Origin of the sequence: Streptomyces sp. NPDC050564 (assembly GCF_044457265.1) — a bacterium.
In the GTDB taxonomy this organism is placed as follows: Bacteria; Actinomycetota; Actinomycetes; order Streptomycetales; family Streptomycetaceae; genus Streptomyces.
Map to the genome: position 1 here is coordinate 57672 of NZ_JBITGS010000035.1, position 52472 is coordinate 110143.

Genomic DNA, 52472 nt, shown 5'->3' on the forward strand with positions numbered 1-52472 from the left:
GCGCAGGGCGTGGCGGGCCGCGGAGAGGTCCATCGCGGCGTTGAGGGTGACCCAGCTCGCGTTCGCGGGGCGGTTCTCCGGGGAGTACGACGGCACGATCACCAGGTGGCCGTCGTCGTCCGTCCGGGTCAGGAAGTCCTCGTAGAAGTGGGCCACTTCGGCCAGGGCATCTCCGAGGCGCGTATCGCGTTCGCCACGCGTCTCGTCGTGGTCCACGAGAGGCTTCAGGAGCCAGTCGGCGCCCGCGGTCCACACGTGCAGGGGGTACTCGCGACTGAGGTGGTAGATGTGCCCGGACTCGCCGTCGGTGTGCGCGGGGGCCACCACACCCCGCGCGCCGAAGATCGCTCGGGCGTTGTCCCGCCAGTGGGGCAACTGCCCGTGGATCAGGGCGGCATGAGCCTGGGTGACCTCCGGGAGCGCGGCCGCCGCGGCAGACGCCGTCTGGAGATTGAGGTTGGCGTCCGTGGTGAACGCCCCGGACCAGGCAGTGTCCCAGTCGCCGGTCCACAGCCCGGTCAGCCTTGGGGGCAGCGTCCCGGCGGACGACAGCAGGTGGTAGCGGCCCGCCGCGAAGAGCCGCTCCAGGAGGGCCGGGCTCTTGGGACGGTGTACCAACTCCGAGCCTGGGAGCGCGCGTTCGGCGTCGTCTGCGCGCAGGTCGAGAGCGGTGCGGAGGTAGGCGGGGCGGTGGAGGGCGGTGTGGCGGGCCAGGAGGCGGGTGTACGCGGCGTCGTCGGAGTCGGTGCCTATGTCGGTGCGTATGTCGATGTCGGCTTCAGTGTCGGCTCCGGCTCCGGTGTCGGTGTCGGTGTCGGCTTCGGTGTCGGTGTCGGTGTCGGTGTCGGCTTCGGTGTCGGTGTCGGTGTCGGCTTCGGTGTCGGTGTCGGCTCCGGTGTCGGTGTCGGTGCCGGTGTCGGTGTCGGTGCCGGTGTCGGTGCCGGTGTCGGTGTCGGCTCCGGTGTCGGCTTCGGTATCGGCTGCAGCTTCGGTGCCGGCCCCGGCTCGACCGGCGGCTTGGCCGGCGGCTTGGCCGGCGTCCTGGGGCAGCAGGGCGCGCAGCTCGCGGGCCTCGGTCAGCACGTCGAGTTCGCCCGCATGCCGCCGCACCCGGGTGAGCAGGAGCAGCGAGCGCGCACCCTCGACCCGTACGCCGGGAAGTGCGGTCCGGGTCCGGCCGCCCGTGACCACGACGAGCGTCACCCCGGTGTACGCCAGGTCGCTGCCCGGATAGCGGGCGCGCAGCGTGAGCAGGGCGCCCTCGGGGGTGAGGACGGCACTGTGTCCCACCGCCAAGTCGGCGGGAGCGCCCGGCAGTCGGTGGTCGAGGGTCACGTCGACGCTGAGATGGGACTCGGTCACGTACTGGACGACGACGTCGTCGGCCCGGGAGACGAAGACCTCGCTGCGCCAGCTGCCGCACTCGGCGCCGGCGACGCCGGTGGTGAAGTCGACCTCGCGCCGGTACGAGCGCCACTCCGCGGCGGGTCGGCGCAGCCGTACCTGGAACGCGGGGTGGAAGGGCTGTACCCAGAGCAGCGGCCGCCCGTCGGTGAAGTCCTCCCCCCGCCGCGAGGTCCCCGGCCAGCAACCGGTCCTGCACATCGGCAAGTCGGTCGGCGAGAGCGGGCGGACGCGCGCGCTCGCTGCCGTTCGGCCGGACCAGGCTGTGATGGTTGACGATGACCCGGTCGCCGTTCGGATCACCGAACACCATGACGCCGTGCGTGCCGTTACCGCTCAGAAAGGCGTCCTCCCAGCGGGCGGCGGGCAGCGGCTCCCAGGTGGAGTGGACGGGCGCGCTCACGGGGCCGGCTCCAGCACGACGACGCTGTACCGGTCCAGCTCCACGGCGTCCGCCACTTCAGCACCGGTGAGCAGGTCACGATGGCGTCCGGGCACCGAAACGGCGACCCGGTCCCCACCGTGATGGAGGAGGAACAGCAGTTCGCCACGGCGTACGGCCTCCACCCCGGCGGGAAGGCCGTCGAGCGGCGGCCGCACACCCGCGTCCTCCGCGATCCCGGCCAGCAGGGTGCGCAGCGCCCCGGGCTCGGGAAGGGTGGAGAGGTACCAGGCGGCGCCCTTGCGGAGCACGGCCGGCAGCCCGTCCAGCTCGCCGCCCTTGTACACGGCCTCCGCGACGCCGTCCCCGGCCGCCTCGATCTCCTCGGACCACAAGGTGCCGCGGAAGCCGTCGCACTCGGCGGTCTCCCCCGCGTCCAGCGGCCACCACTCGTGCAGCGTGCGGATGCCGAACAGGTCGCGCAGGCGAGCGTCCATGCCGCCGGGGCGTACCCGGTCGTCCTCGTCGGCGACGCCGCTGAGGAAGCCGCAGACGAGGGTGCCCCCTCCTCGTACGTACGCCAGGAGGTTGTCGATCGCCGCGTCCGTGAGCAGGTACAGCTGCGGTGCGACGACGAGCCGGTACGCGGAGAGGTCGTGCTCGGGGTGCGCGAAGGCCGTGGTGAGGTGGGCCTCCCACAAGGCGCGGTGCCAGGCGCGTACGACTTCGGGGTGGTCGACCTCGCTGGAGAGGCGGCCGTCATGCGCGCCGGCCCACCAGGAGTTCCAGTCGTGCAGGATCGCGATGTCGGACGTGAGCCGAGTGCCCGCGACTGCGCCGCCGACGAGGGCGAGTTCGGCACCGAGTTGCTTGACCTCCTGGAAGGTGCGGCCCCGCTCCCCCGCGTGGCTGACCATCCCGGAGTGGAACTTCTCCGCGCCCTGCCGGGACTGCCGCCACTGGAAGTAGCAGACGGCGTCGGCGCCGCGCGCCACGGCCTGCAGGGACCAGAGGCGGTTGAGGCCGCGTGGCTTGGGGTGGTTCACGCCGCGCCAGTTGACCGGTCCGGCCGCCTGCTCCATGAGCATCCAGGGGCCGCCTGCCGCCTGGGAGCGCGTCATGTCCTGGATGAGCGCGCCGTTCTGGGCGCCGAAGGGGTCACGCGGATCCGGGTAGATGTCGACGGAGACGACATCCTCCTCCGCAGCCCACTTCCAGGCGTCCTGGCCCACCCACATCGGCATGAAGTTGCTGGTGACAGGGATGTTCGGGGTGCGTCGGCGGACGATGTCGCGCTCGGCGCGGTAGCACTCCAGGAGCATGTCGCAGGTGTAGCGCTTGAAGTCGAGGATTTGCGTCGGGTTCTTCATGTAGTGCGCGTGGCGCGGCGGGAGAACCTCGTGCCAGCTGTCGTAGCCCTGACTCCAGAACGCCGTGCCCCAGGCCTCGTTGAGGGCCTCGATCGTGCCGTACTTGTCCTGGAGCCAGCGGCGGAAGGTGGCGGCCGCCTCGTCCCCGTAGTCGAAGGTGCAGTACTCGTTGTTGATGTGCCACATGGTGAGGGCCGGGTGGCTGCCGTAGCGGGCGGCCAGGTCCTCGGTGATGGCGGCGGCGTAACGGCGGTAGACGGCGCTGGAGTGCGAGAAGTGCTGGCGGGAGCCCCACCACTCGGTGCGCCCGTCCTCGTCCCGGGGCAGCGTCTCGGGGTGCAGGCGGCCCATCCAGGGCGGGGGCGAGGAGGTGGGCGTGGCGAGGACGACACCGATGCCGTTCGCGTGCATCAGGTCCATCAGCCGGTCGAGCCAGTCGAACTCCCGTGCTCCGGGACGTGGTTCGAGCCTCGCCCAGGAGAAGACGCCGACGGTGACGGAGTTGACGCCGGCCTCCTTCATGAGGCGTACGTCTTCGTGCCAGGTCGCCTCGGGCCACTGCTCGGGGTTGTAGTCGCCGCCGAAGAGGATGCGGCCACGGGTGGCGTCATGGAGCCCCGGCATCAGACGGGCTCCCCGCACTGGATGCCTCGCCCGTTCGTGCCTAGGTAGACCCGGCCGTACACGCGCGGGTCGCCGGTGATGACCTCACCGATCCAGCCCCACTGGTGGGCGTCGTCGTTGATGCGGACCCAGGTCCTGGCCGCGTCGTCGGAGCGATGGACAGCGGTGATGGTCTCGGTCGAACCCACCTGGTAGATCGCCGGGTAGTCCGCTCCGTCGGCGGCTTTGCCGAAACCGAGCGTGTACGAGGCCCAGCAGCTGGTGACCTTGTCGAAGCCGGCGCCACCGTCGGTGGACCGGTAAAGGCCGTTCCACTTCACGCTCAGCCACAGGTCACCGGAGCGTCCTGGCGCCGCGACCAGCTGGAACTGGCTGTCACCGGAGGGCAGTCCGGTCGCACGAGCGGCGAAGGAACGGCCACTGTCAGTGCTGGCGAACAGTGTTCCTGTGTCGGTGTCGTACGCGTAGAAGAGCGTCGGGTCGGCCGGGTCGGCAACCGGCGTGGCGCCCTTCGGGAAGGAGGCAACCTCGGACCAGGTCGCGCCGTGGTCCGTCGAGCGGTGCGCCGTGTACTTCGTGCCGTCCCAGTGCACGAAGGACCACAGCAGGGTGCTGCCGTCGGCGCTGGTGGCGATCGGCCCCGGTGCGCTCTTGGCGATGTCGGGCCGGTCCGCGAAGGGCGCCCAGGTCTGCCCGCCGTCGTTCGAGTAGGCACCGTTGCCGTTGTCGCCCCAGCCCGCGCGGACGACGTACGACGGCTTGGCCGCGGCCTGCGCGAGTCCTGTCGCCGACCCGAAGACGGGGTTCGTCGCCATGCCTCGCGACGGAGACGCCGTGAGCCGCTCGTGGTACATCACGCCGATGTCCCCGAGTCCGCTGATCAGATGTGCCTCCCCGGCCGGGGGCGAGATCAGCAGGCGCACGGCCGTCTCCTCCAGACCGCGGATCTGCGGCGCCCAGCGCTTGAGGTCGCGGGTGCCGTAAAGAGTCGCGCCGGTCCCGTACACGACGTGCTGCGAGTCGTACGGGTCCACGGCGACGGCCTGGATCCACCAGCCGAACTTGGGCTGGTCGCCACCCCAGTCGAGGAAGGGAGTCTCGGACACGTCGAACACGGCACCGTCCTTGAGGGACGTCCAGCTACGACCGCCGTCGGTGGTCCGGAACACCGTGTCGCCGTCCGCCCAGCGGTTGTTGGTGGACACGACGAGGGTGCCCGCACGGCAGGCGTCGACGGCGACACCGCCGTAGGCGAAGGTGTCCGCCGATCCTCCCCCACTACTCGATGTGTGGGCGGTGCCCCCAGCCGTGGTCCCGCCCGGCTTCACCGGGGTCACGTCGGTCCACGCCCCCGTGCCGGTGCGCAGCTTGTGCACACTGCCGTCGGACTGGCCGTTGGGCCCGGGCGCGTTGCCGTACGTCACGTACAGCTCGCGGGTGTGCGTGTCGTACGCGGCACGGAGCGGGACCTTGGCGGAGGTGCCGGACGGCTGCCCGGGTACGGCCTGCCAGGTCGTGCCGTCGGCCGTGCGGTACAGATTCGCCGTGCCCGCGGTGCCGTCGCCGTCGCCCCAGCCGGCGTAGACGGCGCGCCCGGCCGCGACGAGGAAGGTGATGCCCTGGCCGGAGGAGCTCGCGGTCGCCGGAAAAGCGGCGACGGCCGTCCAAGTGGCTCCCCGGTCCGTGGACTTGAGCAAGCCGTCGTGCCGGGTGCCCAGCCACAGCGTGTCGCTGTCGCGCGGATCGACGAGGAGCCGTTCCCCGGCTCCCCGCCCGTCCTCGTTGGCGCCGAGCTTCACGGACAGATCGGTACGGGTCCAGGTGGCACCGCGGTCCTCGGAGCGCAGGACCGCGCCGCTGCCCGCCCACGACTGGGCGTAGGTGCCGAGGGCGAGGTACAGCCGGTCGGGGTGTGCTGGGTCGACGGCGAGCGCCTCGACGCCGAGGAGGTTCCAGTCGTCCCAGCCGAGATGGTCGGTGAGCGGCGTCCAGCGGGCGGCCCGGTCGTCCCAGCGGTAGGCACCTCCGATGTCGGTGCGGGCGTAGGCGAGACCGCGTACGGCGGGGTGGAAGAGAACGCCGGTGACGAAGCCGGTGCCGCCGATGACGGCGTTGCGCCAGCGGTACGGCGCCGCGGTGGCGGCTTCGGCGGCGTGCGCCCGGGACCCCAGAGCGGGGACGGTGGTGAGCGCGGCCGTGGCGGCGGTCCCGGAGAGAACGGCTCGTCTGCTCAGACGGGGTGTGTGCATGACATGCCTCGTTCTGGGAGAGGGGGTGGGGAGGAGCGGGGACCACGAGACCGGGGCGGGCGACAGCGCCTCTTGGGGGGCGCGGGGAACTGCGCGACCAGCCACGACGGACCCGCAGTCGGGGGACGCCCCGCAGACTTCCTAATCGGCCGCGCGGCGGAGCACTGGGCCCGCCACGGCCGACCGCTGATCAGGAGCAGGTCGGCCGCGGCGGAGTAAAGAGGGCCGGGGAGAGAGGGCCGACGCACGTCAGCCCTTGACCGCGCCCGTGAGCATGCCCTTCTTGAAGTGCCGCTGGACGAACGGCGAGAGGATCGCGACCGGCAGCAGCGCCATGACCATCACGGCCATCTGGACGGCGAGCGGCGACAACTGCCCGGTGTTGATCTGGGTCGCGAGGCCCACGGGACGCTCCTGCTTCTGCACCAGCTGGATCATGACGTTCTGCAGCGGCATCATGTCCTGGTCGGTGAGATAGATGGAGGCGTTGAACCAGGCGCTCCAGTAACCGACCGCGTAGAAGAGCGAGATCACCGCGAGGACGGCCCGGGAGAGCGGCATCACGATCTTCCACAGGATGCGCCAGTCACCCGCACCGTCGATGCGGGCGCTGTCGATGAGTTCGGGTGAGATCCCCATGAAGAACGAGCGCAGCACCAGGATGTTGAAGACGCTCACCGCGCTGGGGAGGATCAGCGCGAGGTAGGTGTCCGTGAGGCCGAGGGCCTGCACCAGCAGATACGTCGGGATGAGGCCCGCGCCGAAGAACATCGTGGCGAGCAGCAGCATCAGCAGCCAGCGGTGTCCGAGCGATCCGATGCGCGAGAGGCCGTACGCGCACAGGACCGAGACGGCCATGCTGAACAGGGTGCCGACGAGCGTCACGCCCAGACTGACCATGGCGGCACGCTGGACCTGGCCGCCGGTGAGCAGCTCCTTGTAGGCGACGAAGGTGATGCCCTTGGGGATCACCACCAGGCCGCCGGCCGCGTCGATGGTCTTCCTCGACTGGAGGCTGGTGACAATGACGATCCAGAGCGGGAAGAGGATCGCGAAGGCGGCCAGGGTGAGGGCGAGGCCCTTGCCCGCGAGGCCCGCCCTGCTCGGCTCCTCCTCCCAGGGCGGCCGGGGCGGCGCGGCCCATCGGCTCGGCGTGCCGGAGAGCTCGGCGGCGGGCTTGTCGATGACGGCGGTCATTTCTTGTACACCCCCTGCTCACCCATGAGGTGGGCGACCTTGTTGGCGGTCAGGACGAGCCCCAGGCCGACGATGCCCTTGATGAGTCCGGCAGCGGCGGCGTAACCGAAGTCCTGGTTGCGGATGCCGTTCCACCAGACGTAGGTGTCGAGGACTTCGGAGGCTCCGGGGCCCACGGAGTCGCGCTGGAGCAGCAGTTGCTCGAAGCCGACGGTGAGGGCGTCACCGACGCGGAGCACCAGGAGCAGGGCGATCACCGGACGCAGCGCGGGCAGCGTGACGTGCCACATCCGCCGCCAGCGCCCGGCGCCGTCCATCGCGGCGGCCTCGTACAGGTCGTTCGAGACGGCGGACAGGGCCGCGAGGAAGACGATGATGCCCCAGCCCGCGTCCTTCCAGACGCCCTCGGCCGTCACCAGGAACTTGAAGATTCCCGGATCGGTCATCAGGTCGATGCCCTTGTGCCCGTATTGTCGCAGCGTCTGCGCGATGATGCCCGCGCCACCGAAGATCTGCTGGAAGACGGTGACGACGAGCACCCACGAGAAGAAGTGCGGGAGGTACATGATCGCCTGGGCGACCGCCCGGACCCGGGGTCTGACCACACTGTTGATCAGCAGCGCGAGCACGATCGGGATCGGGAAGTACAACACCAGCTGGAGGAAGAACAGCACGAAGGTGTTCTGCACCGCGTGCCAGAAGGCCGAGTCCTCGAAGATCCGCTGGAAGTTCTCGAAGCCGACCCAGGGACTCTCGAACATGGCGACGAAGCCGTTGTCGCTCAAGTACGGGTCGTAGTCCTGGAAGGCGACGATGTTGCCGAGAACCGGTATGTAGGTGAAGACGAGGATCAGCGCGATCGCCGGCAGCGTCATCAGGATCAGGGTGCGGTCGCGTCTGAACCGGAGCCGGAAGCTGAGCTTCCCCGCACGCTTTCCCGCACGCCTTCCCGAAGCCGCACGCTTCTTGGCGGGCCCCAAGGCCGTCTGCTCGTCGTTCGTCTTCGCCTCGGCCCTGCTCCGAGGCACCGTGCTGTGGGACACGGCCTTCTCCTTGCCTCAGCCCTGGGTCACTTGGCCGTGGAGCCGTTGTCGTCGAGCAGCTTCTTGTACCAGGCGCGCAGGTCGTCGCCACCCTTCTTCTTCCAGTCGGAGACGGCCTGCTGCATGTCGCTGATCTTCTTGCGACCTCGCACGATGTCGTCTTCGAGCTGCTCGAAGTCGTTGGCGAGGTTGGTCCAGCGGTTGGGCTCGGTGACGGTCAGTCCGTAGAAGGAGGACTTCTTGGTGAAGGCGCCCATGCGCTGCTGCCACTCGACCATCAGCTTGGTGATGTCGGGGAAGTCGGGGTGGGCGACGTAGGCGGCGGGGTCGCCGGTGTAGTCGTAGGCGCCGTTGACCTCGTTGACACCCTTGGTGGTTTTGGCGGGCAGGCCGTTCTTCACGGTGTAGTCGGTGCCCTCGACGCCGTAGTCGGTGAGCATGCGCTCCTTGGTGCCGTAGGGCGCGGCGCAGAAGTTGGCCAGGGCGAGGAAGTCCTTGATCTGCTGCTTGGTGGCCTTCTTGCTGACGAAGGTGAAGATGTTCGCGGGCTGGACCGCCCACAGGGTGGGGTCACCGCCGTCGGCACCGAAGATGTCCATCGCGGCCATCTCGAAGTCGGGCTTCTGGGTGCGCTGTTCGGACGTCTTGCCCCACCAGTAGGACAGGTTGCCGTTGAACACAAGTACCTGGCCCGCGCCGAAACGGTTGGCCGCGTCGCCCTTGACCGCCTTGGCGTCGGGGTGGACCACCCCGGCCGCATACAGCTTGCGGGTCCATTCCAGGGCTTCCAGGTACCCATCGGTCTCGATGCGGTTGATCAGCTTGCCGCCGTCGAGGTTCCACCACAACGCCTTGTCGCTGCCGGGCAGCACGCCGAAGAAGTTGAAGGCACTCCACTTGAGGTCGTCGCATGCCCAGACCTTCGCCTTGGCGTCGGTGACCTCCTTCGCCCAGGACAGGAACTCGGCCGGCGACTTGGGGGTTTCGTATCCCTTCTTCTCGAAGAGGTCCTTGCGGTAGAAGGGCGCGATGTCCGTGACGTATGAGCCGGGCATCGGGATCGCTCGCAGCCGGCCGCCGAAGATGGCCCTCTGCCAGGCATCGCTGGGGACAGCCGCCAGGTTCGGGTAATCCTTGACCTTGTCGCCGGACAGGTAGGGGCCGAGGTCGGCGAACTTGGCGTTGATGGCGCTGGGTATCTTGCCCATCAGGTTCCAGCCGGGGACGACCACCGCGTCCGGGATCTCGCTGGAGGCGAGGATCGCGCCCAGCTTCTCGTCGTAGGTGTTGCCGTCCTGGTTCTGCCAGGTGACCTGGACACCGACGGCCTCGTTCATGGCCGTGTAGTACGCGTTGTCGTTCGACGGCGGGGTGCCCCACAGGGGCGCCATGACCTTGATCTTGCCGCCGCTGCCGAGCTTCTTGGGGACGGAGGTCTTCAGGTCGGCGTCCGCGATCGCCTTGGTGAAGCCCGCCGCCGAGCCGTTCTTCGCCGGAAGGTCGGGCGTCACGACGCTCGACGCCACAAAGGTCGGAAGGATCTTCTGCGCGTCCTTCCCGGAGGTGGTGCCGTCCTTGTTGCCGTCGTTCCCGCCGCCGCAAGCGGCGAGCAGCGGCATCCCTCCGGCGACCGCGGCGGCGGCGACCGCCGTGGAGGCGAGGAAGCTTCTCCGGCTGGGGGCGGAGGTGGCGGAGTTCGGCGTCATTGCGTCAACCCTTCGTGGCGCACAGCAGGACACCCGGCGGTTCAGCCGTCGGCTGCGGTGTCTTGAGTGGAACTGGCTGAGCTGAAGCGGTCCTCGGAGGATTGCGTCCTCCGGGGAGGGCGGTCCGTCAGTCGAAGCGCTTCGATGTTGCTGCGAGGTTAAGTGAACACATGGGGGTGCACAAGAGTCGATTCCAAGATTCCTCGGAGGTATCACGTAACGGAGCGGCTCCGCCTGGCACTTGAAATCACGGTGAGGAAACACAGTTGTTGCGCCGGGATGTCTTGACACCCACCCCCTGGTCGAATGAGCATCGAAGCGCTTCGAAAGCGCCCCGTCGCTCCATCGCAAAGGGATCACCACGTGACCGCACAAACGCCGCCTACGCCGCCTTTCCGTGATCCGCGACTGCCGTTCGCGAAGCGCATCGACGACCTGCTGGCGCGGCTCACACTCGACGAACGGATCGCGTTCCTGCACCAGTTCGCGCCCGCCGTCGAGCGCCTCGACGTCAGGGCCTTCCGCACCGGTCAGGAAGCCCTGCACGGCGTGGCCTGGATGGGCCCGGCGACCGTGTTCCCGCAGGCCGTGGGCCTGGGCGCGACCTGGAACGACGACCTGGTACGCCGGATCGGCGAGGCCGTGTCGACCGAGACGCGCGCCATGCGCGCCCGCGACGACCGCGTGGGCCTCAACGTCTGGTCGCCCACGGTGAATCTCCTCCGCCACCCCCTCTGGGGGCGCAATGAGGAGGGCTACTCGGAGGACCCGAAACTCACCTCCGCCATCGCCACGGCGTACACCCGGGGACTGTGCGGCGACCACCCGGACTACTGGCGCACCGCGCCCGTCCTCAAGCACTGGCTCGCGCACAACAACGAGACGAACCGCGACACGACGTCCTCCTCGGTCCGGCCACGCGTCCTGCACGAGTACGACCTGCGCGCCTTCCGCGAGACGGTCGAGGCGGGTGCGGTGGCCGGCGTGATGCCCGCGTACAACCTGGTCAACGGCCGCCCCAACCACGTCTCGCCGTATCTGCGCGAGCAGCTGCGCACCTGGACGGACCAGGACCTCCTCGTCTGCTCGGACGCGGGCGCGCCCTCCAACCTGGTCGACTCCGAGCACTACTTCGACACCCACGAGGAGGCGACCGCGGCCGCGATCCTCGCCGGGGTCGACAGCTTCACCGACCACGGCACGGACAGCTCGAAGATCGTCGAGCGGGTCCGAGGGGCGCTGGTCCAAGGCCTGTTGAGCGAGGCCGACATCGACGCGGCGGTCCGCCGCCAGCTGGCGATCCGCTTTCGACTGGGCGAGTTCGACCCGCAGTCGGACCCGCACGCCGGCGTCCTGGACTTCGACACCCCGGCCCACCGCGCCCTCGCCCAGGAGGCGGCGGAGCAGGCGATCGTGCTCCTCAAGAACGACGGCCTGCTGCCCCTGAGCCCCGACGTCCGGGTCGCCGTCGTCGGCCTCCTCGCCGACGAGTGCAAGCTCGACTGGTACAGCGGCACCCTCATCCACCGCTCGACGCCCCTGGAGGGGCTGTCCGAGCGCTTCGGCGCCGAGCGCGTGGACTTCGTCGAGGGCGTGGACCGGGTCCGCCTCAGGACCTCCTGCGGCACCTACGTGTCGGTGCCCGCCGCCGACGGCGTGGCCGAGGACATGCGCGGCGCCGAGGGCACGCTGGACCCGGCGCTCCTCGCGGGCCGCACCGACCTGCCCCCGCTGACCGCCGACGCCACCGGCACCGAGCTCGCGCTGATCGACTGGGGCGAGGGCGTGCTGACGCTGCGTGCACCCGACGGCCGCTACCTCTCGGTCGCCGGGGACGGCTACCTCCGCGCCTCCGCCGATCAGCCCGGCGGCTGGGTCGTCCAGGAGACGTTCCGCCTCGAGGCCTCCGGCACCCATGCGAACGGTCACCTCCTGAAGCATCTGGGGACGGGTGGTTACGTCTCTGTCGCCACCGACGGCGTGAAGGTTGCCGCCGAGCACCGGGAAACCTTCGAGCTGGAGTTCACCGAGCGCGGCGAGGACGCGGTGGCCCGCGCGACGGCCGCCGCCGACGTCGTGCTCGTCGTCGCGGGCAACGACCCGCACATCAACGGCCGCGAGACGCAGGACCGTACGACGCTGCGCCTGCCCGAGCACCAGGAGCGCCTGCTGCGCGCCGCCCGCGCCGCGAACCCGAACACGGCGCTGGCCCTGGTCTCCGCGTACCCCTACGCGGTGGACCCGGCCGACCTTCCGGCCGTCCTCTGGACGGCTCACGGCGGCCAGGCGGCGGGCACCGCCCTGGCCCGCGTACTCGCCGGCGACGTCTCCCCCGCGGGCCGGCTCCCGCAGACCTGGTACGCCTGCGACGACGACCTGCCCGACCTCCTCGACTACGACGTCATCGGCGGCCGCCAGACGTATCTGTACTTCGAGGGCACGCCGCTGTTCCCGTTCGGGCACGGTCTTTCGTACGCGTCGTTCGCCTACGCGGATCTCCAAGTCCGCCGGCGCCTGGGCGCGCTGGCCGTCTCCTTCACCGTCACCAACACCGGCGAGGTGGCCGCCGACGAAGTCGCGCAGTTCTACACGCGCGCCGTGGACCCGTCCGTACCGCGCCCCCGGCGCGAACTGGCCGCACACCGCCGCGTCCACCTCGCCCCCGGCGCCTCGACGGACCTCACCTTCGAACTCCCGCTGTCCGCGTTCGAGTTCTGGGACGTGGCGATCGGCCGTCCGCGCCTGGAGCCGGGCGCGTACGAGGTGCTCGTCGGGGCGTCCAGCGAGGACGTCCGTCTGCGTACGACGGTTCAGCTCGACGGCGAGCCCGGCGCGCCCCGCCCCGTCCGCGAACGCGGCCTGGGGGCCGCCGACTTCGACGAGCAGCGGAACATCGCCCTCGTCGACCGAACGAAGGTGGCGGGCGACGCGGTGACACCCGTGGACGGCGGGGCGGGCGAACTCGTCTTCCGGAACTGCGACTTCGGCGACGACGGCATCACGTCGTTCACCGTCGAGGTGGCGGGCGGCGGCACCGTGGAACTCTCCCTGGACGGGGGCCCGTTGACCGCCGCACTGACCCTGAGCGCGACAAAGGGACCGTACGACTACACCACCCTCGGCGCCGAGATCGCCGCCGTCGGTGTGCACGACGTACACCTCGGGCTGCGCGGCCCGTTGCGGCTCGCGCGCGTCGGCTTCTCCGGTTGAGGGTCCGGAGGGGCTGACGCAGGGGCCCGGCACCGGAAGGCATCGGCGCCGGGCCTCTTCACCGGGACAGTATCTGAAAACGATTATCGTTAGCTACTCTGTGTCGTCGTTTCCTCACAAGCCGACGGCCGGAGCCCCCGCACAGCGGGCTCCGGCCGTCGGCTTGTTGCGGGGTCCGGTCAGAGGGCGAGGCCCGTCAGCACCAGCACCCGCTCGTAGGTGTAGTCGTCCATCGCGAACTTCACGCCCTCGCGGCCGACACCGGACTGCTTCACACCGCCGTACGGCATCTGGTCGGCGCGGTAGGACGGCACGTCACCGACCACGACGCCGCCGACCTCGAGCGCACGGTGGGCGCGGAAGGCGGTCTGCAGGTCGTGGGTGAACACACCGGCCTGGAGCCCGTACTTGGAGTCGTTGGCGGCGGCGAAGGCCGCGGCCTCCCCCTCCACCTTCTGCACGGTGAGGACGGGTCCGAAGACCTCCTCGCAGGAGATGGTCACGTCGGCCGGCACGTCGGCGAGGACGGTCGGCGCGTAGGAGGCGCCGTCGCGCTTGCCACCGGCAAGGAGCGTGGCACCGGCCTGCACGGCCTCGTCGACCCAGGACTCCACGCGCTTGGCGGCGTCCTCGCTGACCAGCGGGCCGACATCCGTCTTGTCGTCGGACGGGTCACCGGTGACCTGGGCCTCGACGGCGGCGACGACACGGGGCAGCAGCCGCTCGTACACGGACGCGTCGGCGATCACGCGCTGCACGGAGATGCAGGACTGGCCGCCCTGGTAGTTGGAGAAGGTCGCGATGCGGGTGGCGGCCCAGTCCAGGTCCTCGTCACTCGCCCAGTCGGCGAGCACGACGGCCGCGCCGTTGCCGCCCAGCTCCAGGGTGCAGTGCTTGCGCGGCACCGAGTCCATGATCGCGTAACCGACCTTCTCGGACCCGGTGAAGGAGATGACGGGCAGGCGCTCGTCCTGCACCAGGGCGGGCATCCGCTCGTTGGAGACGGGCAGGATGCTCCACGAACCGGCGGGCAGCTCGGTCTCGGCGAGCAGGTCGCCGATGATGAGGCCGGACAACGGGGTCGCCGGCGCGGGCTTCAGGATGATCGGCGCGCCGGCGGCGATGGCCGGGGCGATCTTGTGGGCGCACAGGTTCAGCGGGAAGTTGAACGGCGCGATGCCCAGCACGACACCCTTGGGGAACCGACGGGTGACGGCGAGCCGCCCCTGACCACCCAGGTCGGTGTCCAGGCGCTGCGCCTCGCCCCCGTTGAAGCGGCGGGCTTCCTCGGCGGCGAACCGGAACACCGACACCGCACGGCCGACCTCGCCGCGGGCCCACTTGATCGGCTTGCCGTTCTCGGCGGAGATGAGCTGCGCGATCTCCTCGGTGCGCTCGACGAGGCGGCGCGACACGTGGTCGAGGGCGGCGGCACGTACGTGGGCCGGGGTGGCGGCGAACTCGTCCCGCACGGCGTACGCGGCGGCCACGGCCTCCTCGACCTGCGCCTCGGTCGGGACACTGACCTTGCCGACGACCCGACCGTCCCACGGGGAGGTGACGTCGAAGGTGGTCTCACCGGTGGCCTGGCGGCCGGCGAGCCAGAAAGCGTGGGTGGAAGTCATGTGCGAGTCCCGGCCCTTCCGCGTTGGGGGTGTTGTTCTGGGGTTTCCTGTTCCACGGTAGGGCCGGGGCGACGAAGGGTCGTTTGTCCGAGTCGTAGCAGTCGGGGTGGTGGGTGCGCCGCTTTGGCAGGGACGCCGGAGGCGAGGAGCCGCCGCGACCAGCCCCCACCAACCCGCAGCCACGGGGGGTCTCGCCAGGGGCGCGGGGAACTGCGCGACCAGCCCCCCGCCCACCCGCAGCCAAAAGGCGACCCCCGGGGGCCTGGGGGCGGAGCCCCCAGATGCGGGACGGGTAGGGGCGAAGGGGGCGAAAACCCCCTACTCCCCCGTCCCCGCCGTCGCCTTCAACGCCAGCCAGAGCTCCATCCGCACATCCGGATCGTCCAGCGACCGCCCGAGGATCTCCTCGACCCGCCGCATGCGGTACCGCAACGTGTGCCGGTGCACACCCAAATCCGCAGCCGCCGCGTCCCACTGCCCATGCCGCGACAACCACGCCCGCAGCGAGGCCACCAGATCTCCCCGTCCGGTCGCGTCGTGCTCGTGCAACGCCCGCAGCAACCCGTCCGCGAACGCCCGCACCGCGTCATCGGCCAGCAGCGGCAGCACCGAGCCGGCCGCAAGCTCCTCGTGCTCCACGAGGAAACGCCCGCGCCGCCGCGCGACGGACAACGCCTGCTCGGCCTGCTTGTAGGCGGCGCCCGCGGCGATCGGCCCCGCGGGCGCCGACAGCCCGACCACCAGCTCGTCCTCGTCACCGGCGGGCTGCTCCCGTACGGCAGCCCGCGCGGCCTCCAGGGCCACCGCGTACTCCCCGCACGCGGCGACCGCCGCCCCGCCGTCCACCGCGAGCACGACCAGCCGCTCCCCCTCGGGCACGACCAGCACCGACTCACCGGATCGGGCGGCCGCGGACTCCACGACCTCGGCCAGCCCGCCGAGCGGGTCGCCGTTGGTGTCGGGCACGGCTGCAGCGGCGGCCGAGGGCGCCGCCGTGGCCACGCGCGCGTGGCCGTCCGCATGTGCCCGCGCGGCCGACGCGGACGCCGACTCGGCGAGGATCAGCCGGAAGGGCGCGTCGAGCAGCGCGCCGTACAGGTCCCCGGCGACGGCCCGGGCATGGTCGGGCTCGCCCGCGAGCAGCATGCGCAGTACGGCCGCGCCGATCCGCTGCTCGGCCGCGTGCAGCGACCGCGACCGTTCGGTGGTGAGCGTCAGCAGGGCGATCGCCGAGTGCACGGCGTACCGCTCGGCGGTCCCGAGCGCGGCCGCCGTCCCCACGGCGAGCGCGGCACGCGGCCGCCGCCCGGTACCGAGGGAGTGCAGTTCCACGCGGTCTTCCCGGTCCTCGCCACCGACGACGGAGCTGGCCGGCGCGGGCCGCTCCCGCAGCCGCTCCACGTCCGGCGTGAGGCGCGCGGCCCGGCGCCCCGCCCACTCGGGCGCGGAGGCGACAACGTCGCCGGACGCGTCGTACAGCGCCGCCCATCCGTCGACCTGCCCGGCGAGCGCGGCGAGCAGCCCCTCGGGCCCGTCGTTCAGCGCCCGCTTGGTCAGCTCGCGCTGCGCGGCGAAGCCGGCCGTGACCGCCCGGTACTGATCCGCCGCGATGGCGGCGGACACTGCCTTGCTGATGGCGAGGAAGGGCGTACGCCGGGGCACTTCGAGGAGCGGCAGCCCCTCCTCCGCCGCCGCGTCGACGAGCGCCTTGGGGATCTCGTCATAGTTGACCCCGACCGCGAAACCGAGCCCGACCACCCCGGCTCCCACCAGGCGCTTCACATAGCGCCGCATGACCTCGGGGTCCTCCGCGTCCAGCTGGAGCGCGGTGATCAGCAGCAGCTCCCCGCCCTCCATGTACGGCACGGGGTCGGCGAGCTCGCTGGCATGCGCCCAGCGGACGGGCACGTCCAGGCGGTCCTCGCCCGCGCGCACCGTGAGCTTGAGCGCGGAGTGGTGGACGAGCGAGGCGAGCGTGGGGGGCATGAGGCCTTCAGGTCTGTGTGATCTTTGTGATCTTTTGGCCGCCACGTATGAACGGCCTGTGTCGATTCTGCCTCACCGTACGGTCACCATGTGCCCTGATGTCCATACGTCCTGCTCAGCCGCACAGATCCACACATCACCCTCAGCTCCGCAGATCCACCAGCAACGGCGGCGCGTGCTCCCCCTTCACATTGGTCAGCGACAGCACCGCGTGCCCCGGCGGTACCCCGTGTGCCAGTTCGGACGCGGACCAGCGCTCCCGCTCGACCTGCCGCACGGTGACGGCCCGGGCGGTCGGCGCGTGGCCGGTGATCACCCGCCGCAGCATGTGCACCGCCTTGCCCGCCGGGGTCTCGGCGATGATCTGCCGGTCGGTGACGTCCCGCGCCTCGGTCCACTCCTTGCCCCAGACCTCGGCGAAGTCCTGCCCGTCCCAGGGGGTGAGCCCCGACAACGCCATCCGGCAGCCGATCGCGCCCAGCAGCGGGCTGCGCAGCGGTCGCGGCACGTCGTCGAGCGTGCGCAGCGTCAGCACGGCCCCCGCGTTGCCCGACCGCAGTCGCTGAATCCCGCGAACGGCCTCGGGTGTGACCACCCCCGTCGCGTCGTCGAGCACCAGACAGGCGAACAGCGACCGGTCCTCGCGCACCGCGACACTCGCCGTGAACTGCGCGAGCACCAGCCGCGCCAGGATCCGCGAGGCGTCGGCATGCCCACGCGCGGGCACATCGATCCGTACGCGCACGGGGTGGTCGAGCGCGCGCAGCGAGAAGGGCCGGGACTGCCCGGACGTGTCGAAGAACCCCGCGAACGCGGGCCGGTCGAGCAGGGCGACCCGATCCGCGAGCACTCCCCCGACATCGCCCGGGTGCCCCGACTGCCGCTCGCGCGCGTCCAGTTCCCGCAGCAGCGACTCCTGCCCGGTGTCCTCCAGGGCCTTGCGCAGCGCGCCGAGCGGTCCGGGAGTGCCGTCGAGGAGCCGGCGCAGTTCCGGCACCGACGGGAACCGGCCGTGGACGGCCTGGAAGGGCCCCAGCAGCTGGGCGAGTACGGTGGTCGACCGGCGACTGTCGCCTCCGGGATGCGGATCGGCGAGATCCCCGACGAGCGCCTCGGCCAGCACGGCCGCGGCCTCGTCGGGGTCGGTCGTCCCGCCGTACAGGTCGAGGTCGTACACGGACTCGGGATTCCCGATCCGTACGACGACGTCATACGCGTCGGCGGGCCCGAGCCCGGCGCCCGCGGCACCCACCACGACGACCGCGGCCCGCCCGGCGAGCGCGTGCAGGCAGAGCGATTCGGCGAGCGGCCAGACGACACCTCCGGTCTTTCCGGTCCCGGCGGGGCCGACGGCGAGCAACGACGTGCCCAGCAGATCGGGACCGAGGGCGAGTCCGGTGCCGCGGTAGGCGTACGGATTGCGTGGGTCATCGGCGGTCGTCCCGAGCCGGACCTGCCCGGTCACGAGGTCGTGCCGCGCGAGCCGACCCGGCAGATCGCGGTCGCCGGAAGGATGCAGACAGGCGGCGGCCCCGTCCTTGAGCACCGCGCCCGTGAACGTGGCGAGGCTGTGCCGCCCGCTGCGTACGCCCTGCCAGGCGCGGGCGATCCGGGCGTGGTCGACGTCCCGCATCAGCCCGGCGCGGGCCTCGGCGGCGAGCCGTTCGGCGGCGTCACCGGCTCCGGCGGCGCGGAGCTGGTTCCACTGGGCGGGGTCATCCTCGGGCGCGGGCGGCCGCTCGCTCGCGGGGGCGGCACGCTGCCAGGCGGGCAGCCCGTAGCGCCGCCACACCTCACCCCATCGGCCGAGCCGGCCGACGCCGATCATGATGACGAAGGCGATGAGCGTGTAGTAGCCGTACCAGAGGAACGCGTTTCCGACGCGATCGCCGCTGTGCCGCCAGGAGTCGGGGGTGAACAACTCCAGCGGCAGGACCCACCAGCCGCCCAGATATCCGTTCCAGAGCAGCGACCAGATCAGCCACCCCACCAAGAAGGCGATCACGGCCCCGCTCAGCAGCTGCCGCGCCGGAATCTGCGCCGGCTCCTCCTCCGGTCGCGGCCGGTGCCCGAACCGCCACACCCCGGGCGCCGCCTCGGGCCGGGGCGCTCGCACCCACGCGAGGAAGGCGGAGCCGTCCGGCAACGGTGGCACCCCGGGGGCCCGCGCGGGCCGTGGCGGCGCGGCAGGCACCTCCGGCGGTGTCACCGGCGCGTCCGGCGGCCCCGCCGGACGCGGCACAGAATTGGCATGCGTGCCCCGCGCGTCCTGCGTCCCGTCGCTGTCCATCGCCCTTGCCCCCTGACCAGCCGCTCCGTGCGTCGTCCGCGAGTCAATCTAGTGCCCCGCGGGGCGAGTTCACCGCTTACCCGGCCGGGCCTGGGCCGATGCGCCGGCGCTTGATCTCCCCAAAGCGAACGGACCGGCGCACTCCGGATACTGTCTTCCGGTCCTACGTCATGGTGATCTGACGCACCGTAGGGAACAGGAGACTCCGGTGACCGGCCAACGGGCCTTCGACCACGGGGATTCGGCGAGCCCGACGCGCCGCGAGACCGCGTGGCGTGGGACGACCCGGCGACGCGCCGGGCCCGGCGGCGGGATCCGGCGGGATGCGCGCTCACACCGATCGGCCGGGTCGGGGCCTGGTTCCCGCTGTCGTCACCGACCACCGCGCCAGGGTCGGGCTGATCGTCACGGGCATGATCCTCGAAGTGATCCTCCCGCCCGCGCACCTCTACGTGGTCATCGCCGCCCGCCGGATGACCCGCACGCTCTCGGTGAACCGGTGGCGACTCGGCGACTGCGAGATCCGCAACCGCGGCAGGACACAACTGCCGACCGTCGAGGGCAGGGTCCTCACGCCGCACCCGTTCCGGTCGTACGTCAAGGGGAGCAACACCTGGCTGGGGATGGCCGGGCACCCGCACCAGCGCCGCGTCGTCTCCGACCCCGGCGGCGCCCGGTCCGTGGCCGTCGCTATGTCCACCACGGACAACCGAAGTGCCTGACAACGCCCACATGGAGCATGCCCACCCCCCATCCCCGGCCCTAGCCTGCGAAGAAAGAAGAAAGCGTCCGAAAAACACCCGCCCGGAACACCCCGGTCGGCCGGAACAACCGGCTCGCCGGAACCCTCCGGTTCGCAAGATCATCAGGGAGCCCCTCATGACCGCACTTCCGCAGGAGCGCCGCGTCGTCACCGCCATCCCCGGCCCGAAGTCGCAGGAGCTGCAGGCCCGCCGTACCGCCGCGGTCGCGGCCGGTGTGGGCTCGGTGCTCCCTGTCTTCACCACGCGCGCCGGCGGCGGCATCATCGAGGACGTCGACGGGAACCGCCTGATCGACTTCGGCTCCGGCATCGCCGTGACCAGCGTCGGCGCGAGCGCCGAGGCCGTCGTGCGCCGGGCCTCCGCCCAGCTGCAGGACTTCACCCACACCTGTTTCATGGTCACGCCGTACGAGGGCTACGTGGCCGTCGCCGAGGCGCTGGCCGAGCTCACGCCGGGTGACCACGCCAAGAAGTCCGCGCTCTTCAACTCCGGCGCCGAGGCCGTCGAGAACGCCGTCAAGATCGCGCGTGCGTACACCAAGCGCCAGGCCGTCGTCGTCTTCGACCACGGCTACCACGGCCGCACGAACCTGACGATGGCGCTGACCTCCAAGAACATGCCGTACAAGAACGGTTTCGGTCCGTTCGCGCCCGAGGTCTATCGCGTGCCGGTGGCGTACGGCTACCGCTGGCTGACCGGCCCGGAGAACGCCGGCGCCGAGGCGTCCGCCCAGGCCATCGACATGATCAACAAGCAGATCGGCGCCGACAACGTCGCCGCGATCATCATCGAGCCGGTTCTCGGCGAGGGCGGCTTCATCGAGCCGGCGAAGGGCTTCCTTCCGGCCATCAGCAAGTTCGCCAAGGACAACGGCATCGTCTTCGTCGCGGACGAGATCCAGTCCGGCTTCTGCCGCACCGGCCAGTGGTTCGCCTGCGAGGACGAGGGTATCGTCCCGGACCTGATCACCACCGCCAAGGGCATCGCGGGCGGTCTGCCGCTCGCCGCCGTCACCGGCCGCGCCGAGATCATGGACGCCGCGCACGCGGGCGGCCTGGGCGGCACCTACGGCGGCAACCCGGTGGCCTGCGCCGGTGCGCTCGGTGCGATCGAGACCATGAAGGAGCTCGACCTCAACGCCAAGGCGAAGAACATCGAGGCGACCATGAAGTCCCGGCTGGGCGCGATGGCCGAGAAGTTCGACATCATCGGTGACGTCCGCGGCCGTGGGGCCATGATCGCCATCGAGCTGGTCAAGGACCGCGCGACCAAGGAGCCGAACCCCGAGGCGACCGCCGCGCTGGCCAAGGCCTGCCACCAGGAGGGCCTGCTGGTCCTGACCTGTGGCACCTACGGCAACGTCCTCCGTTTCCTGCCCCCGCTGGTCATCGGCGAGGACCTCCTGAACGAGGGTCTCGACATCATCGAGCAGGCCTTCGCCCGCATCTGACGCCCCACCCGCCCCAGCACCGCGAACCGGCCGACGCCCACGGCGATTCCGCTTGATTCCGGTGCTGGGGCGGGCGACGTCAGAGCGTGTGAAGAACGTGTGCGAGGTGCATGACGGGACGCGATTCCGTCTGTCGGAGCCGCACCCCCTGCCGTAGGTTCTACCCAGATGAGAGATACACCCCGCCCACAGGGGACTGTGGGTGACACCGGGTCGAGGCCTCCCCAGCTTCGCCCTGGTCGTGCCCTCGCGCACACACCCGGAGCTTCCGGCTCCGGATCTCCTCACCGATCGGACAGTCGCCCGCCCCAAACCCCCCGGGGCGCGCGGCATTCCGGTCTGGACGGCCGCCTCGGAACTACCCCCCCTGTTCCGGGGCGGCCGACCTTCCTCCTCGGCCTCCCGGCCCTTCTCCTCGCGCTGATCACCTGGCAGGTCGCGGCCCACGGCCCCCTCGCCCGCGCGGACGAACGCCTCAGCGGCTCCCTGGTCCACCCGGACCGCCCCTCGGAACTCCTGGCCGACCTCGGCAGCATCACGGTCGCCGTCCCGATCCTCGCCGTCGTCCTCGTCTACGTCGCCTCGCGCGCCCGCGCCGCCAAAATCCACCGATGGTGGCTGGAACCGACCGCAGCAGCCGTCCTCATGACAGCGGTCCCGGCCCTGGTCGTCCCCTTCAAGGAACTGACCGCCCGCCCCGGCCCCCCGGTCATGGGCCCGGGCACGGGCTTCTATCCCTCGGGCCACACCGCCACCGCCGCCATCGCGTACGGCAGCGCGACCCTGCTCCTCCTCCCCTGGCTACGCACCTCCCCCGCCCGCCGCACGCTGGTCATCGTCTGCCTCGGCCTCAACCTCGCCGTCGCCTGCGGGCTGGTACGCCGCGGCTACCACTGGCCACTGGACGTCGTGGCCAGTTGGTGCCTCTGCGCGGTGCTGCTGTCCGCCCTGTGGCTCTTCCTCAGCCGAAGTACCCGTCGAAGTTCTTCGAGAACTCCCCACTCCCGTACCGGTCCCAGTTGATCGACCACGTCATCAGGCCGCGCAGGGCCGGCCAGGTGCCGTGGGTGGCGTACGAGCCGCAGTTGGTCCTCTTGGTGAGGCAGTCGAGGGCCTTGTTCACCTCCGTCGGTGATACGTAGCCGTTGCCGGCGTTCGTCGAGGCGGGCATGCCGATGGCGATCTGGTCGGGGCGCAGGGGCGGGAAGACGTTGTTCGCGTCGCCGGCGACCGGGAAGCCGGTGAGGAGCATGTCGGTCATGGCGATGTGGAAGTCGGCGCCGCCCATGGAGTGGTACTGGTTGTCGAGGCCCATGATCGAGCCGGAGTTGTAGTCCTGGACGTGCAGCAGCGTCAGGTCGTCGCGCAGGGCGTGGATGACGGGGAGGTAGGCGCCGGCGCGCGGGTCCTGGCCGCCCCATTTGCCGGTGCCGTAGTACTGGTAGCCGAGTTGGACGAAGAAGGTCTCCGGGGCCATGCTCAGGACGAACTTCGAGCCGTACTTGGCCTTCAGCGTCTTCAGCGCCGAGATGAGGTTGACGATCACCGGCGTGGTCGGGCTCTTGAAGTTCGTGTCACTGGCGTCGAGCGAGAGCGAGTGGCCCTCGAAGTCGATGTCCAGGCCGTCCAGGCCGTAGATGTCGATGATCTTCGAGACGGACGACACGAACGTGTCCCTCGCCGCCGTCGTCGTGAGCTGCACCTGCCCGTTCTGGCCGCCGATGGAGATCAGGACCTTCTTGCCCGCCGCCTGCTTCGCCTTGATCGCCGCCTTGAAGTCGGCGTCGCTCTCGACCGTCGGGCACTCGGTGACCGGGCAGCGGGTGAAGCGGATGTCGCCCGAAGTGGTGGAGGTGGGCTCACCGAAGGCCAGGTCGATGACGTCCCAGCTGTCGGGGACGTCGGCCATGCGGGTGTAGCCGGCGCCGTTGGCGAAGCTCGCGTGCAGGTAGCCGACGAGGGCGTGGGTGGGGAGGTCCGAGGAGCCTCCGCCCGAGCCTGCGGACGTGGTCGCGGTCACCGTCGCCGACTTCGCCGACTCGCCCGCGTCGTTCGTCGCGGCGACCTGGAAGGAGTACGCCGTCGAGGGGGACAGTCCGCTCACGGTCGTCGAAGTGCTGCCGGCCGTCTGGACTTTGACGCCGTCGCGGTAGACGGCGTAACCCGTCGCGCCGGTCACCGCGGACCAGGACAGGGCGACGCTCGAGGACGTGACCGTGCCGACCGTCAGACCGGTGGGCGCGGTCGGCGGCTGACCCGCGTCGACGCCGGGGCCGACCAGGGAGAGGTCGTCGGCGTAGTAGGTGCCGGTGCCGTACCAGCCGTGCGTGTAGATCGTGACCTTGGTGGTGGACGCGCCCGTGCGGAAGGTGGTGGTGAGCTGCTGCCAGTCGGTCGCGGACTGGGTCCAGGTGGAGACGTCGGTGGTGCCGGTGCCGCTCGCGCCGAGGTAGACGTAGCTGCCCCGGACGTATCCGGAGAGGGTGTACTGGGAGTCGGGTTTGACGGTCACCGTCTGGGAGCACTGCGCGTAGTCGCTGCCGGCCGGGGTCGCCCGCAACGCCGAAGTTCCGCTCCGTACCGGTGAATTGACGGTGCCGCCCGCCGTACAGGACCAGTCGTCCAGGCCCGACTCGAACCCGCCGTTCTTCGCGAGGTCCGCGTCGGCCGCACGGGCGGCCGACGAGAGTGCGGCGAGGCCGGGTACGGCCAGGACGGTGGCCGTGCACACGGCGATGAGTCTGCGACGCAGGAACGGTCCGGCGCGTCCGGTGCGATCCACAACTGCCTCCGGGCATGGGGGAATTAGGAGGGTGGAGCGCGCCCAACTTGGTCCAGACCAATTCTGTTGTCAAGACCTCTGCACATACAAGGCCTCCGGTACGTACGAGACCGCGGACAAGTACAACGCTTCTGGTACGTGCAGGACCCCCGACAGTTACCAGGGGCCGCCCCCCTCACGGCCGTCGGTCATCGTCTCCGGCGAGACCCGCCCCCGCCTCGTGCATGGCCAGTTCCAGCAGCGCCGGATCGGTGAGCGTGCCCGAGCCGTCCGGCGGTATCAGCCAGCGGACCCCGCCGGTCGACCGTCCCGGGTACGGCACCACGATCCAGGTGCCGCGACCCGCTGTGCGCACCCCCGTGCCGAGTCGGCCGGCCGCGGTACCCGCCGGCACGAAGAAGCCCATCCGCGCGTCGCCGAAGTCGACGAGCACCGGCCCCGGTTGGTCGATCACCCTGGAGAGCACGTCGAGGGTTGGACAGCCGAGCCGGCCCGGCAGGATGAGTACGTCCCAGGCCTTGCCCGCCGGCAGCAGCGCGAGCCCCTGTGGATTGCGCTCCCACTCCCACCGGCAGGCCTCGGGGTCCGGAGCTACGGATGCCAGCCACTCGACCGCCGCCTTGGCCCCTGTCATGGCGGAACCTCCCTTTCTCGTGTCGACGCTGGTCGCGTCACGAGGGAGAGGGAGGTCCGGGCCGGGCATTACGCGGGTTCCGGCCACTTGTTGGTGGTGAATCGGGTCACGGTGATCGCGCAGGGCGTACGCAGATCGGGGCGAGGCGCGCACTACATGATCGCGAACGCTTCAACGCGCCCCCACCAGCCCCCTGGCCGCCGTGCCGAGTTCCTGTCATCACCCACGACGGGCCAGGGTTCGCCTGTGTGCGGTCCGCGCACCCGAGACGGCGCGAGCGGTTCAGGAGAGCCAGTCGGCGTAGCGCGTGGGGGCGAGGTGGGCGTCCTTGTCGGTGAGGACGTCGCCCTTGACGACGGCGAACATGCCCGCGGTGGGGTCGGTGACGACGGTGCGGTTGTCGCCCTTGCGGGACAGGGTGATCCGGCCCAGCTCGTCCAGGGCGAAGATCTCGGGGCCGCCGATGTTGCGAATGCCCCTCAGCGGGGCGCCCGCGGCGACTTCCGTCACTGCGTCGGCGACGTCCTTGGCGGCGATCGGCTGGATCGGCGTGGCGGGCAGGCGAACGGTATCGCCGTCGCTGGTCCAGGACAGGACGGCGTCCATGAACTCCATGAACTGCGTCGCGCGGACGATCGAGTAGGGGATCGGTCCGGCCGCGAGGATCTTCTCCTGGAGCGCCTTGGCCCGGTAGTAGTCCAGCTCCGGGACCTGGTCCGTCCCGACGATCGACAGGATGACGAAGTGGCCGACGCCGCCCTTCCGGGCCGCGGCCAGAAGGTTGTCCATCGAGGTCTGGAAGAAGGCGGGGGAGGCTTCGTCGAAGGTCGGGGAGTTCGTCAGATTGACGACGACGTCGGCTCCCGCCACCGCCTCGTCCAGTCCCTGGCCGCTGATGACGTCGACTCCGGTGGACTGCGAGTGCGGTACCGCCTCGTGTCCGGCGGCGTTCAGATTCTTGACGACCTGCGACCCGATCAGGCCGGTACCGCCGATGACCGCGAACTTCATGACACACCTTTCGTTGGATGATATGTCCGCAATATGGCATATAACCCCCTCGCGGGCGTTGCATGCAGCTAACTCGGACACTTTCTGTCCGAGACTATACGCGGACATTCATTGTCCGAGTCAAGCCGACTGGTTAAAGTGACCGGGTGAAGATGTCCGGCGGAGTCGAGTGGGCCCTGCATTGCTGCGTCGTGCTCACATCGGTCGAGGAGCCCGTCCCCGCGACCAAGCTGGCGGAGCTGCACGACGTCTCGGCGAGCTATCTGGCCAAACAGATGCAGGCGCTCTCCCGGGCCGGGCTGGTGCGCTCGGTACAGGGCAAGGCGGGCGGCTACGTACTCACCCGGGAACCCGCCTCGATCACGGTGCTCGATGTGGTCGAAGCGGTCGACGGCCCCGGCCAGGCGTTCACCTGCACGGAGATCCGCCGGCGGGGCCCGCTGGCCACCCCGGCCGAGTCGTGCACCGCACCCTGCCCGATCGCCCGCACGATGACCGGGGCGGACGCGGCCTGGCGAGCGGCCCTGCGGGCCGTCTCGATCGCCGATCTGGTTCAGGACGTCGCCTCCACCTCCGGCCCCGCCGCGATGGCCGGCATCAGCGCATGGCTGACCGCGCCGGACGCGTGAGGATTCGGACGGACGGGAACGCCCGCTCGCCGCTTGATCCCGACACTGGACTCCGACGCCGGCCGAAGGATCGGTTCACGCCCCTTGGAGCGCGCATCCTCCACATCGGTCAACCGTGAGAAACGACGCTTCGATGGGCTGAGAGCGGGCAGCGTCAATAGCCGTCGACGAACGTGACCGTCGCGTCGAGCGGCGCCCGGCCCGTACGGGCGTAGTCCACCGTGACGTCCTCTAACCCGATCGACATGCCACGGAAGAGGATGAGGTCGTCCGGGGGCGACAGGATCCCCGCGACGGTCTTGCGATACACCGACCGCTCCATCTGCGGTCAGCTGTGCAGCCCTTCGGCGCGGAGCAGCAGCATGAGGGTCTGCACATAGGCGCGCCACGGCTGGAGGTTCGATCCGGACGGCGACCACGCCGCGGCGGACAGCACGCGCTCCAGCACCTCCCTCGGGACAGGCCGGTCGGTGAATCCGCGCACCGCCCGTCGGCTCGTCACCGCCTCATGGACGTCCAAGATCACCCATCTCCCCTCGACTTCAACGCGCCCACCTTCGTCACGATCACGACTGTATCATTCAATACTATCTGGGGAGACAGGTGAGCCCCGCACAGCGCGAGGAAGGAGTTCCCCAGCCCGCCGCCAGAGGCCAGGGCGGCGCGAAGGGGCGACGGCCGTGGCTCTCAAGGCCGGGTTCGCCGCGAAAGCCGCATGCGACGACGCGCGCCCACGCGGCCGGCAACCGGTGCGTGGGCGCGACGTCTGCTGATGCCCTGCTACCTCACGCCGGCGGGACCGCGGGGCGCGAGGGCAGGTGGAGGTGTGCTTCCAGATCGCCAAGGGCAGTCGTGAGGCGCCGCACCCCGAAGTCGGCGCTATCCGAAAGACAGGCCCTAACTGTCGAAGCCGAGCCCCAGCTTGTCCATCGTCTTCAGCCACAGATTGCGCCGGCCGCCGTGCGAGTCCGCCCGCGCCAGCGACCACTTGGTGAGCGTGATGCCGGTCCAGGCGAACGGCTCGGGCGGGAACGGCAGCGGCTTCTTGCGGACCATGTCCAGCTCGGTGCGCTCCGTGCGCTCCCCCGCCAGCAGGTCGAGCATCACGTCCGCGCCGAACCGGGTGGCGCCCACACCGAGGCCCGTGTAGCCCGCCGCATAGGCGACCTTGCCCTGGTGGGCGGTGCCGAAGAAGGCCGAGAACCGCGAGCAGGTGTCGATCGCCCCACCCCAGGCGTGGGTGAAGCGGAGCCCCTCCAACTGCGGGAAGCAGGTGAAGAAATGCCCGGCGAGTTTGGCGTACGTCTCCGGACGGTCGTCGTACTCGGCGCGCACCCGGCCACCGTACGGGTAGATCGCGTCGTAGCCGCCCCACAGGATCCGGTTGTCCGCGGAGAGCCGGAAGTAGTGGAACTGGTTCGCCGAATCCCCGAGGCCCTGGCGGTTCTTCCAGCCGATGGACGCCAACTGGTCGGCGGTGAGCGGCTCGGTCATCAGCGCGTAGTCGTAGACCGGAACGGTGTACGAGCGGACCCGCTTGATCAGGTTCGGGAAGATATTGGTGCCGAGCGCGACCCGTCGGGCCCGGATCGAGCCGTACGGAGTGCGTACGGCCATGCCGGCGCCGTACGGCTTCAACTGCAGCGCGGGCGTGTGCTCGTACAGCCGCACCCCGAGCTCCAGACAGGCCCGCTTCAAGCCCCAGGCGAGCTTGGCGGGGTGCAGCATGGCGACTCCGCGGCGGTCGTGCAGCCCGCCGAGGAATGTCGGTGAGTCGACTTGTTCCCGTACCGCGTCGGTGTCCAGGAACTCGACGCCGTCCGCGAGGCCCTCGCGCTCCAGCTCCTCGTGCCACTCGCGCAGTTCGGCCGCCTGGTGCGGCTCGGTGGCCACGTCGATCTCGCCGCTGCGCTCGAAGTCGCAGTCCAACGAGTAGCGGGCGACGGCCGCCTCGATCTCGTCGAGGTTGCGGGCGCCCAGCTTCTCCAGCTTCTTGATCTCGCCCGGCCAGCGGGTGAGCCCGTTGGCCAGGCCGTGGGTGAGGGAGGCGGCACAGAAGCCGCCGTTGCGGCCGGAGGCGGCCCAGCCCACCTCACGGCCTTCGACGAGGACCACGTCGCGCCCCGGGTCGCGCTCCTTGGCGATCAGCGCGGTCCACAGTCCGCTGTAGCCGCCGCCGACGACCAGCAGGTCGCAGGTCTCGGCGCCGGTGAGCGCGGGCTCGGGGTGGGGCCTGCCGGGGTCGTCCAGCCAGTACGAGACCGGCTGGGCGTCGGAAAGTGACTTCGTCCAATGATTCCCACTTGTCATGGCGCTTGGGGCCATGATTTCAACTCCCTACAAGGGTGACGAGCGTTATGCCTTTTGCTTGTTCCGGCGATTGCCGATGACCATTCCGACCAGGACGAACAGTACGGCGACGAGGAACATGGCCGTACCGATGACATTGATCTGAACGGGTGTTCCGCGCTGTGCCGAGCCCCAGACGAACATGGGGAAGGTGACGGTCGAGCCCGCGTTGAAATTGGTGATGATGAAATCGTCGAAGGAGAGCGCGAAGGCGAGCAGCGCGCCCGCGGCGATTCCGGGGGCCGCGATGGGCAGGGTGACCCGGAGGAAGGTCTGCGCGGGACCGGCGTACAGGTCCTGCGCGGCCTGCTCCAGGCGCGGGTCCATCGACATGACACGCGCCTTGACGGCGGTGACGACGAAGCTGAGGCAGAACATGATGTGGGCGATCAGAATCGTCCAGAAGCCCAACTGCGCACCCATGTTGAGGAAGAGGGTGAGCAGCGAGGCGGCCATCACGACCTCGGGCATCGCCATCGGCAGGAAGATCAGCGAGTTCACCGCGCCGCGCGCCCGGAAGCGGTAGCGGACCAGCGCGAAGGCGATCATCGTGCCGAGGACGGTGGCCCCGATGGTCGCCCAGACGGCGATCTGCAGGCTGAGGGAGAGCGAGCCGCACATGTCGGCGACCCCGCACGGGTCGCGCCACGCGTCGGTCGAGAACTGCTGCCATTCGTAGTTGAAGCGCCCCTTCGGCTTGTTGAAGGAGAACACCGTGACGATGACATTGGGCAGCAGCAGATATCCGAGCGTCAGCAGTCCCGCGATGACGACGAGATGGCGCTTGAGCCAGCGTACGAAGGCCATTTAAACCAGATCCTCCGTCCCGGACTTGCGGATGTAGAGCGTGACCATGATGAGGATCGCGGCCATGAGAATGAACGAAAGGGCCGCGGCCGTCGGATAGTCGAGAATCCGCAGGAATTGGGTCTGGATGACGTTGCCGACCATCCGGGTGTCCGTGGAGCCGAGCAGATCGGCGTTCACGTAGTCACCGCTGGCCGGGATGAAGGTGAGCAGCGTGCCGGAGACGACACCGGGCATCGACAGCGGGAAGGTGACCTTGCGGAAGGTCGTGAAGGGTGTCGCGTACAGGTCGCCCGCAGCCTCGTGCAGCCGTCCGTCGATCCGCTCCAGCGAGGTGTAGAGCGGAAGGATCATGAACGGCAGGAAGTTGTACGTCAGTCCGCAGACCACCGCGAGGGGCGTGGCCAGCACGCGGTCGCCGGCCGTGAAGCCCAGCCAGTTGGTGACGTCCAGGACGTGCAGCGAGTTCAGGGCGCCGACGACCGGGCCGCCGTCCGCGAGGATCGTCTTCCAGGCAAGCGTACGGATCAGGAAGCTGGTGAAGAACGGCGCGATCACCAGGATCATGATCAGGTTGCGCCAACGGCCCGCGCGGAAGGCGATCAGATACGCGAGCGGGTAGCCGAGCAGCAGACACAGGATCGTCGCGGCGCCGGCGTAGAGCACCGAGCGCAGGAACTGCGGCCAGTAGTCGGCGAGCGCGTTCCAGTACGTCTGGAAGTGCCAGGTGACCTTGAAGCCCTCCTCCAGGGAGCCCGTCTGCACGGACGTGGAGGCCTGGTAGATCATCGGCAGCGCGAAGAAGACGATCAGCCAGAGGATGCCGGGCAGGAGCAGCCAGTACGGGACGAGCCGGCCGCGCTTGCGGGGCGGCTTCTCCGCGGGCTGTGGCGCGAGCGGTGGCGCCTCGGTGACGGCGGCCATCAGGCTGCCTCCTCGTCCACCGTCTCGACGCCGGCGTCGATGTCCTGGGCCGCGTCCAGGCCGAAGGTGTGCGCGGGGCTCCAGTGCAGGACGACGTCTGCGCCGGGGGTGAGCCGGGCGTCGCGGTCGATGTTCTGCGAGTAGACCTCGAACTCGGGGCAGACGACGCTGTCGATGACGTACTGCGTGGAGACGCCGATGAAGCTGGAGTCGGCGATCTTGCCGGTGATCCGGTTGCGGCCCTCCGGGATCTCGCCCGCGTCGTCGGCGTGCGTGAGGGAGATCTTCTCGGGGCGTATGCCGACCAGCACCTTGCCGCCGGTCGCGGTGGGTGCCGAACATCGCGCCTGCGGCAGCACGAGCTTCCCGCCACCCGCCTGGAGGACGATGTCGTCGCCGCTCTTGGAGTCGACCGCGGCCTCGATGAGGTTCGAGGTGCCCAGGAAGTTGGCGACGAAGGTGGTGTTCGGGTTCTCGTAGAGGTCGGCGGGCGAGCCGAGCTGCTCGACGCGGCCCGCGTTCATCACGGCGACCGTGTCGGCCATGGTCATGGCCTCCTCCTGGTCGTGCGTGACGTGGATGAAGGTGATGCCGACCTCGGTCTGGATGCGCTTGAGCTCCAGCTGCATCTGGCGGCGCAGCTTGAGGTCGAGGGCGCCGAGGGGCTCGTCGAGGAGCAGCACCTTGGGGTGGTTGATCAGCGCGCGGGCCACCGCGACGCGCTGCTGCTGACCGCCGGAGAGCTGGTGCGGCTTCTTGCGGGCCTGCTCGCCGAGCTGCACGAGCTCGAGCATGTCCTCGACCTGCTTCTTCACCGACTTGATGCCGCGTCGGCGCAGGCCGAAGGCGACGTTCTCGAAGATGTCGAGGTGCGGAAAGAGGGCGTACGACTGGAAGACGGTGTTCACCGGCCGCTTGTAGGGCGGCAGGTTCGTCACCTCCTGGTCGCCCAGGAAGACGGTGCCGGAGGAAGGTTCCTCCAGGCCCGCGATCATGCGCAGGGTGGTGGTCTTGCCGCAGCCCGACGCGCCGAGCAGGGCGAAGAACGAGCCCTGGGGCACGGTCAGGTCGAGCGGGTGTACGGCGGTGAAGGCACCGTACGTCTTGCTGATCCCGGAGAGGCGGACGTCGCCGCTGCTGTCGTTGGTCATCGTGGTCACGCCCCTGTGAGCTTCGCGAACTTCTCTTCGTAGGCCGTCTCTTCCTTCTGCGTCAGCGAGCGGAAGGCGTGCGACTTCGCGGCCATGGCCTTGTCGGGAATGATCAGCGGATTGTCCGCCGCGTCCTTGTCGATCTTCGCGAGATAGGGCTTCACTCCGTCGACGGGACAGACGTAGTTGATGTAGGCGGCAAGCTCCGCGGCCGGCCCGGGCTCGTAGTAGTAGTCCATGAGCCGCTCGGCGTTCGTCTTGTGACGTGCCTTGTTGGGAATCAGCATGTTGTCCGTGGACGTCAGATAGCCGCTGTCCGGGATGATGAAGTCGACGTCCGGGCTGTCCGCCTTGAGCTGCACGACGTCACCGGCCCAGGCGACGCAGGCCGCGAGGTCGCCCTTGGTGAGGTCGGACGTGTAGTCGTTGCCCGTGAACCGGCGTATCTGGCCCTTGTCGACGGCCTTCTGCAGGCGGGCGGTCGCCGCGTCGAAGTCGTCGTCGGTGAAGTTCGCCGGGTCCTTGCCCATGTCGAGCAGCGTCATGCCCATGCTGTCGCGCATCTCCGAGAGGAAGCCGACGCGCCCCTTGAGCTTGGGGTTGTCGAGCATGTCGGAGATGGACTTGACCTCGATGCCGTCGAGCGCCTTCTTGTTGAAGGCGATGACGGTCGAAATGCCCTGCCAGGGATACGAGTAGGCCCGGCCGGGGTCCCAGTCCGGGTCGCGGAACTGCTGCGACAGGTTTGTGTAGGCGTGCGGCAGGTTGGAGGCGTCCAGTTTCTGGACCCAACCGAAGCGGATCAGCCGCGCCGCCAGCCAGTCGGTGACGACGATGATGTCGCGCCCGGTGTCCTGGCCCGCCGCGAGCTGCGGCTTGATCTTGCCGAAGAACTCGACGTTGTCGTTGATGTCCTCGGTGTACTTGACCTTGATGCCGGTCCGTTTGGTGAACGCGTCGAGCGTGGGGTGGTGCTTCTCGCTGTCGTCGACGTCCATGTACTCGGTCCAGTTGGAGAAGTTGATCGTCTTCTCCTTGGCCGAGTGGTCCTCGGCGGAGACGCCGCCCTGGGTCTTGCCGGCGGCGGGGATCCCGCAGGCGCTCAGCGCCCCGAGACCGCCGACGGCGAGCGCGCCGCCCGCGGAGGCGCGCAGCAGCGAACGACGGCTGAGGGAGGCCCTGCCGTTCCTGAAGCTGCGCCGCGTGGCGGCCACTTGGGCCGGGGTCAGGCGCTCGGGCTCGTACTGCTCCATGCTCGTGGTGCCCTTTCGGGAGGGTCGCGGCCGTGGTCGCGGCCTGATCTGGCAAAGGGCCCCAGCCGGCGTTCGGCTAGGGGCGGTCCCCGAAGATCGTGCGGTGCCAGTCCTTCCTGGCCACCGCGGTGTTGTCGAACATGACGTGCTTGATCTGCGTGTACTCCTCGAAGGAGTAGGCAGACATGTCCTTGCCGAAGCCGGACGCCTTGTAGCCGCCGTGCGGCATCTCGCTGATGATCGGGATGTGATCGTTGACCCAGACGCAGCCCGCCTTGATCTCGCGGGTCGCACGGTTCGCGCGGTAGACGTCGCGGCTCCAGGCGGAGGCCGCGAGCCCGTACGGGGTGTCGTTGGCGAGCGCGATGCCCTCGTCGTCGGTGTCGAAGGGCAGCACGACGAGCACCGGGCCGAAGATCTCGGCCTGTACGATCTCGCTGTCCTGGGCGGCGTCGGCGACGAGCGTGGGCGCGTAGAACGCACCGCTCTTGAGTTCGCCCTGTGGGGCGACTCCGCCGGTGACCACGCGCGCGTAGTCGCGGGCCCGGTCGACGAATCCGGCGACGCGGTCGCGCTGGGCGTGCGAGATCAGTGGGCCGAGGTCGGTGTCCGGCGCGAACGGGTCGCCCACGCGGACGCTCGCCATCAGGGCGGCCGTCTTCGCCACGAACTCTTCGTAGAGCGGCCGTTGCACGTACGCGCGCGTGGCGGCCGTGCAGTCCTGTCCGGTGTTGATGAGCGAGCCGGCCACCGCGCCGTTCACGGCGGCGTCCAGATCCGCGTCGTCGAAGACGACGAAGGGGGCCTTGCCGCCCAGCTCCAGGTGGAGCCGCTTGACGGTCGACGTGGCGACCTCGGCGACGCGCTTGCCGACGGCCGTGGAACCGGTGAAGGAGGTCATGGCGACGTCGGGGTGCCCGACGAGGTGCTCACCGGCTTCCTTGCCCAGGCCCGTGACGATGTTGATGACACCGTCGGGGATCCCCGCCTCGGTGGCCGCCTCGGCGAACAGCAGCGAGGTGAGCGGAGTCAGCTCGGCGGGCTTCAGGACGATCGTGTTGCCGGCGGCGATGGCCGGGAGGATCTTCCAAGCGGCCATCTGGAGAGGGTAGTTCCAGGGCGCGATCGAGCCGACGACGCCGATGGGCTCACGGCGTACGTACGAGGTGTGGTCACCGGAGTACTCGCCCGCGGACTGGCCCTGCAGGTGCCGGGCCGCGCCCGCGAAGAAGGCGGTGTTGTCGATGGTGCCCGGAACGTCGAACTCGCGCGTCAGCTTGAGGGGCTTTCCGCACTGGAGCGACTCGGCCTGGGCGAACTCCTCGGCACGCTCGGCGAGCACGACGGCGAAGCGGTGCAGCGCGTCGGAGCGCTCGCCCGGTGTGGCACTCGACCAGCCCGGAAACGCCTCGCGGGCGGCGGCTACGGCCGCGTCGACGTCGACGGTGCTCGCCAGCTCGTAGGTGTACACCTCTTCACCGGTGGCGGGGTTCACGACCGCGTGCGTGCGGCCGGAGGTGCCCTTGGTGAATCGGCCCGCGATGTACTGCGCGCCGTCCGCCAAGCGGTCCTGCGCCTGGAAGCGATGGCCCGGTTTGTGCATGTCGCTCTCCTCCGCCGTTCTCCCCGTTGCTGCGGGGGTCGGCGTAGCTCCAGCTCGATTTGAGTGCCGATCCTGACAGAGCAAAGGGACTCCAACAAGTGATTCCGTTGTTGCCTTTTGGTTACGCGACGGAATCTGTCGACCAGGTGTCGAGTCCGGCTGGAAAAGGTGGGACGGAATGTCAGTGGTGCGTGCCAGAGTGGCGTGCATGGGGAAGATCGATTCTTGGGAAGCGCTGGTCAGCGCGGTCCACTCGGGGGCGAGCGTCAAGTACCTGCACTTCTGGGGGCACCGCCCGCGACCGGACGGCCGGGTGAGCGCGAGTTGTCTCAGCCAGTGGTGGCCGTCACCCTTCGTGGTCGACGATGTCGAGTACGCGACGGCGGAGCACTGGATGATGGCGTCGAAGGCACGGCTCTTCGGCGACGAGAAGGCGGAGCGACAGGCCTTGGCGGCTTCCAACCCCGCACTCGCCAAGAAGGCGGGGCGGCTGGTGCGCGGCTTCGACGAGACCCTGTGGGAGCGCGAGCGGTTCGGGATCGTGGTCGAGGGCAGCGTCCACAAATTCGCCGCGCACGCCGATCTGCGGGAGTTTCTGCTGGGCACGGGCGAGCGAAGCGAGATGGGGGTCCCCCCGGCCGAAGGCTGGGGGAGGGTGCTGGTCGAGGCCAGTCCGATGGACCGCGTGTGGGGCATCGGACTCGCGGCGGACGACGAGCGGGCCTCGGATCCCGAGCGGTGGCGGGGGCCGAATCTGCTGGGGTTCGCCCTGATGGAGGCGCGTGAGCGGCTGACCTAGCGGTTCACGGGCTGCGCCGCTCCCTCACGTGGTTACGGCTGCTCCATGACGAGGGACGTCGAGAAGCCGTCGCCGCCGCCCGAGTCGCCGCTGCCGCTGTCGTCCGGGACCACGATGAGGTAGACGAGCATCCCGGCCCCGAGGGCGATACCGACCGCTCCGCAGATGATTCCGGCCAGCGCCTGCCCCGGGTTCGTCGCCTCGCCGCGGCGCGCCTTGCGGCGGCCGATCACGCCGAAGATCACACCGAGGATGCCCAGCACGATGGCGAGCGGCCAGAGACAGAACACGACCGCCGCGACAATGCCGAGCACAAGGCCGGCGGTGCCCATGCCGTTGCTCGGCCCGAGCGGCAGCACCGGGGGCCAGCCGTAGCCGGGGACGCCTTGGTGGGCGGGGTGCGGCGGGGCCGGAGCGTACTGCGGGTAGCCGTACCCGTACGGCAGGCCCGGGCCATCGGGGGCGATGGGCGGCGGGGGGACGGGTTCTCCAGGGGCGGGCTGGGGGTAAGGGGTGCGGGCCGCGGGAGCTGCGAAGGGGTTGCCGGAGACGCTCGGGGGCGTGGGACCGGCGATGGGCGGGAGACCGCCCGGGGGTGCGAAGGGGTTCTCCCAGGGCTGGGGGCCGGGGGCGCCCGCCCCTGGGAGGGAGGTGAAGGTCGGCTGGTCGTGCACCGGGGGAGGCACGGGCGCGGCGCTTGCGCCGTACGGAGCGGTTTCCATGGGCGGAGCCCAAGGGTTCGGCTCGGGGCGGGGGCCGGCGGTGGGCTTGTCCAGGGGGACCTTGGGAGCGGGGGCGGCCTGCTCGGGTCGGGCGTCCGGGGCACGTCCCGCCGCGGGCAGCGCATCGGTCGGATCCGTACCCGGCGCGTGGCCGCCCTCCCCTGGCAGCGCATCGCTCGGGGAGGGCGGCCCCCCCTGGCCCGGTGGAGCCCACGCGGCAGCAGCGTCACGTGGCGCTTCCGGCGTCTGGGCGTCGTCGGACATGCGCGGAGCCCCCTCTTCTGTCGTACGTTCCGTCATGCTACGGCCCGAGCCCGAGCCGTGAGGGCCCCCGCCTACGATGATCCCTGAGTCACCGATCAGCCGATCACCCGCGTCCCGCCGACCACGGTCCGGGGACGCCGTTCCGGGGAGGAACCTTGACCGACCACCGCACCGCCCGCGATCTGCACGCCTTCATCGCCGGACTGCCCAAGGCAGAACTGCACGTGCACCACGTCGGCTCCGCCTCCCCGCGGATCGTGTCCGCCCTCGCCGCACGGCACCCGGACTCCACGGTGCCGACCGACCCCGAGGCCCTCGCGGACTACTTCACGTTCACGGACTTCGCCCATTTCATCCAGGTGTATCTGTCCGTGGTCGACCTCATCCGCACCCCGGAGGACGTACGGCTGCTGACGTACGAGGTCGCACGCGACATGGCTCGCCAGCAGGTCCGTTACGCCGAGCTGACCATCACCCCGTGGTCCTCCACCCGCCGCGGCATCGACGAACTCGCCTTCATGGACGCGATCGAGGACGCCCGCAAGGCGGCCGAGGCCGAGCTGGGTGTCGTACTGCGGTGGTGTTTCGACATTCCGGGAGAGGCGGGGCTCGAGGCCGCCGAGGAGACCACGCGGCTCGCCACCGAGGACCGGCTGCGCCCGGAGGGGCTGGTCGCCTTCGGGCTCGGCGGCCCCGAAATCGGCGTACCGCGCCCGCAGTTCAAGCCGTACTTCGACCGGGCGATCGCGGCCGGACTGCGGTCGGTTCCGCACGCCGGCGAGACGACGGGGCCGGAGACGGTCTGGGACGCGCTGAACGAGCTGCGGGCCGAGCGCATCGGGCACGGCACCAGTTCCGCGCAGGACCCGAAGCTCCTTGCCCACCTCGCCGAGCACCGGATCGCCCTGGAGGTCTGCCCCACCTCCAACATCGCCACGCGTGCGGTCCGCACCCTCGACGAGCACCCCATCAAGGAGTTCGTGCGGGCCGGGGTGCCCGTCACGATCAACTCCGACGACCCGCCGATGTTCGGCACCGACCTGAACAACGAGTACGCGGTCGTCGCCCGTCTCCTCGACCTCGACGAGCTGGGCCTCGCCGCGCTCGCCAAGAACGCGGTCGAGGCGTCGTTCCTCGACGAGGCCGGCAGGACGAGGCTCGCCGAGGAGATCGACACGTACGCCTCGACGTGGCTCGCGCCCTGACGCGTCGCACCACCACAATGGGCGGCATGCGCACCGTGACCGCCGTCGCCCATCGCGGCGCCCCCTACCGTGTCCGCGAGAACACGATCGACTCGCTGCGTTCCGCGCTCCGACTGGGCGCGGACGTGGTCGAGATCGACGTACGACTGACCCGTGATGGCGTGCCCGTGCTGTTGCACGACGCGACGCTGAAGCGCCTGTGGGAGCAGGACCGGCCGCTGCGCTCGCTCTCCTCGGACGAGGTGCGCGGGCTCACGGCCGGCGGCGTCCCCACGCTGGTCGAGGCCCTCAAGGAGACCGAGGACAGCCGGATCCTGCTCGACCTGCCCGGCGAACCCGACGGCAGGGCCGTACGCCGGATCGTCGACGTCATCCGCGAGTGCGGGGCGCAAGAGCGGGTGTACTACTGCGCGGGCGCCCCGGCCATGCTGGCGGTGCGCGCCGCCGACCCCGCCGCGGAGATCGCGCTGACCTGGACGAGCAGCGCGCCACCGCGGCCTGCGCTGCTCGAAGCCGTACGGCCGCGGTGGCTCAACTACCGCTTCGGGCTGGTCGACCGGGAGCTCGCCGCCCGCGTCCACCGCGACGGCTACCTGCTGTCCGTGTGGACCCCGGACACCCGCCGCTCCATGCGGCGCCTCCTGGACATGGGCGTCGACTCGATCACGACGAATCGCATCGACGCGCTGTGCGCCCTGCGCAAGGGCCAACTCGGGGGACGGTAGGCGCCACGGCGAGCTGCGCGAGCTCATCGGCGGCATCAGCCAGAAGGTGCTGACCGAGACGCTGCGGCGGCTGGAGTTCAACGGCCTCGTCCTGCGGCGGGCGTACGGCGGTTCGCCGCTTCGGGTCGAGTACGAACTCACCGCGCTCGGGCGATCGTTGCTCGAGCCCATCGGCGTCTTCGGCGCCTGGGCCTTCGAGCACCGCGACGAGGTCATGGCCGCGCAGGAGCGCTATACGCGGGAGCGCTGAGCGACCGTCGCCGGATCGGTGGGGGTGGAGCGGGTCAGGTACTGCGGTACCGGGGCCGTGTTCTCGCCGTTGTCCCGGACCAGGCCGTAGCGGATCGCGCCCTGGGCCGGGCCGGTCGTGACATCCATGCTCGCCTCGTCCCAGCTCGACGGAAAGACGATCAGGCCGTAGTCGGCGCCCCGTTCGTTCACGGTGAGGGTGACGGTGCCGTCGAGGTAGTAGTACTCGTTCTGCCACATCTGCTGGGTGCCGGACGGCAGTACGGCGTATCCGATGTCCGGCCCGCCCATGCCCGTGGCGTAGCCGTCGGGGCTGCCCGCGAGGGCGTCGTCCATCCGTCGGCCACCGCCCGACGCCACGTGGAAGAGCTTCCCCTCGAGGCCGGTCCAGGCGGGCATGACCAGCGCCCCGGGCCGGGACTTCGGCGAGATCTGCCAGCGCACCAGGACGTATCCCTTGCCGCTGAGGGTCACGCTGTCTCCGCGGTGCTGCATCACGGCCTTCGCGCCGCCGGTGCTGGTGATCCCGGACTCGGGCCGGTGCGGCAGGGCGCGGGGTCGCGCGTCCGGTTCCGGAGCCCGGTCGACGGCATCGACGACCGTGCCGTACACGTCGGTCCTCGTCGGCGACGCTGAGGGCGAGGGCGTGGCGGACGGGGTACGCGACGGGGGGCGGGCCGTACTCGCCGCCGTGGGCGAGACGGCGGCCCGCGGGGGCGGTTTGTCCGGGGTCTGCGTCACCACGTACGCGCCGCCGGCCACGATCGTCGCGCCGGCCGTCACCGCCACGGCGGGCTTGGTGAGCGCGCTGATCACCTTGGCGGACCATCCGACGCCGGTTGCGGCCGCCGCCGTCTTGCCGCCGAGGGCCAGCGAGAGCGTGAAGCCGACCGGCACCGGCACGAGCGCGATCCCGACGAGGAGCCGTTCGGCCGGTACGACGACCTCGCGCGCACCCGAGCAGGACGCGCAGCCGCGGATGTGCCGGGCCAGCCGCTTGCGCCACACCGAGTCCGGCCGTCCGTCCCAGCGGGCGGTCACCTCGGGCAGCTCGGGGCAGGACGAGTCGAGTGCCCGGACGATGCCGCGCGCGGTCTCCAGGCGCTCCTTCATGCGCTGGACACGGACGGCGGCGTGCTGCCGGCTGATGCCCACGGCGGCCGCCAGTTCCCGCCGGGTGAGTTCGCCCGCGACCTCCAGCCACCACAGCGACAGCAGCTGGCGGTCCTCGTCGTCGAGCCAGCGCACAGCCTCGGCGACCTCGCGCCGCTGCCCCTCCAGCTGGAGCCGCAGTACGGTCAGTTCGGCGAAGTCGGCGGCCTGGTCGCCCGCGCTGTCGTCGAGCGTCTCGGAGGTCCGGCGGCGCGCCCGGTCCCGTATCTGGCGCATCGCGATGGCCACCAGCCAGGACCGGAAACTGTCCGGATCGCGCAGCGCACCGAGGTTGTCGACGGCGCGCAGCATGGTCTCCTGCACGACGTCGTCGACGTCCGCGTGGCCGTTCAGCGCGCGGCCCACGATGTTGTAGACGAGGGGCAGCCAGCCCGCGACCAGCTCGTCGAGCGCGCGCCGGTCTCCGGCCTGCGCGGCCGCGATGGTGGAGCGCCACTCCCGCCCGTCCACGTCCGTCCCTCCCCTGGTCTCTTCGCCTTCGGAACGTACCTTCTTGGCCATGGCCGCGGCGTACGGGGCCATGTCCACGACGTTTCACCTCGGGAGACGGAAGCGGACGCTCCGCGATAACAGTTTTCTGCGAGGGCGGTCAGGGCGAGACCTTCGCCCCGCGAGGACCCTGTCCAGGCCCCTAGGGGCGACCCTTGCGCCGATGCGGGGGTCGGCGCCCTCCTCAGTGACGATCCCCGGGGACCGCGTACGGCCGGAGGATGAGCATCATCTTCGACCGCCACACAGTCCGCAGGAGTGCTCAATGGCCGTACGCCGTCCCGCAGTTGCCCTCGCCGTGGTCCTCGCCCTCGGTCTCGCCGCCGGCCCCTTGAGCGCGTCCGCGCTCGCCTCCCCCGGCACGGTCGCCGCGCGGACGGCCGGACCCGACGCCGGGGCCCTGCGCGCCGCTCTCGCCGGGCTCCCGGACGCGGACGCGACCGCCGCGCTCGTACGGGTCGGGGGCACCGACGGACGCTGGCGCGGCAGCGCGGGCGTGCACGATCTGGCGAGTGGACGGGACGCCGACCCGAACGCGCTCTTCCGCGCCGGTTCCACCACGAAGGTCGTCACGGCGGCGGTCGTGCTCCAGCTCGCGGCGGAGGGCAAGGTCGACCTGGGCACCCCCGTGCAGCACTACCTGCCCGGACTGCTGTCGAGCGCCTTCAAGCCCATCACCGTACGGCAGTTGCTGAACCACACCAGTGGGATCCAGGCGGGCGACGGCTTCGGCGACTCCTTCGAGGACGCCTACGCTCACCGCTTCGACACGCTGACGCCGAGGGAGGTCGTCGCCTCGGCGGTGGCGAAGGGCCCGGAATTCTGCCCGGGCAAGCAGCAGGACTATCTGAACATCAACTACACGATCCTCGGCATGCTGATCGAGAAAGTGACCGGGCGCACGTACGCGCAGGAAGCGACCCGTCGCGTCCTCCGACCCGCCGGGATGCGCCACTCGTCCTTCCCCGGCACCGACCCGCGCATCCACGGACCGCACAATCACGGCTACCAGGCGGTGAAACGGGCCGGCGGTTCGACCGAGTTCGTCGACGTCACCGACTGGAACCAGGCGGACCGCTGGGCGGCGGGCGACATGATCTCCACGACGGCGGATCTGGAACGGCTGATCACCCACCTCTTCCGGGGCGATCTGGTCCCCGAGCCGCAGCTGGAGGAGATGTTCACGGTTCCCTCGGGCATCAAGGACGCCGACATGAGCGCGGGACTCCAGCGCTTCGAGTACGGGGGCAGGGTCTACTGGCTCAAGTCGGGCGCCCGGTACGGCTACAGCACGGTCGTCGCGGCCACCCGGGACCTGTCGCGCACCCTCGTCTACTCGGTCAACACGACCGACGCCAAGGGCGAGTCGATGAACCCGGTGGCCCAGCGGATCGCGCTGGCGGCGCTCAAGTAGCCAGAGCCGGAGCGGCCTGACCCGGGTTCGCGGTGAGCGCCTCGAGCCGCTTGATCTTCTTCCGTACGACGTACAGCGGGATCACCCCGATGACGCCGAAGGACATGTCGATGACGGTCCACCAGAAGGGGATTTGGCGGATCGGTCCGCAGATCAGTGCGAGCGGGACGATGCCGGCGCAGGCGATCATGCCGAACTCGACGACCCAGATATTGCGGACCGGATCGCGGTAGGGCCCGTAGAAGGCGACCGCGATCACGAGATGCGCGAACGCCAGCCAGTCCGTTCCGTACAGCACGAAGGGGTACTTGGCGTCGGTGGCGTCGAGACCGCGGCGTACGTGCTCGATCCAGTCCATCAGGACGGGCAGGTGCTCGGGCACCGACAGGGACTGCAACAGGTCCTCGGTCCAGTGGAGTTCGTGCACCAGAGGGAATGCCGTGGCGCCGCTGAGCACCAGGCAGACGACAAAGGTGACCAGCCATGCGCGGATGCCCTTGAGGAGGGCGGCTCTGTCGCTCATGGCAGGAGCGTACGCCCCGACTTGAACATGTTCAAAACTACTTCGGTGCAGGGGTCGGTGTCGCCGACGGCGCACGGGTGGGCACGGCCGTGCTGGTCCGGGTGCCGGGGCTGTCGGTGCGAGTCGGCGCGCTGGGACGGGGGGTGGTGCTCCGAGTGCCGCTGCTGGGGTGGGGGCTGACGGGCTCGGGCGACGCCGACGGAGTGGGCGCGACCGAGGGACTGCTCGCGGGCGGCGGAGCGAGAGGGACCGTCGGGGACGCCGGCGCGTCGGAAGTGGTCGCCAGGCGCAGCGGCAGCGCGACAAGGGCGACGACGGCGCACGACAGGCCGACCCCGACCGCGGTGCGCAGCAGCTTGCGGCGGGCCGCACCGCGACGGATCGCCTCGTAGCGGCCCGCGGGTGGGCCGAGGTAGTCGGAGGAGGGCCGCAGGATCACGGCGAGGGGGTCGTCCGGTTCGAAGTCCGGGCCGTCGTCAGAGTGTGTGATCAAGGCTTCTCCCCAGGTGGGCGCGGAGCAGTTCGCGGGCCGCGTGGAGGTCGGCCTTGATGGTTCCTTCCTTGCGCCCGGTCAGCACGGACACCTCCCGGATCGGCATGTCAGCGTAGTAGTGCAGCAGGATCGGGACGCGCAGTCGTTCCGGCAGCGACTGCACGAGCAGGCGTACCGACGGGTCGGCCTGTTCGGTCCGCGGGCGGACCGCGGCTTCGGCGGTGGCACGGCGCACGGCTCTGCGCTCGCGTTCGAGCTTGCGCCAGTGGTCCCGGACGAGGTTGGCCGCGGTGACATAGAGGAAGCCACGGGGCTCCGCCACGGAGGTCCAGCGGGCCCAGAGCCGGGTGAACGCCTCCGAGGCGATCTCGTGGGCCGTCTCGTCGTCGTCGACCAGCCGGCGGCACCAGCCGGCGAGACGCGGGTAGAGGGCGGCGAACAGCTCGGACGCTGCCTTCTCGCGGGACCGTTTCAACGCTCTCCATGGTCGTGAGGGCACTCGTGGGGACTCGAAGAGAACTCGTGGGGAAAGAGCCCGGGCCGTCGGCGCAGGTTCCGTCGGCCCGGGATCCGGGAGGGCGGGTCAGGGAGTCGCGGAGCTCAGCGCCGCGAAGACGATCACGTTGTCGAGGTATCCGTCACCGGTACGGGGGCCGCCGCACGTGATGAGTCGCAGTTCGGGCCGGTTCACGTCCCCGTAGACCGCGTCCGCCGGGAACTCCGCCTTGGCGACGGTCCGTACGGAGGTGACCGCGAACTCCGCCCTCGAGCCGTTCTCCAGGCGCACCACGATCCGGTCACCCCGGCGCAGCCGCGCGAGGTGACGGAAGACCCCGTCCCCGTAGGCACCGACCGTGACATGGCCGAGGATCACAGACGGGCCGATCCGACCCGGCGTCGGCGAATGCCGGTACCAGCCCGCCCGGTCGTGCGCCGCGATCGGAGGCACCTGCACGCTGCCGTCCGCGGCCAACCCCAGCTGTACGACCGGGGTGTCGACCCCGATGGCGGGGATCCGCAGCGTGACCGGCACCGAACGCCCGAGGGCGGGCGCAGCCTTGTCGGGAGACAGTGACGGTGGCGGCGCGCTCCTGCGGCGTGCGGTCGTGGTCCGGCCGGCCCCGTGGCCGCCGCAGCCCACGAGCAACGAGGCCATCGCCGCGGTGGCGAAGGCCCGCCTGGAGGGCAGGGTCATGCCCCGGTCGCCCGCCGACGCCGTACGACGAACACCGCAGCGCCTCCCACGGCGAACACCGCGGCAGCACCCCCGCCGATCAGCTCGCCCCCGGCTCCGGACTGCTTCGACACCGGTGCCACACCGGTGTTCGGCGCACCGCTCGGTACGACGGAGACCTGGCTCGGGGCCGGCGCCCGCGTCGGTACGGCGCTCGGAGCCGGGGCGGCGGTGGTCGGCGCGGAGCTGGCGGTCGGGGCCGGGGTCGGGGCGGTGGTGGCCGGGGCGGGTGCGGAGGTGGCGGTCGGGCGGCTGGTGGGGGTGGGGCTCGCCCCGTCGGCGAACGCGGGCACCGTGCTCGCCAGCACGGCGGTGCTCGCGAGTGCCATGGCGCTGAGGACAGTTCGGCGCATGAATCGCTCTCTTTCGTCGGTCCGCCCACCGCGATGACTCGGCGGGCTGGGATACGGATCGAGCGGAGAGACGAGACGGCGGCGGAACGGGTTGTAAAGAGATGGCAAAGCCGTCGGAAGCCGCCGCGTCGGCGAGCGGCAACGCGGCGGCTACGCGGTCGTGTTCGGCGTGGTCAGGCGTCCTCGACCGTCGCGGTGACGGGCGTACCGATCTCGACCGTGCGGCTGACGGTGCAGAGCCGGTCGTGGGAGGTCTTGACCGCCCTGGGCAGGATCGCGCGGGCGCGGTCGCCGAGTTCGCCGTCCGGGAAAGCGACGGTGAAGGTGACCGCGAGATGGGTCATCCGGTTGCCGAGTTCGTCACTGATCTTGTCGCCGGTCACGGTGACGGTGAAGCCGGTGGGCTCCGCGTGGCGGCCGGTGGCGACATCGACATCGGCCGCGGTGCAGCCCCCGATCGCGGCGAGCAACAGCTCGACCGGGGTGAAGTCGGTGCCGCCGTGGGGATCGGAACCGGTGCCGAAGCCGATCTCGCCACCGCGTGGGTTCGTCGCGGTGAAGTGGCCGGCGCCGGTCCGCTCGATGGTCACCGAGCGCAGGGTGTTTTCGGTCATGGCGACGACACTAGGGCCTGTCCGGCGGATCAGGTCGGAGGGGACCTGCGGCGCTCATCAGCGCCTCATCACCCGCGTCTCCGACACGAACCGCCGGACAGGCCCTAGTGTCGTGCGGCGCAGACAGCGGTGGATGTCGGCCCGGTCGAGGTGGGACCTTGTGCGCGGCCGGCGCTCCGCCGAGCCGGCACGCGGGACGGCACTCCGAACAGGCCGGAGCGACGACACCCGGGACAGCCTTCCGACCCAACCGGAGCGACGGCACCCGAGAGAGCCCTCCGCCCCAACCGGAGCGACGACACCCGAGACAACCCTCCGCCCCAACCGCAGCGACAGGCCGCGGACGGCGCTCCGGTTGTCACCGCCCAGTGCCTAGTACGCGTGCCGCGGCACCTTGGCATGCCGGCCGTGCAACGCGAAGTCCGCGCGGGCAATCGCACCGGGCCGCAGCAGCCTCTGATGGACCATCGGATTCCGGCCGGCCGACAAGACCACGACGCTGATATACCCCTCGGGGAGGCCGGTCACGGCGTACTCCCCATGTGCGTCGGTGGTGGTCCGCAGCAGTTGCCGACCCGCGGTGTCCATGACGAGCACTGCGGCACCCCGGACGGGTCGCAGCTCGGAGTCGTGGATGGTGCCGACCAGCATCGGCACCAGCTCGCCGAAGTGATGGTGACGATGGACGGGGAGCGCGGTGGGGATCGGCATTTCCAGCGCCGGGTCGTCCACCGGGGGCTCCTCCACCTCGTCCGCCTCCTCCTGGTCGCCGTCGGCGGACAGGCCGGCGGCTCTGCGGTTCCGGAGCCAGGCGTCGAGGCCGAGCAGGACGGAGCCCGCGGCGATCCACGCGCACAGCACCAGAACGGGCTTGAACACCCCGGCGCCGTCGAAGTAGAGGACTCCGCGCAAGGCGTCGAGCGCGTTGGACAGGGGCATCACCGCGTGCACGTGCTGGAAGAACGTCGGCAGCATCGGGGCGGCCACCGCGCCGCCGCTGGTGGGGATGCTCAGCACGATGAACAGGCCCATGCCCACCGCGGGAAAGAACTGCCGGGTGAAGAGGGCCAGACCCGAGGCGGACGTGGCCACAGCCATGGTGAGCAGGAAGGCGATCGCCATGGCGGAGCGGTCGGCGGGCAGGTAGCCGAGATGTGTGCCGATCAGATAGCCGGCAACACTGAACAGGGCGGCGGCACCCACGATCGTCAGCAGTTTCCTGCGCCGGGTGAACGTCACCGCACGCAGCAGGGTGGTCGCGAGGATGTAACCGGGGACGCTCCAGGCGATTCCGAAGTAGAGCAGGGTCGAGCCCAGCAGGTCCTTGCTCGCGGTGGGCGCCACGTCCTCGACCGTGAGCCGGTGGTGGCTCCGGACGGCGACCTTGGTGAACACGGTGCGCAGCGTCTGCTCGAACGACATGCCGTTGGCCTTGGCCACGTACAGCACCGGATGCCGGCCGTGGCCGACGAAGCCCGCCGCGGCATGCCGGTCCAGCACCGCCTGCCGGGCTGCTCGCTCGTCGGTCACCGCCGTGATGTCGAACCCGCCGGGGTACTGCCGCCGCAGCTCGCTGTCGATCCGCCGCGCGACGGCCGGATCGGCGACCGCCACCTTCACATGATGGGGCTGTGGTGCGTGCAGGGCGGGGGCGAAGCAGAACAGGAAGCCGAGGAAGAGGATCACCGGAAACCACAGGGCCTCAGCCAGCACTCTGGCCGAGGCCGGTCCAGGGGACCGCTCGGTCTGTTCCGCCATGGGCCCTCCTCGGGCTGCTCGCTGCTCGAACCAGGGCTGCCGGAAGGACCCGATCCGGCCCGGGTCGGCAGCGCAAGGGCCCATGATAGACAAACTTGCAGCACTGCATTTTTGCAGCAGTGCAACCAATCCTGGACGACAGTAAACTCTGGCGGTGTGATGACTCCCGTGACACCCGCGACGAGCAGCCCCCCGGAGGGATTGCGCGAGCGCAAGAAGCGGGCGACCAGAAGGGCTCTGCAGGCCTCGGCGGTGACCCTCTTCCGCCGGCACGGCCCGGACGCGGTCACGGTGGAGGACATCTGCGCGGAGGCAGGTGTGTCTCCCCGCACTTTCTTCAACTACTTCCCGACCAAGGAAGAGGCGGTCTTCTCGCTGGAGGAGGGCATCCCCTCCCTGATCCAGCAGCGGATCACCGACCGCCCCGCGCACGAGACTCCGCTGGAGGCGATCCACGCGGTGCTCGCCGAGCGCCTGGGCGAACTCACCACGGGCGGGCTCCTGCTGGGGCGCGCGGCGCTGCTGCGCGAGCGCCCCGAACTGCTCCCTCGCATCACCCAGACGCACCGTGCGGTCGAGGACGCGGTCGTCGCGGCGGTGGCGGCACGCACCGGCCTGCCGGAGAGCGACCTGTACGTCCGCACCACCGCGGCGGTCGCCTTCGCCGCCCAGCAGGCGGCCGTCACCTGCTGGCAGCCCGACTCCGGCGACGACGCGGTCACCGTGCTCAACAGAACGTTCGACCTGGTCCGCAGCGGGCTCTCATGGGAGCCACCGACCCGCTGAAGACACGGCCGCACGGCGTGAACTGTGCCGGCCACACGCGCAGGCCGGCCACGCTGCCGGTTCGTGGGGGTACACCGGCCCGACGACCCTCATGGGACGGTCGAAGGCCGGGTCACCGACCCGAACCAAGAGACAGCGCTCAGGAGGAGAGGTCGGCCCCGTAGAGCGTGCGTCCTCCGATGAGTTGACGACCGGTGACCAACTCGGACTCGATGCGGATGAAGACTTCCTCACGCACAGCCACCCACGGGCGCGGAACGCTCAGGGACAACCGGGCGTGCTCGGCGGGGTCGGTCACCACCGTGGCGCAGCCGGTCACCACGACGCTCCAACCGGAGTGAGTCGTCACGTCCACCTCGTCCGCTTCGAAGGCGACCACCACACCATCGACGGCAGCGGCCAGCTCCGAGTCGGCGGAGGTGTGCAGCAGTACCGCGGAATCGTTGTCCAGGCAGAAATTGACGGGCAGGACCGCGGGCAAGGCGTGACGCGTGTGGACGATGCGGCCGATCGGTGCCCGCTGCAGCAGGCGGAGGCACTCCTGCCGGTCGAGCTCATGGAAGTCGTCGTGGGGATTCATCACGGAGGTCACTTTCACGCGGTACAGCGGTACGTCTTTCATCCTGTGGAGCGGCCAGGGACGAAGGCCAGGGCCCATCGGTCCAGGGCGGCCGGAGAGTGGCCGGGGAGTGGCCAGCCATGTGGACCCCGCGGTCGACCGGGGTCAGCGCACCGCGATCCGGCGGCCGGTGATGCTCTCGGGCTCGATACGCACCCACATGTCACGCTCGCCGCCCGCCCATGGACGGCTGTACGCAAGCGCCTCCAGCCGTTCCACGGCGTCCGGCTCCCGCACGGCTCGGGCACGGCCGCGTACGAGCACGCTCCAGCCCTGGCTGAGCGCCTCGTCTATGTGGTCGACCTCGAAGGCTACGAGCGCCCCGGCGGCTGTCGCGGGAACGGCGTCGGGTGCCGTCCTGAAGGTGATCGCGCCATCGACGACGCTGTAGTTGAGGGGCAGGATGATCGGCCCGTCCGGTGTGTCCGTCGCGAGCCTTCCGATGCCGTGCCTCGAGAGCCGTGCCCGGCACTCCTCGGCGCTGAGTTCGATCAGCTCGGGGCGGCGGGCCGCCCGGCCGGTACCCGGTGGCAGGTCGGCATCACCGCCATGCAGGGCGGCCACACTGGTCGCCAGTGCGTCGGCGAGCCGGATGAGGACGGCGTTCCCGGGCATCGCGGTGGACTGTTCCTCCAGGTACTGGACGTAGCCAGGAGTCGTGCCCGCCCGTGCGGCCGCCTCCTCCCGGCTCATCCCGAGCTCCTCGCGTCGCCTGGCGATGCGACGCCCGATATCGCTCTTTGCGCCGCCCGCCGTGGTGGACGCCGTGCGCGGCGCTGTCTGTTCGGACATGATCCTTCACTTCTTCCTGTCAGGGCGTCCTGACCGTGAGGGCGTCGTGCTGCGGCCCGCCGAGGACGACCTTGAGCGCGCCGGTATCGGCGGCCCCCGAGAAGACGTCGTACGCCTCCTCCATGGCGTCCAGCGGGAAGGTGTGGGTGACCATGGACGACGCGGGCAGGTGGCCGGCGGCCATCATGCGCAGCAGGGTCGGAGTGGAGTGCGTGTCGACCAGGCCGGTGGTGATCGTCACGTTCTTGTTCCACAGGTCTTCGAGGTGCAGTGTGGCGGGCTTGCCGTGTACGCCGACGTTGGCCACGTGCCCGCCGGGCCGCACCATGCGCGTACACGTCTCGAAGCTCTCCGGCACCCCGACCGCTTCGATGACCACGTCGGCTCCGAGGCCCTGCGTGAGGTCGGCAGTCAGCTGCTCGGCCTCGTCGCCGGCCACTGCCACGGCGTCGGCACCAAGGTGTTTGGCGGCATCCAGCCGGCCGGGGGCGAGGTCCACGGCGATGATCTTCTCGGGGGTGCAGAACCGCGCCGTGGCGATCGCGGCCAGGCCGATGGGCCCCGCACCGACCACGGCGACGGTGTCTCCGGGCCGCACCCGCCCGTTCAGCACACCCACCTCGTAGGCGGTGGGGAAGATGTCGGCGAGCAGCACGGCGTCCTTGCTCTCCAACGCGCCGGGCAGCAGATGTGTGGACAGGTCGGCGTGCGGCACACGCACGTACTCGGCCTGTGTGCCGTCGATCAGGTGGCCGAGGATCCAGCCTCCGCCGTCGCGGCACTGCCCGTACATGCCTTCGCGGCAGAACCGGCAACGACCGCACGCCGTAATGCACGAAAGCAGGACACGATCGCCGGGGCGGACCGTGCGGACGTCGCTGCCCACCTCGACGATCTCCCCGACGGCTTCGTGCCCGAGCACGGTGCCTGGGCGTACCTCCGGGACATCTCCCTTGAGGATGTGCAGGTCGGTTCCGCAGATGGTGACCGCGTCGACGCGGACGATCGCGTCGGTGGCCTCCTGGATGCCGGGGTCGGCGACGTCCTCCCATGCGGCCCTTCCGAGGCCGTGGAATACGAGTGCCTTCATGACGATCCCTTCCTGGGCCTGACCGATGCCCTTCCTGGGCCTGACCGATGCCGGTCGTGAGCGACGACGATGAGCAATCGGCCTCCTGCAGGCGCTGCTCCGCTCCGGCCGGAATAATGGGCTGTGGCCAGGTTCCCTTGAGCGGCCTCCTGGCGCGCGGAGTGACCTTGTATGTCCAGCCTGACCGTGGCGGATGCTGTTCACATGGGCCGGTCGGTCCCCATTTCCGGACCGAGGGGGCCCGTCCAGAGGGACCGACGTCTGTGCGTGAGCGCACCGAGCCGGCCGCTCCTCAGCACCTTGGGCTGGACAGCCCCAATGCCGCGCGCGTGGCGGCGCCGGGCGGCCCAGCAATGCCGTCCGGTCGGCCTCTGCCGTCACTCGCTCCCGAAATGTCACGTTGCTGTCCTCGATGACGAGGAGGTGCGGTGCGATGCGCAGGACAAAGTGTGCGGGGCAGCTGCTGTGGCGGTGGCGCAGCAATCCGCTGCGACGGCACAACGACGTCGTCGAGGCCTGGATCATTCTGGTCGTCTGGACCGTCATCGCGTTGGGCGGCACTCTGGTCGGCGTGATGGCAGGCCATGCCGCCGACGAGTCCTTCGGGCAGCTGCGCCACGAGCGGCACTCGGTCTCAGCCGTCCTCGTCGAGAACACGGCACGGATTGCGCCGACGGCCGAGGGCACGGCCCATGACTGGGCCAGGGCGACGGTCCGCTGGACGACCCCGGACGGCTCCACCCATACCGGCCGGGCCCTGGTGGACTCCGGGCACCGGGCCGGATCGAGGGTCGTCATCTGGCTGGACAGCAGCGGCCGCCCCACCACGGAGCCACCAACCGCATGGGCGGCGGCCTTCGAGGCGGGCATGCTCGGTGCGGGGGCCGCAGCCGCCTTCGCCGGCCTCGCGTTCGCTACCGGCCGCGTCGCGCGGTGGCGGCTCGATCAGCGCCGCTACGCCGAGTGGGGCCGTGAGTGGGACCGGCTCGGAGCTCAAGGGGGCCACAAGACCACATGACCCGCAGAGGTGGGCCCCTCCAGCGCCCGTCAGGCGGACTCGCCGCCGTGCTCCCCGCAAACGAGGGAGAACCGTCGATCCCCGCGGCGACGTGCCGCATCATGATCCGCGCCCCTGCCTGCCCGTGGATTCCTCTGCTGCCCCGAGCCTGGTATCGGGACGAGCACGCGTGCAGGGGCCGGGCCGGGCAAGCCTTTTCGAGGGGCGCTTCGGCCCAAGGCGTCCACGGCGTCCCGGCGCCCACGGTACGAGCGGCGTCACTCCCGCACGGTGCCGGAAAGGACCCGGCTGCCTGCCCTGACCGTTGCCATGCGGCCCCTCTGCGGGGCCGGGTGGCCCATGGTGGAAGCAGGGCGTCAAGAAGAGATTGGAGTTGGCAGAACCACGCCCGAGGAAGAGGCCAGGATCATGAACGCTTCCCCCACTTCGAACATGCTGCGAGCGTTGCCGGCCGAGCACAGCGAGCGCCTGATGGGCATCGCGAAGGAGGTGTCGTTCCCCCAGGGAACCCGCCTGTTCGAGGAGGGACGGCGCGCGGACCGGTTCTGGATCATCCGAACCGGCACGGTGGTCCTCGACATCCATGTGCCAGGCCGCCGCGCGGCCGTCATCGAGACCCTCGGGCACAACGAACTCATCGGCTGGTCCTGGCTGTTCGGGCCGCACACCTGGCACCTGGGCGCCGAGGCCACAAGCCCCGTGCGCGCGTACGAGTTCGACGCCGACGCGGTACGGGCCATGTGCCAGGCCGATGCCACGCTGGGAATGGAAGTGGCCCAGTGGCTGGGGGACATCGTCGCCCGCCGGCTGCGGTCGGCCAGGACCCGGCTGCTGGACCTCTACGCACCGTACGGCAGCGGAAGCGCTCGCTGACCGCTTCGGAATCCACCAGGGAGTCACCGTGCATGGCAGCCCGCACATCGTGAGCGATGTGATGACCCACACCGTCGCAGCCGTCGGCCGCGGGGCCGACTTCAAGCAGATCGTGCAGCTGATGGAGCAGTGGAAGGTCAGTGCCCTTCCGGTCCTGGAGGGCGAGAACCGTGTGGTCGGTGTCGTCTCCGAGGCCGACCTGCTGCACAAGGAGGAGTTCCGCGACAGCGACCCGGACCGCTTCACGCAACTTCGGCGCCTCTCGGACCTCGGCAAGGCCGGCGCGGTGACCGCGGGAGAGCTGATGACGTCGCCGGCTCTCACCGTCCAGGCGAACGCGACCCTGGCACAGGCCGCCCGGATCATGGCACACGCCAAGGTCAAACGGCTCCCCGTCGTCGATGACACGGGCAGGCTCGAAGGTCTCGTCAGCCGCAGCGATCTCCTCAAAGTGTTCCTCAGGGACGACGAGGACATCGCCGAGGAGGTCCGCAGGGAAGTCGTGTCGTACCTGTTCCGTGCCCCGTTGTCCCCGGTCCGTGTACAGGTGCACGAGGGCGTCGTCACACTCGCGGGCCAGGTCAGGGACACCTCCTTGGTGCCCGTGGCCGCACGCCTGGTGCGGGCCGTCGAAGGTGTGGTGGACGTGGACTTCGAGCTGACCGGCCCGGCTCGCCGGCCGCAGCCGTGACCCGCGGGCGAACGGACAACCACACTCCGGTGGGGCCGATCGGCCCTAGTTGTTCTGTCCATGGAGGTTGGTGACGCAGGTCTCGGCTGAGGGATCTTGAAATGGGTGAGGGCCTTCTGGCCTGGTGTGGATTGCGACATCTGCA

At 70.3% G+C, this 52472-nt stretch carries 43 protein-coding genes and 3 pseudogenes (1 of these 46 only partly in view); 14 read left to right on the top strand and 32 right to left on the bottom strand.

From position 1 onward, the window contains the following. The 7 genes and pseudogenes from ACIBK0_RS39935 to ACIBK0_RS39965 all read right to left on the bottom strand — a co-directional run. Nucleotides 1-729: pseudogene (locus ACIBK0_RS39935) on the bottom strand (glycosyl hydrolase family 95 catalytic domain-containing protein); its annotated part reaches 696 nt to the left of the window's first position; the annotation flags it as partial. A gap of 438 nt (nt 730-1167) precedes the next feature. Continuing rightward, nucleotides 1168-1717: pseudogene (locus tag ACIBK0_RS39940) on the bottom strand (glycoside hydrolase N-terminal domain-containing protein); the annotation flags it as partial. Nucleotides 1718-1803: 86 nt separating this feature from the next. Beyond that, on the bottom strand, nt 1804-3780 hold the full coding sequence (locus ACIBK0_RS39945) for a beta-galactosidase (RefSeq protein ID WP_399091336.1): 1977 nt from the start codon (nt 3778-3780) through the stop codon (nt 1804-1806). Continuing rightward, the gene (locus ACIBK0_RS39950; protein WP_399091339.1) at nt 3780-6029 is read right to left on the bottom strand and encodes a 1,4-beta-glucanase; all 2250 of its coding nucleotides are present in this window, start codon (nt 6027-6029) and stop codon (nt 3780-3782) included. The genes ACIBK0_RS39945 and ACIBK0_RS39950 overlap by 1 nt, the downstream gene beginning before the upstream one ends. A gap of 249 nt (nt 6030-6278) precedes the next feature. After that, on the bottom strand, nt 6279-7226 hold the full coding sequence (locus ACIBK0_RS39955; protein WP_399091342.1) for a carbohydrate ABC transporter permease: 948 nt from the start codon (nt 7224-7226) through the stop codon (nt 6279-6281). Beyond that, nucleotides 7223-8269 carry an ABC transporter permease gene (locus ACIBK0_RS39960; protein ID WP_399091345.1) on the bottom strand — a complete coding sequence of 349 codons (1047 nt, stop codon included), beginning with the start codon at nt 8267-8269 and terminating at the stop codon, nt 7223-7225. Before ACIBK0_RS39960 ends, ACIBK0_RS39955 begins: the two co-directional genes overlap by 4 nt. Nucleotides 8270-8295: 26 nt before the next feature. Next, nucleotides 8296-9975, bottom strand: coding sequence for an extracellular solute-binding protein (locus tag ACIBK0_RS39965; protein WP_399091348.1), 1680 nt, complete (start codon nt 9973-9975; stop codon nt 8296-8298). Between the two features lie 363 nt (nt 9976-10338). Here ACIBK0_RS39965 and ACIBK0_RS39970 point away from each other — a divergent pair, with 363 nt between their 5' ends. Further along, nucleotides 10339-13185, top strand: coding sequence for a glycoside hydrolase family 3 C-terminal domain-containing protein (locus ACIBK0_RS39970; RefSeq protein WP_399091351.1), 2847 nt, complete (start codon nt 10339-10341; stop codon nt 13183-13185). A gap of 179 nt (nt 13186-13364) precedes the next feature. On the opposite strand, the gene ACIBK0_RS39975 is transcribed toward ACIBK0_RS39970, so the two are convergent. The 3 genes from ACIBK0_RS39975 to ACIBK0_RS39985 all read right to left on the bottom strand — a co-directional run bounded on the left by ACIBK0_RS39975 (nt 13365) and on the right by ACIBK0_RS39985 (nt 19086). Then, on the bottom strand, nt 13365-14810 hold the full coding sequence (locus tag ACIBK0_RS39975) for an aldehyde dehydrogenase family protein (RefSeq protein WP_399091354.1): 1446 nt from the start codon (nt 14808-14810) through the stop codon (nt 13365-13367). Nucleotides 14811-15128: 318 nt separating this feature from the next. After that, complete coding sequence (locus tag ACIBK0_RS39980) at nt 15129-16796, bottom strand: PucR family transcriptional regulator (RefSeq protein ID WP_399091357.1); 1668 nt, start codon at nt 16794-16796, stop codon at nt 15129-15131. A gap of 142 nt (nt 16797-16938) precedes the next feature. Then, nucleotides 16939-19086 (bottom strand): ATP-binding protein, encoded by a 2148-nt coding sequence (locus ACIBK0_RS39985; RefSeq protein WP_399091360.1) that lies wholly within the window; start codon nt 19084-19086, stop codon nt 16939-16941. Nucleotides 19087-19409: 323 nt separating this feature from the next. Here ACIBK0_RS39985 and ACIBK0_RS39990 point away from each other — a divergent pair, with 323 nt between their 5' ends. From ACIBK0_RS39990 to ACIBK0_RS40000, 3 genes are all read left to right on the top strand, one after another. Next, entirely contained in the window at nt 19410-19808 is a 399-nt protein-coding gene (locus tag ACIBK0_RS39990; RefSeq protein ID WP_399091363.1) for a hypothetical protein, read from the top strand. A 157-nt stretch (nt 19809-19965) separates the two neighbouring features. Continuing rightward, nucleotides 19966-21300: a 4-aminobutyrate--2-oxoglutarate transaminase gene (gene gabT / locus ACIBK0_RS39995; protein WP_399091366.1), complete on the top strand. Its 1335-nt coding sequence runs from the start codon at nt 19966-19968 to the stop codon at nt 21298-21300. A gap of 168 nt (nt 21301-21468) precedes the next feature. Then, nucleotides 21469-22323 carry a phosphatase PAP2 family protein gene (locus tag ACIBK0_RS40000; RefSeq protein WP_399091369.1) on the top strand — a complete coding sequence of 285 codons (855 nt, stop codon included), beginning with the start codon at nt 21469-21471 and terminating at the stop codon, nt 22321-22323. On the opposite strand, the gene ACIBK0_RS40005 is transcribed toward ACIBK0_RS40000, so the two are convergent. The 3 genes from ACIBK0_RS40005 to ACIBK0_RS40015 all read right to left on the bottom strand — a co-directional run bounded on the left by ACIBK0_RS40005 (nt 22262) and on the right by ACIBK0_RS40015 (nt 25727). After that, the gene (locus tag ACIBK0_RS40005) at nt 22262-24082 is read right to left on the bottom strand and encodes a chitinase (protein ID WP_399091372.1); all 1821 of its coding nucleotides are present in this window, start codon (nt 24080-24082) and stop codon (nt 22262-22264) included. The two genes, ACIBK0_RS40000 and ACIBK0_RS40005, sit on opposite strands and share 62 nt — an antisense overlap. Before the next feature lie 175 nt (nt 24083-24257). Then, on the bottom strand, nt 24258-24716 hold the full coding sequence (locus tag ACIBK0_RS40010; RefSeq protein WP_399091375.1) for a hypothetical protein: 459 nt from the start codon (nt 24714-24716) through the stop codon (nt 24258-24260). 282 nt (nt 24717-24998) lie between these two features. Continuing rightward, nucleotides 24999-25727 (bottom strand): SDR family oxidoreductase, encoded by a 729-nt coding sequence (locus ACIBK0_RS40015; protein WP_399091378.1) that lies wholly within the window; start codon nt 25725-25727, stop codon nt 24999-25001. 152 nt (nt 25728-25879) lie between these two features. Here ACIBK0_RS40015 and ACIBK0_RS40020 point away from each other — a divergent pair, with 152 nt between their 5' ends. Next, a complete protein-coding gene (locus tag ACIBK0_RS40020) occupies nt 25880-26356 on the top strand; it encodes an RrF2 family transcriptional regulator (RefSeq protein WP_399091459.1) in 477 nt (158 codons plus the stop codon). Between the two features lie 154 nt (nt 26357-26510). Here the strand turns inward: ACIBK0_RS40020 and ACIBK0_RS40025 are convergent. The 7 genes and pseudogenes from ACIBK0_RS40025 to ACIBK0_RS40055 all read right to left on the bottom strand — a co-directional run bounded on the left by ACIBK0_RS40025 (nt 26511) and on the right by ACIBK0_RS40055 (nt 34443). Next, a pseudogene (locus ACIBK0_RS40025) lies at nt 26511-26876 on the bottom strand (nitroreductase family protein). A gap of 377 nt (nt 26877-27253) precedes the next feature. Continuing rightward, a complete protein-coding gene (locus ACIBK0_RS40030; RefSeq protein ID WP_399091381.1) occupies nt 27254-28681 on the bottom strand; it encodes an NAD(P)/FAD-dependent oxidoreductase in 1428 nt (475 codons plus the stop codon). A 30-nt stretch (nt 28682-28711) separates the two neighbouring features. After that, nucleotides 28712-29512, bottom strand: coding sequence for an ABC transporter permease (locus tag ACIBK0_RS40035; protein ID WP_399091384.1), 801 nt, complete (start codon nt 29510-29512; stop codon nt 28712-28714). Then, entirely contained in the window at nt 29513-30436 is a 924-nt protein-coding gene (locus tag ACIBK0_RS40040) for an ABC transporter permease (protein ID WP_399091387.1), read from the bottom strand. Then, the gene (locus ACIBK0_RS40045; protein ID WP_399091390.1) at nt 30436-31596 is read right to left on the bottom strand and encodes an ABC transporter ATP-binding protein; all 1161 of its coding nucleotides are present in this window, start codon (nt 31594-31596) and stop codon (nt 30436-30438) included. Before ACIBK0_RS40045 ends, ACIBK0_RS40040 begins: the two co-directional genes overlap by 1 nt. Beyond that, nucleotides 31593-32840 carry a spermidine/putrescine ABC transporter substrate-binding protein gene (locus ACIBK0_RS40050; RefSeq protein ID WP_399091393.1) on the bottom strand — a complete coding sequence of 416 codons (1248 nt, stop codon included), beginning with the start codon at nt 32838-32840 and terminating at the stop codon, nt 31593-31595. The genes ACIBK0_RS40045 and ACIBK0_RS40050 overlap by 4 nt, the downstream gene beginning before the upstream one ends. A gap of 76 nt (nt 32841-32916) precedes the next feature. Next, entirely contained in the window at nt 32917-34443 is a 1527-nt protein-coding gene (locus ACIBK0_RS40055) for a gamma-aminobutyraldehyde dehydrogenase (protein WP_399091396.1), read from the bottom strand. Between the two features lie 178 nt (nt 34444-34621). Here ACIBK0_RS40055 and ACIBK0_RS40060 point away from each other — a divergent pair, with 178 nt between their 5' ends. Next, nucleotides 34622-35242: an NADAR family protein gene (locus ACIBK0_RS40060; protein WP_399091399.1), complete on the top strand. Its 621-nt coding sequence runs from the start codon at nt 34622-34624 to the stop codon at nt 35240-35242. Nucleotides 35243-35274: 32 nt separating this feature from the next. Here the strand turns inward: ACIBK0_RS40060 and ACIBK0_RS40065 are convergent, their stop codons facing one another. Further along, nucleotides 35275-35964: a DUF4190 domain-containing protein gene (locus ACIBK0_RS40065; protein ID WP_399091402.1), complete on the bottom strand. Its 690-nt coding sequence runs from the start codon at nt 35962-35964 to the stop codon at nt 35275-35277. A gap of 419 nt (nt 35965-36383) precedes the next feature. Between ACIBK0_RS40065 and ACIBK0_RS40070 the strand changes: the two genes are divergently transcribed. Genes ACIBK0_RS40070 through ACIBK0_RS40080 form a run of 3 tightly spaced genes read left to right on the top strand, consistent with a single transcriptional unit; the run spans nt 36384 to nt 38408 of the window. Further along, nucleotides 36384-37433: an adenosine deaminase gene (locus ACIBK0_RS40070; protein WP_399091405.1), complete on the top strand. Its 1050-nt coding sequence runs from the start codon at nt 36384-36386 to the stop codon at nt 37431-37433. 26 nt (nt 37434-37459) lie between these two features. After that, nucleotides 37460-38158: a glycerophosphodiester phosphodiesterase gene (locus ACIBK0_RS40075; RefSeq protein WP_399091408.1), complete on the top strand. Its 699-nt coding sequence runs from the start codon at nt 37460-37462 to the stop codon at nt 38156-38158. After that, complete coding sequence (locus tag ACIBK0_RS40080; protein ID WP_399091462.1) at nt 38106-38408, top strand: winged helix-turn-helix transcriptional regulator; 303 nt, start codon at nt 38106-38108, stop codon at nt 38406-38408. Before ACIBK0_RS40075 ends, ACIBK0_RS40080 begins: the two co-directional genes overlap by 53 nt. Here the strand turns inward: ACIBK0_RS40080 and ACIBK0_RS40085 are convergent. Then, nucleotides 38390-40081, bottom strand: a complete 1692-nt coding sequence (locus ACIBK0_RS40085) for a sigma-70 family RNA polymerase sigma factor (protein ID WP_399091465.1) — start codon at nt 40079-40081, stop codon at nt 38390-38392. The genes ACIBK0_RS40080 and ACIBK0_RS40085 overlap by 19 nt on opposite strands. A 253-nt stretch (nt 40082-40334) precedes the next feature. Between ACIBK0_RS40085 and ACIBK0_RS40090 the strand changes: the two genes are divergently transcribed. After that, entirely contained in the window at nt 40335-41483 is a 1149-nt protein-coding gene (locus tag ACIBK0_RS40090; RefSeq protein ID WP_399091411.1) for a serine hydrolase domain-containing protein, read from the top strand. On the opposite strand, the gene ACIBK0_RS40095 is transcribed toward ACIBK0_RS40090, so the two are convergent. From ACIBK0_RS40095 to ACIBK0_RS40125, 7 genes are all read right to left on the bottom strand, one after another. Then, nucleotides 41476-42006, bottom strand: a complete 531-nt coding sequence (locus ACIBK0_RS40095; protein WP_399091414.1) for a hypothetical protein — start codon at nt 42004-42006, stop codon at nt 41476-41478. The two genes, ACIBK0_RS40090 and ACIBK0_RS40095, sit on opposite strands and share 8 nt — an antisense overlap. Nucleotides 42007-42043: 37 nt before the next feature. Next, nucleotides 42044-42499: a hypothetical protein gene (locus tag ACIBK0_RS40100; protein WP_399091417.1), complete on the bottom strand. Its 456-nt coding sequence runs from the start codon at nt 42497-42499 to the stop codon at nt 42044-42046. Beyond that, nucleotides 42483-42974 carry an RNA polymerase sigma factor gene (locus tag ACIBK0_RS40105; protein WP_399091420.1) on the bottom strand — a complete coding sequence of 164 codons (492 nt, stop codon included), beginning with the start codon at nt 42972-42974 and terminating at the stop codon, nt 42483-42485. The genes ACIBK0_RS40100 and ACIBK0_RS40105 overlap by 17 nt, the downstream gene beginning before the upstream one ends. Nucleotides 42975-43082: 108 nt before the next feature. Continuing rightward, nucleotides 43083-43694: a class F sortase gene (locus ACIBK0_RS40110; protein ID WP_399091423.1), complete on the bottom strand. Its 612-nt coding sequence runs from the start codon at nt 43692-43694 to the stop codon at nt 43083-43085. After that, nucleotides 43691-44086, bottom strand: a complete 396-nt coding sequence (locus ACIBK0_RS40115; protein WP_399091426.1) for a sortase-dependent protein — start codon at nt 44084-44086, stop codon at nt 43691-43693. Before ACIBK0_RS40115 ends, ACIBK0_RS40110 begins: the two co-directional genes overlap by 4 nt. 173 nt (nt 44087-44259) lie before the next feature. After that, nucleotides 44260-44700, bottom strand: coding sequence for an OsmC family protein (locus tag ACIBK0_RS40120; RefSeq protein WP_399091429.1), 441 nt, complete (start codon nt 44698-44700; stop codon nt 44260-44262). Between the two features lie 372 nt (nt 44701-45072). Further along, on the bottom strand, nt 45073-46458 hold the full coding sequence (locus ACIBK0_RS40125) for a carboxypeptidase regulatory-like domain-containing protein (RefSeq protein WP_399091432.1): 1386 nt from the start codon (nt 46456-46458) through the stop codon (nt 45073-45075). A 168-nt stretch (nt 46459-46626) separates the two neighbouring features. Here ACIBK0_RS40125 and ACIBK0_RS40130 point away from each other — a divergent pair, with 168 nt between their 5' ends. After that, nucleotides 46627-47244: a TetR/AcrR family transcriptional regulator gene (locus ACIBK0_RS40130; protein WP_399091435.1), complete on the top strand. Its 618-nt coding sequence runs from the start codon at nt 46627-46629 to the stop codon at nt 47242-47244. 139 nt (nt 47245-47383) lie between these two features. Here ACIBK0_RS40130 and ACIBK0_RS40135 read toward each other — a convergent pair whose 3' ends face one another. The 3 genes from ACIBK0_RS40135 to ACIBK0_RS40145 all read right to left on the bottom strand — a co-directional run bounded on the left by ACIBK0_RS40135 (nt 47384) and on the right by ACIBK0_RS40145 (nt 49745). Beyond that, a complete protein-coding gene (locus ACIBK0_RS40135) occupies nt 47384-47824 on the bottom strand; it encodes a pyridoxamine 5'-phosphate oxidase family protein (RefSeq protein ID WP_399091468.1) in 441 nt (146 codons plus the stop codon). Nucleotides 47825-47968: 144 nt separating this feature from the next. Then, nucleotides 47969-48655, bottom strand: a complete 687-nt coding sequence (locus ACIBK0_RS40140) for a helix-turn-helix domain-containing protein (protein WP_399091438.1) — start codon at nt 48653-48655, stop codon at nt 47969-47971. Nucleotides 48656-48674: 19 nt separating this feature from the next. Next, nucleotides 48675-49745, bottom strand: coding sequence for a zinc-dependent alcohol dehydrogenase family protein (locus ACIBK0_RS40145; RefSeq protein ID WP_399091441.1), 1071 nt, complete (start codon nt 49743-49745; stop codon nt 48675-48677). Between the two features lie 433 nt (nt 49746-50178). Here ACIBK0_RS40145 and ACIBK0_RS40150 point away from each other — a divergent pair, with 433 nt between their 5' ends. The 3 genes from ACIBK0_RS40150 to ACIBK0_RS40160 all read left to right on the top strand — a co-directional run bounded on the left by ACIBK0_RS40150 (nt 50179) and on the right by ACIBK0_RS40160 (nt 52327). Further along, complete coding sequence (locus ACIBK0_RS40150; protein WP_399091444.1) at nt 50179-50763, top strand: hypothetical protein; 585 nt, start codon at nt 50179-50181, stop codon at nt 50761-50763. A 408-nt stretch (nt 50764-51171) separates the two neighbouring features. Then, nucleotides 51172-51636, top strand: a complete 465-nt coding sequence (locus ACIBK0_RS40155) for a Crp/Fnr family transcriptional regulator (protein WP_399091447.1) — start codon at nt 51172-51174, stop codon at nt 51634-51636. Between the two features lie 28 nt (nt 51637-51664). Beyond that, a complete protein-coding gene (locus tag ACIBK0_RS40160; protein ID WP_399091450.1) occupies nt 51665-52327 on the top strand; it encodes a CBS domain-containing protein in 663 nt (220 codons plus the stop codon). Nucleotides 52328-52472: the final 145 nt, after the last annotated feature.

Bases quoted from the DNA above. Each gene is read 5' to 3' on its own strand.
- ACIBK0_RS39955 (WP_399091342.1), bottom strand. From the start codon at position 7,226: ATGACCGCCGTCATCGACAAGCCCGCCGCCGAGCTCTCCGGCACGCCG.
- ACIBK0_RS40145 (WP_399091441.1), bottom strand. From the start codon at position 49,745: ATGAAGGCACTCGTATTCCACGGCCTCGGAAGGGCCGCATGGGAGGAC.
- ACIBK0_RS40010 (WP_399091375.1), bottom strand. From the start codon at position 24,716: ATGACAGGGGCCAAGGCGGCGGTCGAGTGGCTGGCATCCGTAGCTCCG.
- ACIBK0_RS40110 (WP_399091423.1), bottom strand. From the start codon at position 43,694: ATGACCCTGCCCTCCAGGCGGGCCTTCGCCACCGCGGCGATGGCCTCG.
- ACIBK0_RS40030 (WP_399091381.1), bottom strand. From the start codon at position 28,681: ATGGCCCCAAGCGCCATGACAAGTGGGAATCATTGGACGAAGTCACTT.
- ACIBK0_RS39950 (WP_399091339.1), bottom strand. From the start codon at position 6,029: ATGCACACACCCCGTCTGAGCAGACGAGCCGTTCTCTCCGGGACCGCC.
- ACIBK0_RS40035 (WP_399091384.1), bottom strand. From the start codon at position 29,512: ATGGCCTTCGTACGCTGGCTCAAGCGCCATCTCGTCGTCATCGCGGGA.
- ACIBK0_RS40000 (WP_399091369.1), top strand. From the start codon at position 21,469: ATGAGAGATACACCCCGCCCACAGGGGACTGTGGGTGACACCGGGTCG.
- ACIBK0_RS40150 (WP_399091444.1), top strand. From the start codon at position 50,179: ATGCGCAGGACAAAGTGTGCGGGGCAGCTGCTGTGGCGGTGGCGCAGC.
- ACIBK0_RS40055 (WP_399091396.1), bottom strand. From the start codon at position 34,443: ATGCACAAACCGGGCCATCGCTTCCAGGCGCAGGACCGCTTGGCGGAC.
- ACIBK0_RS40050 (WP_399091393.1), bottom strand. From the start codon at position 32,840: ATGGAGCAGTACGAGCCCGAGCGCCTGACCCCGGCCCAAGTGGCCGCC.
- ACIBK0_RS39980 (WP_399091357.1), bottom strand. From the start codon at position 16,796: ATGCCCCCCACGCTCGCCTCGCTCGTCCACCACTCCGCGCTCAAGCTC.
- ACIBK0_RS40115 (WP_399091426.1), bottom strand. From the start codon at position 44,086: ATGCGCCGAACTGTCCTCAGCGCCATGGCACTCGCGAGCACCGCCGTG.
- ACIBK0_RS40135 (WP_399091468.1), bottom strand. From the start codon at position 47,824: ATGAATCCCCACGACGACTTCCATGAGCTCGACCGGCAGGAGTGCCTC.
- ACIBK0_RS40120 (WP_399091429.1), bottom strand. From the start codon at position 44,700: ATGACCGAAAACACCCTGCGCTCGGTGACCATCGAGCGGACCGGCGCC.
- ACIBK0_RS39965 (WP_399091348.1), bottom strand. From the start codon at position 9,975: ATGACGCCGAACTCCGCCACCTCCGCCCCCAGCCGGAGAAGCTTCCTC.
- ACIBK0_RS39945 (WP_399091336.1), bottom strand. From the start codon at position 3,780: ATGCCGGGGCTCCATGACGCCACCCGTGGCCGCATCCTCTTCGGCGGC.
- ACIBK0_RS39990 (WP_399091363.1), top strand. From the start codon at position 19,410: ATGCGCGCTCACACCGATCGGCCGGGTCGGGGCCTGGTTCCCGCTGTC.
- ACIBK0_RS40075 (WP_399091408.1), top strand. From the start codon at position 37,460: ATGCGCACCGTGACCGCCGTCGCCCATCGCGGCGCCCCCTACCGTGTC.
- ACIBK0_RS39975 (WP_399091354.1), bottom strand. From the start codon at position 14,810: ATGACTTCCACCCACGCTTTCTGGCTCGCCGGCCGCCAGGCCACCGGT.
- ACIBK0_RS40095 (WP_399091414.1), bottom strand. From the start codon at position 42,006: ATGAGCGACAGAGCCGCCCTCCTCAAGGGCATCCGCGCATGGCTGGTC.
- ACIBK0_RS40020 (WP_399091459.1), top strand. From the start codon at position 25,880: ATGTCCGGCGGAGTCGAGTGGGCCCTGCATTGCTGCGTCGTGCTCACA.
- ACIBK0_RS40085 (WP_399091465.1), bottom strand. From the start codon at position 40,081: ATGGCCAAGAAGGTACGTTCCGAAGGCGAAGAGACCAGGGGAGGGACG.
- ACIBK0_RS40015 (WP_399091378.1), bottom strand. From the start codon at position 25,727: ATGAAGTTCGCGGTCATCGGCGGTACCGGCCTGATCGGGTCGCAGGTC.
- ACIBK0_RS39985 (WP_399091360.1), bottom strand. From the start codon at position 19,086: ATGGACAGCGACGGGACGCAGGACGCGCGGGGCACGCATGCCAATTCT.
- ACIBK0_RS40065 (WP_399091402.1), bottom strand. From the start codon at position 35,964: ATGGAAACCGCTCCGTACGGCGCAAGCGCCGCGCCCGTGCCTCCCCCG.
- ACIBK0_RS40040 (WP_399091387.1), bottom strand. From the start codon at position 30,436: ATGGCCGCCGTCACCGAGGCGCCACCGCTCGCGCCACAGCCCGCGGAG.
- ACIBK0_RS40125 (WP_399091432.1), bottom strand. From the start codon at position 46,458: ATGGCGGAACAGACCGAGCGGTCCCCTGGACCGGCCTCGGCCAGAGTG.
- gabT (WP_399091366.1), top strand. From the start codon at position 19,966: ATGACCGCACTTCCGCAGGAGCGCCGCGTCGTCACCGCCATCCCCGGC.
- ACIBK0_RS40155 (WP_399091447.1), top strand. From the start codon at position 51,172: ATGAACGCTTCCCCCACTTCGAACATGCTGCGAGCGTTGCCGGCCGAG.
- ACIBK0_RS40060 (WP_399091399.1), top strand. From the start codon at position 34,622: ATGTCAGTGGTGCGTGCCAGAGTGGCGTGCATGGGGAAGATCGATTCT.
- ACIBK0_RS40090 (WP_399091411.1), top strand. From the start codon at position 40,335: ATGGCCGTACGCCGTCCCGCAGTTGCCCTCGCCGTGGTCCTCGCCCTC.
- ACIBK0_RS40140 (WP_399091438.1), bottom strand. From the start codon at position 48,655: ATGTCCGAACAGACAGCGCCGCGCACGGCGTCCACCACGGCGGGCGGC.